The 57,671-nt window shown below is 39.4% G+C and carries 43 protein-coding genes and 9 pseudogenes; 16 read left to right on the forward strand and 36 right to left on the reverse strand.

The window, feature by feature from the left end:
* A pseudogene (locus tag ACFINM_RS03865) lies at nt 1-168 on the forward strand (P-type DNA transfer ATPase VirB11); the annotation flags it as partial.
* Nucleotides 169-981: 813 nt separating this feature from the next.
* Here the strand turns inward: ACFINM_RS03865 and ACFINM_RS03870 are convergent.
* The 11 genes and pseudogenes from ACFINM_RS03870 to ACFINM_RS03920 form a co-directional block, all read right to left on the reverse strand.
* A complete protein-coding gene (locus tag ACFINM_RS03870) occupies nt 982-1,206 on the reverse strand; it encodes a type II toxin-antitoxin system RelB/DinJ family antitoxin (RefSeq protein ID WP_375640557.1) in 225 nt (74 codons plus the stop codon).
* 200 nt (nt 1,207-1,406) lie between these two features.
* Nucleotides 1,407-1,652, reverse strand: a pseudogene (locus ACFINM_RS03875) (HigA family addiction module antitoxin).
* A 651-nt stretch (nt 1,653-2,303) separates the two neighbouring features.
* Complete coding sequence (locus tag ACFINM_RS03880; protein WP_375640561.1) at nt 2,304-3,281, reverse strand: RNA-guided endonuclease InsQ/TnpB family protein; 978 nt, start codon at nt 3,279-3,281, stop codon at nt 2,304-2,306.
* Nucleotides 3,268-3,447: a helix-turn-helix domain-containing protein gene (locus tag ACFINM_RS03885; RefSeq protein WP_375640566.1), complete on the reverse strand. Its 180-nt coding sequence runs from the start codon at nt 3,445-3,447 to the stop codon at nt 3,268-3,270. Before ACFINM_RS03885 ends, ACFINM_RS03880 begins: the two co-directional genes overlap by 14 nt.
* 50 nt (nt 3,448-3,497) lie before the next feature.
* A pseudogene (locus tag ACFINM_RS03890) lies at nt 3,498-4,119 on the reverse strand (IS607 family transposase).
* Nucleotides 4,120-4,386: 267 nt separating this feature from the next.
* Nucleotides 4,387-5,760, reverse strand: a complete 1,374-nt coding sequence (glmM, locus tag ACFINM_RS03895; protein WP_375611769.1) for a phosphoglucosamine mutase — start codon at nt 5,758-5,760, stop codon at nt 4,387-4,389.
* Nucleotides 5,761-6,313: 553 nt separating this feature from the next.
* Nucleotides 6,314-8,476, reverse strand: a complete 2,163-nt coding sequence (gene ftsH, locus ACFINM_RS03900; protein WP_375640570.1) for an ATP-dependent zinc metalloprotease FtsH — start codon at nt 8,474-8,476, stop codon at nt 6,314-6,316.
* Between the two features lie 114 nt (nt 8,477-8,590).
* The gene (tilS, locus tag ACFINM_RS03905) at nt 8,591-10,078 is read right to left on the reverse strand and encodes a tRNA lysidine(34) synthetase TilS (RefSeq protein ID WP_375640573.1); all 1,488 of its coding nucleotides are present in this window, start codon (nt 10,076-10,078) and stop codon (nt 8,591-8,593) included.
* A gap of 18 nt (nt 10,079-10,096) precedes the next feature.
* A complete protein-coding gene (locus ACFINM_RS03910; RefSeq protein ID WP_375640577.1) occupies nt 10,097-11,653 on the reverse strand; it encodes a tol-pal system protein in 1,557 nt (518 codons plus the stop codon).
* A gap of 52 nt (nt 11,654-11,705) precedes the next feature.
* Nucleotides 11,706-12,227: a peptidoglycan-associated lipoprotein Pal gene (gene pal / locus ACFINM_RS03915; RefSeq protein ID WP_273790460.1), complete on the reverse strand. Its 522-nt coding sequence runs from the start codon at nt 12,225-12,227 to the stop codon at nt 11,706-11,708.
* Nucleotides 12,228-12,429: 202 nt separating this feature from the next.
* A complete protein-coding gene (locus ACFINM_RS03920) occupies nt 12,430-13,125 on the reverse strand; it encodes a DUF1013 domain-containing protein (RefSeq protein WP_375611764.1) in 696 nt (231 codons plus the stop codon).
* 368 nt (nt 13,126-13,493) lie between these two features.
* Between ACFINM_RS03920 and ACFINM_RS03925 the strand changes: the two genes are divergently transcribed.
* Nucleotides 13,494-14,240 (forward strand): YebC/PmpR family DNA-binding transcriptional regulator, encoded by a 747-nt coding sequence (locus ACFINM_RS03925; protein ID WP_375620979.1) that lies wholly within the window; start codon nt 13,494-13,496, stop codon nt 14,238-14,240.
* Between the two features lie 1,063 nt (nt 14,241-15,303).
* On the opposite strand, the gene tolB is transcribed toward ACFINM_RS03925, so the two are convergent.
* The 12 genes and pseudogenes from tolB to ACFINM_RS03985 all read right to left on the reverse strand — a co-directional run bounded on the left by tolB (nt 15,304) and on the right by ACFINM_RS03985 (nt 27,332).
* Nucleotides 15,304-16,629, reverse strand: coding sequence for a Tol-Pal system beta propeller repeat protein TolB (gene tolB / locus ACFINM_RS03930; RefSeq protein ID WP_375640580.1), 1,326 nt, complete (start codon nt 16,627-16,629; stop codon nt 15,304-15,306).
* Between the two features lie 38 nt (nt 16,630-16,667).
* Nucleotides 16,668-18,062 carry a cell envelope biogenesis protein TolA gene (locus tag ACFINM_RS03935; protein ID WP_375640584.1) on the reverse strand — a complete coding sequence of 465 codons (1,395 nt, stop codon included), beginning with the start codon at nt 18,060-18,062 and terminating at the stop codon, nt 16,668-16,670.
* Between the two features lie 107 nt (nt 18,063-18,169).
* Nucleotides 18,170-18,622 (reverse strand): protein TolR, encoded by a 453-nt coding sequence (gene tolR, locus ACFINM_RS03940; protein WP_375611761.1) that lies wholly within the window; start codon nt 18,620-18,622, stop codon nt 18,170-18,172.
* 15 nt (nt 18,623-18,637) lie between these two features.
* Nucleotides 18,638-19,351 carry a protein TolQ gene (gene tolQ, locus ACFINM_RS03945; protein WP_375611760.1) on the reverse strand — a complete coding sequence of 238 codons (714 nt, stop codon included), beginning with the start codon at nt 19,349-19,351 and terminating at the stop codon, nt 18,638-18,640.
* A gap of 1,688 nt (nt 19,352-21,039) precedes the next feature.
* Entirely contained in the window at nt 21,040-21,480 is a 441-nt protein-coding gene (ybgC, locus tag ACFINM_RS03950) for a tol-pal system-associated acyl-CoA thioesterase (RefSeq protein WP_375611759.1), read from the reverse strand.
* Between the two features lie 217 nt (nt 21,481-21,697).
* The gene (gene ruvB, locus ACFINM_RS03955; protein ID WP_375620983.1) at nt 21,698-22,792 is read right to left on the reverse strand and encodes a Holliday junction branch migration DNA helicase RuvB; all 1,095 of its coding nucleotides are present in this window, start codon (nt 22,790-22,792) and stop codon (nt 21,698-21,700) included.
* Between the two features lie 13 nt (nt 22,793-22,805).
* Nucleotides 22,806-23,420 (reverse strand): Holliday junction branch migration protein RuvA, encoded by a 615-nt coding sequence (gene ruvA / locus ACFINM_RS03960; protein ID WP_375640589.1) that lies wholly within the window; start codon nt 23,418-23,420, stop codon nt 22,806-22,808.
* 13 nt (nt 23,421-23,433) lie between these two features.
* Nucleotides 23,434-23,949, reverse strand: coding sequence for a crossover junction endodeoxyribonuclease RuvC (gene ruvC, locus ACFINM_RS03965; RefSeq protein WP_375620985.1), 516 nt, complete (start codon nt 23,947-23,949; stop codon nt 23,434-23,436).
* A gap of 973 nt (nt 23,950-24,922) precedes the next feature.
* On the reverse strand, nt 24,923-25,045 hold the full coding sequence (locus ACFINM_RS03970) for a hypothetical protein (protein WP_375620986.1): 123 nt from the start codon (nt 25,043-25,045) through the stop codon (nt 24,923-24,925).
* Nucleotides 25,046-25,171: 126 nt separating this feature from the next.
* Nucleotides 25,172-25,468 (reverse strand): annotated as a pseudogene (locus ACFINM_RS03975) (DUF1465 family protein); the annotation flags it as partial.
* A gap of 22 nt (nt 25,469-25,490) precedes the next feature.
* Nucleotides 25,491-26,009: a DUF1465 family protein gene (locus ACFINM_RS03980; protein WP_375620987.1), complete on the reverse strand. Its 519-nt coding sequence runs from the start codon at nt 26,007-26,009 to the stop codon at nt 25,491-25,493.
* 180 nt (nt 26,010-26,189) lie between these two features.
* Nucleotides 26,190-27,332: an OpgC family protein gene (locus ACFINM_RS03985; RefSeq protein WP_375620988.1), complete on the reverse strand. Its 1,143-nt coding sequence runs from the start codon at nt 27,330-27,332 to the stop codon at nt 26,190-26,192.
* A gap of 364 nt (nt 27,333-27,696) precedes the next feature.
* Between ACFINM_RS03985 and ACFINM_RS03990 the strand changes: the two genes are divergently transcribed.
* Nucleotides 27,697-28,359, forward strand: coding sequence for a thiamine phosphate synthase (locus tag ACFINM_RS03990; protein ID WP_375640594.1), 663 nt, complete (start codon nt 27,697-27,699; stop codon nt 28,357-28,359).
* Between the two features lie 311 nt (nt 28,360-28,670).
* Complete coding sequence (locus tag ACFINM_RS03995; RefSeq protein WP_375620990.1) at nt 28,671-29,408, forward strand: TIR domain-containing protein; 738 nt, start codon at nt 28,671-28,673, stop codon at nt 29,406-29,408.
* 277 nt (nt 29,409-29,685) lie between these two features.
* On the opposite strand, the gene ACFINM_RS04000 is transcribed toward ACFINM_RS03995, so the two are convergent.
* Together ACFINM_RS04000 and ACFINM_RS04005 are read right to left on the reverse strand one after the other, a co-directional pair.
* Nucleotides 29,686-29,994, reverse strand: coding sequence for a type II toxin-antitoxin system RelE/ParE family toxin (locus tag ACFINM_RS04000; RefSeq protein WP_375620991.1), 309 nt, complete (start codon nt 29,992-29,994; stop codon nt 29,686-29,688).
* Nucleotides 29,981-30,160: an antitoxin gene (locus tag ACFINM_RS04005; RefSeq protein WP_375620992.1), complete on the reverse strand. Its 180-nt coding sequence runs from the start codon at nt 30,158-30,160 to the stop codon at nt 29,981-29,983. Before ACFINM_RS04005 ends, ACFINM_RS04000 begins: the two co-directional genes overlap by 14 nt.
* A gap of 497 nt (nt 30,161-30,657) precedes the next feature.
* Here ACFINM_RS04005 and ACFINM_RS04010 point away from each other — a divergent pair.
* From ACFINM_RS04010 to ACFINM_RS04045, 8 genes and pseudogenes are all read left to right on the forward strand, one after another.
* Nucleotides 30,658-31,022 (forward strand): annotated as a pseudogene (locus tag ACFINM_RS04010) (helix-turn-helix domain-containing protein).
* Nucleotides 31,023-31,386: 364 nt separating this feature from the next.
* Nucleotides 31,387-32,430, forward strand: a complete 1,044-nt coding sequence (locus ACFINM_RS04015) for a tetratricopeptide repeat protein (RefSeq protein ID WP_375620995.1) — start codon at nt 31,387-31,389, stop codon at nt 32,428-32,430.
* 606 nt (nt 32,431-33,036) lie between these two features.
* Complete coding sequence (locus ACFINM_RS04020) at nt 33,037-33,405, forward strand: helix-turn-helix domain-containing protein (protein ID WP_375629713.1); 369 nt, start codon at nt 33,037-33,039, stop codon at nt 33,403-33,405.
* Between the two features lie 630 nt (nt 33,406-34,035).
* On the forward strand, nt 34,036-34,434 hold the full coding sequence (locus ACFINM_RS04025) for a hypothetical protein (RefSeq protein ID WP_375620998.1): 399 nt from the start codon (nt 34,036-34,038) through the stop codon (nt 34,432-34,434).
* Nucleotides 34,435-34,772: 338 nt separating this feature from the next.
* Nucleotides 34,773-35,123 (forward strand): annotated as a pseudogene (locus tag ACFINM_RS04030) (helix-turn-helix domain-containing protein).
* Nucleotides 35,124-35,601: 478 nt separating this feature from the next.
* Nucleotides 35,602-36,177 carry an elongation factor P gene (gene efp / locus ACFINM_RS04035; RefSeq protein WP_015856958.1) on the forward strand — a complete coding sequence of 192 codons (576 nt, stop codon included), beginning with the start codon at nt 35,602-35,604 and terminating at the stop codon, nt 36,175-36,177.
* 11 nt (nt 36,178-36,188) lie between these two features.
* Nucleotides 36,189-36,981: pseudogene (locus tag ACFINM_RS04040) on the forward strand (inositol monophosphatase family protein).
* Between the two features lie 8 nt (nt 36,982-36,989).
* Nucleotides 36,990-37,728: pseudogene (locus ACFINM_RS04045) on the forward strand (inositol monophosphatase family protein); the annotation flags it as partial.
* 122 nt (nt 37,729-37,850) lie between these two features.
* On the opposite strand, the gene ACFINM_RS04050 reads toward ACFINM_RS04045, so the two are convergent.
* From ACFINM_RS04050 to rpmE, 4 genes and pseudogenes are all read right to left on the reverse strand, one after another.
* On the reverse strand, nt 37,851-39,128 hold the full coding sequence (locus tag ACFINM_RS04050; protein WP_375621000.1) for a hypothetical protein: 1,278 nt from the start codon (nt 39,126-39,128) through the stop codon (nt 37,851-37,853).
* Nucleotides 39,129-40,033: 905 nt separating this feature from the next.
* Nucleotides 40,034-40,231, reverse strand: a pseudogene (locus ACFINM_RS04055) (ABC transporter); the annotation flags it as partial.
* 97 nt (nt 40,232-40,328) lie between these two features.
* Nucleotides 40,329-40,643, reverse strand: coding sequence for an ATP-binding cassette domain-containing protein (locus tag ACFINM_RS04060; RefSeq protein ID WP_375621001.1), 315 nt, complete (start codon nt 40,641-40,643; stop codon nt 40,329-40,331).
* Nucleotides 40,644-40,927: 284 nt separating this feature from the next.
* Nucleotides 40,928-41,149 carry a 50S ribosomal protein L31 gene (gene rpmE, locus ACFINM_RS04065; protein WP_005774581.1) on the reverse strand — a complete coding sequence of 74 codons (222 nt, stop codon included), beginning with the start codon at nt 41,147-41,149 and terminating at the stop codon, nt 40,928-40,930.
* Between the two features lie 187 nt (nt 41,150-41,336).
* Here rpmE and ACFINM_RS04070 point away from each other — a divergent pair, with 187 nt between their 5' ends.
* Nucleotides 41,337-43,127, forward strand: coding sequence for an ABC transporter transmembrane domain-containing protein (locus ACFINM_RS04070; protein WP_375621002.1), 1,791 nt, complete (start codon nt 41,337-41,339; stop codon nt 43,125-43,127).
* Between the two features lie 1,939 nt (nt 43,128-45,066).
* Here the strand turns inward: ACFINM_RS04070 and ACFINM_RS04075 are convergent.
* The 5 genes from ACFINM_RS04075 to tkt form a co-directional block, all read right to left on the reverse strand.
* Nucleotides 45,067-45,504: a hypothetical protein gene (locus ACFINM_RS04075; RefSeq protein WP_375621003.1), complete on the reverse strand. Its 438-nt coding sequence runs from the start codon at nt 45,502-45,504 to the stop codon at nt 45,067-45,069.
* A gap of 662 nt (nt 45,505-46,166) precedes the next feature.
* Complete coding sequence (locus ACFINM_RS04080) at nt 46,167-47,198, reverse strand: class I fructose-bisphosphate aldolase (RefSeq protein WP_375621004.1); 1,032 nt, start codon at nt 47,196-47,198, stop codon at nt 46,167-46,169.
* Nucleotides 47,199-47,304: 106 nt separating this feature from the next.
* Complete coding sequence (locus tag ACFINM_RS04085; RefSeq protein WP_375621050.1) at nt 47,305-48,498, reverse strand: phosphoglycerate kinase; 1,194 nt, start codon at nt 48,496-48,498, stop codon at nt 47,305-47,307.
* 515 nt (nt 48,499-49,013) lie between these two features.
* Complete coding sequence (gene gap / locus ACFINM_RS04090) at nt 49,014-50,021, reverse strand: type I glyceraldehyde-3-phosphate dehydrogenase (RefSeq protein WP_375640596.1); 1,008 nt, start codon at nt 50,019-50,021, stop codon at nt 49,014-49,016.
* 203 nt (nt 50,022-50,224) lie between these two features.
* Nucleotides 50,225-52,231, reverse strand: coding sequence for a transketolase (tkt, locus tag ACFINM_RS04095; protein WP_375640601.1), 2,007 nt, complete (start codon nt 52,229-52,231; stop codon nt 50,225-50,227).
* A gap of 334 nt (nt 52,232-52,565) precedes the next feature.
* Here tkt and ACFINM_RS04100 point away from each other — a divergent pair, with 334 nt between their 5' ends.
* Complete coding sequence (locus ACFINM_RS04100; protein WP_005774573.1) at nt 52,566-52,841, forward strand: DUF4164 domain-containing protein; 276 nt, start codon at nt 52,566-52,568, stop codon at nt 52,839-52,841.
* A 12-nt stretch (nt 52,842-52,853) separates the two neighbouring features.
* On the forward strand, nt 52,854-53,243 hold the full coding sequence (locus ACFINM_RS04105; RefSeq protein ID WP_375629691.1) for a cell division protein ZapA: 390 nt from the start codon (nt 52,854-52,856) through the stop codon (nt 53,241-53,243).
* A 1,493-nt stretch (nt 53,244-54,736) separates the two neighbouring features.
* Here the strand turns inward: ACFINM_RS04105 and pyk are convergent.
* Nucleotides 54,737-56,173 (reverse strand): pyruvate kinase, encoded by a 1,437-nt coding sequence (gene pyk, locus ACFINM_RS04110; protein WP_375629688.1) that lies wholly within the window; start codon nt 56,171-56,173, stop codon nt 54,737-54,739.
* Nucleotides 56,170-56,658, reverse strand: coding sequence for a DUF1036 domain-containing protein (locus tag ACFINM_RS04115; RefSeq protein ID WP_375640606.1), 489 nt, complete (start codon nt 56,656-56,658; stop codon nt 56,170-56,172). The genes pyk and ACFINM_RS04115 overlap by 4 nt, the downstream gene beginning before the upstream one ends.
* Before the next feature lie 262 nt (nt 56,659-56,920).
* Here ACFINM_RS04115 and ACFINM_RS04120 point away from each other — a divergent pair, with 262 nt between their 5' ends.
* The gene (locus ACFINM_RS04120; RefSeq protein ID WP_005774567.1) at nt 56,921-57,181 is read left to right on the forward strand and encodes a DUF2312 domain-containing protein; all 261 of its coding nucleotides are present in this window, start codon (nt 56,921-56,923) and stop codon (nt 57,179-57,181) included.
* Nucleotides 57,182-57,671 lie beyond the last annotated feature (490 nt).

A 57,671-nucleotide genomic window follows, 5' to 3' on the forward strand; every position in this document is an offset into this window, starting at 1 on the left:
ACCCTTTTAGTCAAAGAAAGTGACGGTGGTGGTAATTTAGCACGCGATGATATCCGCGGCTTATTAATCTCGATGATTGATGTCATCATCCAATGTAAACGCCTTGAAGGCAAATTTCGTGTAACAGAAATCTATTACGATCCTTTCAAACGCCGTGATGCTTTTTAAAAAAACGCTACCCCTCACACCCTTTTTTATAAGCAAAAACTATACCAATAGAGCTTTCTTAAAAACACGATTAATCGCTTCAAGTTCAGTGTCAATAATCGAAAACAACAAGTAAAAAGAAGTAAAAATATCATCCCCATTCCCAATCACGAATGCGCCCCACAGGAAAACCAAAACGTGCCGAAAATGATATCTATAACCCTATATTTTTTCTGATTTTTTTTTGACATCAATATTTGCAGGAATATCGATACAAAATTTAGTATCAGTTTTACCTTTAGCTTCAGACAAAAGCTTCACAAACACCTTTTAATATACGAGGTCCTGCTTTATGTGCCTTATCCATTATTATTCTTTTCGATATTCATCAAGGCGCAGTTAAATTTTTCTTCAATGCATTCCTCTCTGATTTTGTCAAATTACCTCAAGATGATTGACTGTAAATATCTTCGATCAACACCGGAATATTTTGACCACCCCAAAAGGGTATAACCTTATATCCCCCACTTTTACTCTTATGCTTTTAAACCTAACTTTCCTTGGCTTCACCTCATTCCTTGCATAAAACCACCAACATCTGAATGAGTAGCAATAAAAGAAACAATATCAAATAATTATTCAGGCGATATGCCTTCTTCTTTCACAGAAATTCAATAAGCTGCCATTTCAATCACGGTTTGCATACATCATTCAATATACGGAAAACACCCATAACGATAATGATGTAAATGAAAAGCTCATTTGAAGTGAATGATCAGAAATATCAAATATCCAAATGACAAAACAAATCTTACCTATCTTCAGCTATATCTCTTAACCCTTGTCACTTCTCTTAACCCTTGTCACTTTTCTCAAAAGTTTAATTGTTTCCGCATAAGGAATATACATATCAAATAGCAATCCTTTTTCATAAACAACTTTAGTTAAAGCAATCCGGATAAAATCAGACACCGTAAGTCCTAAACTTGCTAATATTTCACCAGCTTCTTTTTTACGTCCTATCATGTGGGTTCGTACAACGTCTTTTGTCACACCCATATTAAACTCTTTTGATTAGCTCTCTTTTGTCATATGGCTTAATAGGGCTTATACAGCATAAGGCTTTATCCTTGCCCTTACCGTATCATATCTATTGATCTTGCACGCGCTATTGCGTTGATTTTCTCCTGTTGTCTCTGTTGCAAAAACTTAACTGCCATTTGAAACTCTTTTATGCAATCTTGATCATGAGACTGTTGTTAAAAAATTGCTTTTGATAGATCATAATTTGTTTGCATAGCAAGCCAAGCACGTGCTGTGCTTACACCAGCCATTTCAAGCCTAATAGCAAGATTAGCACTCATAGCGGCTTTTCCATTTAAAACTCTAGAAAGTGCTACACGAGATATACCAAGCTACTCTGCTGCTTCATTAAAGGATAAACCAAGCTCTTTGATCACATCTTCTCGCAATAATTCACTGGGATGTGAAGGATTCTTCATCATTGTTTAGATCTCCTTTTTGATGATAATCCAGATAATCAACCATTTCGACATCTATGCTATCAAAGCGAAATATTACGCGACAATTTCCATTTACAGTAATTGACTAATAATCCTTGAAATCACCCTTTAGCAGATGTAATCAAAAAGACGGATAACTCAAAATCTTTTGGCGATACATCTCCTTCAAGAGCACTTAGAATACGCTTTAATTTTTGAGCATGGGCGGTTCTAATCCCTTCAGTCGTACCAGTATTATAGAAGGTTTCAATCCTTTTATGTTTAAATCTTAAAATTGTAAATGAATATAGAGTGTACCCTTCCAAAATCCAAAAAATGTTCATTATTTTTACATCACATAGCTTTTTTTACTTTATAAATATTAGAACTATCGTGAAAAAAATTGATCATTCTCATCTCTTTCTCATTATTCTACTAATTATTGGAAAAGTATAAGTTCATAATTAGGAGGAGCTAAACGTAATAGGAGCGTATCATATCTCCAATTGGCAGCGGCACTTAAAAACATCAAGATGATATAACCACAATACTCATTGCTGTTTGATGTTCATGGGGCGCTGCACCCGCTGTATGTCCAGTAAAAAGAATGAATAACACTTAAACTCCCGTTCTATCAAACTTATGTAAATATAATCATTTCTGATTAAATATACTGTTGATTTCCTGCTTCTTCGAGGCTGGTTTCACCAAAGTCACAGGACATTGGCCAGAGCCTTCCTCTCCACAGGCTGACACGGTGGAACTCACCGCCAAGTTTTTTAAATTAATCGCGGCATTAATGTCTCTATCATGGTTCGTACCACAATGAGAACATCTCCACTCACGTATGTTAAGAGGCAATTGTTCAATCTTACATCCGCAATGATGGCAGATCTTACTGCTCGCATACCAACGATCTGCAATAACAATCTGTCGACCATAACGTGCCGCCTTATATTGCAATTGACGGCGAAACTCGAAAAAACTTTGATCTGCAAGGGCACGCGATAAATGCTTATTTTTCAGCAAGCCTTTTACATGAAGATCTTCCAGACAAAATGTACCAAAACGCTGAATTAAATCTGTTGTAACCTTATGCAAATGATCTGTTCTGATATTACTTATCCGTGCATGAAGCTTAGCGAGTTTTTGTTTCTCCTTATAACGATTGCTCGAGCCTTTTTGCTTACGGCTTAGCCTTCGTGATAAGCGCCGTAAACGATTTAGCAAAGCCTTATAAGGTTTAACGCCTCCTATGGTTTCTCCTGTCGAAAGCGTTGCAAGTGCATTGATGCCCAAATCAAGACCAACAATAGCTTGGTTCTCGCTCAGTGACTCTTGATTATCTGTTTCAACGCTAAGACTTACAAACCACCGATCCGCTTTACGGCTAATGGTTGCTGACAAGATCTTTCCTTGAAATCGCAATTGTTCTCGCAGACGAACCCAACCAAGCTTGGGAATTCTTATCTTGAAACCTTGCAACTGTACTTGATCATTGGTCAAAGTAAAACGATCGTGCACTCCTTTCTTTCTAAAAGTGGGATATCGGCTTCTCCCTGAAAAGAAATTCTTAAAAGCCATACCCAATTGAATAATTGCCATTTGTGGAGCATTTTTAGTGACTTCCATTATCCATGGATAATTGTTCTCGTTTTAGAGAATTGAATTGTCTACGTAGCGCATAGTCATTAGGCTTTGGTAAATTATTATCTTTCTTCCATGCTTCATATTGCTGCTGCCATTCCTTCAGTGCCCAATTATAAGCAAAGCGCGCGCAACCACTGGCTCGAGCCATGTAGCTTCGTTGTTTATTGTTTAAGTCTAGAGCTATTTTGTGAGCAACAATCATTGCGATGCTTCTACAGCTTGACGAACATTCTCTAATAATCTTTGATTTTTTCTCGAACGACTTCCATAAAGACGAGCACTGAAGACAGTAATAATTTCTAAAACATCTTTGGCTAAATCTTCTTCAAAACTGCTTTCTTCTCCTTGATTGAGAATGACAACCTCAACTTGTTTGGCTTCACAAATGGCGAAGACCAATTCCGCACCAAAGCGCAATAAACGATCTTTATGCGTAATCACCAAACGACCTATTTCATTTTCAATGAGAGCATCCAATAAACGTTTAAGACCTTTTTACGATAATTCATCCCTGACCCTAAATCAGAGATGAGTTCATAAGTCCAACCTTGGCTTGCGCAATAAAGCTCGAGAACCTGTTTTTGTCGCTCTAAATCGTCTTTTTGATCATGGCTCGATACACGCGCATAAGCAATGGTTTTTCTTTGTGATAGTTCTCTCGAATGAAAAGCCCAGATCTAAGCTTGGATAGGTCATAACGGCGGTGACCTCCTGCCGTATGCTCAGAAATAATTTTGCCTTCACATTCCCAACGGCGTAGAGTGCTGATCGAAACACCCAAAACTTGAGCGGCCTTACCTATCCCAATAAATCTATCCATAATGTATATTATTACACAGATATAAATAGATTATAAGTAAGCTGGTAAAGCCCCCACTACAAACTCTGTTAAACTAATAACCGGTTTACGAATAAGTAAAAGAAAAAGGAAAATCAAAAAAAGGCATATTTTTCATATCTTACGAACTATAGAGAAATCTATACGCATTGTAGTTATTAGAATTGGACTTTCCTTTTGTAATTGCCAAAACCCCGCATTAAAATCAGACCTTTATTCAAAGATGATCTGATAATTTTTTCAAAAAATTCAAGATTCCTCAAGTGCAGTCCCCATGCGTACATCATGATGAATAATAACATCCATCAACTCTGTCACGACAGTGTCCAATACTTCTCGTGCATCGCCTTCAGCCATAAGGCGGATAACCGGCTCAGTTCCAGAAGCGCGGATCACCAGCCTTGCCTCTTTTCCCAACCGCTTCTCTGCTTGATCAATGGCCGCTTTGACGGGATTTTTTTTCAAGACATTTTTATTTTTAATCGTTACATTTTTTAAAATTTGCGGTACAGGTTCAAACCGTTTACACAATTGGCTCATAGGGCTTTGACTTTCCTTCATACAGGCTAAAATCTGCAATGCAGCCACCAAGCCATCACCCGTTGTACCAAAATCACTAAGCACGATATGGCCAGAAGCCTCACCACCAACATTATATCCCTTTTGGCGCATGGCATCGACAACATAACGATCTCCAACTTTTGTCCTTACAAGGTGCAACCCTTTGCTATTCAAGAAACGCTCTAGTCCAAGATTTGACATAATCGTTGTGACAACACCATTGCACCGTAATCGTCCCATTTTATGCCAATTTTCAGCAATTACAGCAATTAACTGATCTCCATCAACCGTTTGTGCTTTTTCATCAACAATGAGAACCCGATCTCCATCTCCATCAAGAGCAATCCCCACATCAGCACGCACTTCATGCACTTTTCGTTTTAAAGAGCTTAAATCGGTTGATCCACATTTTTGATTAATATTGGTCCCATTGGGCTCATCATGAATAGCAAAAACCTCAGCCCCCAATTCCCATAAAGCACGGGGAGCCGCTTTATAAGTAGCCCCATTGGCACAATCCACAACAATACGCACAGTATCTAAGCGAACATCACGCGGCAAAGTTCGTTTGGCATATTCAATATAACGATAAATATCTCCCTCAACCCGTTTTGCATAACCAATTTCGGCAGAACTTGCTAAAGACTTTGAAAGATCTGTATCGATCAATTGTTCAATTTTCGCTTCCATATCATCTGAAAGCTTAAAACCATCAGGACCAAAAAGTTTAATTCCATTATCATAGAACGGATTATGAGAAGCAGAAATCATCACCCCAAGATCCGCGCGCAAAGAGCGGCAAAGCATTGCAACAGCAGGCGTTGGCACTGGCCCCAATAAAAAAGCTTCCATCCCCGCAGCAGTCAATCCTGAAACCAAAGCGTTTTCCAACATATAGCCCGATAATCGTGTATCCTTGCCAATCACCACACGATGAGATTGATGTTGTGAGCGAAATAAAACCCCTACAGCCATCCCCACCTTCATGGCAAAATCGGGTGTCATAGGAAATGAATTGGCTTTCCCCCGAATTCCATCTGTACCAAAATATTTTTGCACCATGCCTCTTTCCTTTAATATATAATTCTTCCCTTGGCTTTTCCTTAAAACCCTAACAAGCCCCCTTGGTACAATAGTCCTCCTCTCCCCGTATAAAATCAGATCATTGATCTTAAATCTTCATGCATTTAGACAATCAAGCCCCCTATTCACCATCTACACATCTAAACTACTCTCAAGCAATTATGTTTACACCCTTACACATAAAAGCAATATTATCTCCTCAAAATGCTCTATACATCCCTTTAACACAACCAACGGATAATTTCACACCCTTGCTAAATCCGTAAAGAAATCCAGCACCAAACCTCATACCCTACCAAATCAGCAAGGAAATCTATCGCCTAACCTTACACCCCCCTACCACATTAGAAAAGCAACAGTCCACCTCGCCTTGTAGCATGCTAAAGCCGCCATCATACAACGGCTTTGCTTAATTTTTTGCTTCCATATTTTTGCAAATATTACAAGAAAGGCGCAAACAAAACTTGCGCCTTTCTCAAAGAATTTAGAAGTTTTCCTAAAACATCGTCACTCAAGCGATATTAAACAGTTCTTATTTTTCTTTATCATGTCCCGCAGTATTGGACTTCTTTTCAGCATTACTTTTAGAGCGGTTGACTGATTTTGTGGTGCCTTTTGTGCTTTGCGCTTTTTTCTCAGTCTCATCCGATTGCACTTCTTTAGACTGAGCCTCCTTAGGCCCAACATTACCGGATTTTGCTGTTTTTTTCCCAACAGCTGCCTCTGCTTTGCCTGCTTCGCCTTTATCTGTCTCTGCTTTATGAAGCACTGTTTTAGGGGCTGCTTCAGCGTTTTTTTCATCTACCACTGTTGTCTCTGTCTTCATTTTTCCAGTTTTTGGAACAGAAGACCCCCGTGGCGCAGCACCCTCATCTTTCTGTGTGCGTGAAGGAGGCTTTCCTGCAATAACTTCGTTAATTTCAGCTCCCGTTAAAGTCTCATATTCCAACAAACCTTGTGCCAAAGCAAACCATTCTTTTCTTTTTGTTTTCAAAATGTTTGTCGCATTTTTATAGGCATCATCAATAAGCTTACGCACTTCCATATCAATCATGCGCGCTGTTTCTTCAGAGACATTTTGTGTTCGCGCAACAGAATGACCCAAAAAGACTTCATCTTGGTTATCGCCATAAGCTACATTTCCAAGCAGATCAGAAAATCCCCACCGTGTGATCATCGCGCGAGCTAATTTCGTTGCTTGTTCAATATCAGAAGAAGCACCAGATGTGATATTTTCCTTTCCAAACTTTAATTCTTCAGCCACACGTCCACCCATCATAATAGCCAAACGAGAAATCATCCACCGATAACTCATAGAATAGCGATCGCCTTCAGGCAATTGCATCACCATTCCCAATGCTCTTCCCCTTGGAACGATTGTTGCTTTGTGAACAGGATCAGCAACCGGCACATTAAGAGCCACAATAGCATGTCCTGCTTCGTGATAAGCAGTGAGTTCTTTTTCCTCTTGTGTCATAGCGGTTGAACGACGTTCAGCCCCCATCATCACCTTATCTTTGGCATCTTCGAATTCTTGCATCGTGACAACTCTTTTATTACGGCTCGCAGCCATAAGAGCAGCTTCATTGACCAGATTCATCAGGTCTGCACCGGAAAATCCTGGTGTTCCCCTTGCCAAAATTTTCAAATCAACGTTAGGCGCTAAAGGCACGTTGCGCACATGCACTTTCAAGATTTGTTCACGCCCAGAAACATCAGGGTTTGGCACAACAACTTGTCGGTCGAAACGCCCTGGTCTTAACAAAGCGGGATCAAGCACATCGGGACGGTTTGTTGCGGCAATAAGAATAATACTTTCATTGGGCTCAAACCCATCCATTTCGACAAGCAACTGGTTTAAGGTCTGTTCACGTTCATCGTTTCCACCGCCAAGACCAGCCCCCCTATGGCGCCCAACAGCATCGATTTCATCAATAAAGATAATACAAGGTGCATTTTTTTTAGCCTGTTCGAACATATCGCGCACACGGCTTGCCCCAACACCAACAAACATTTCCACAAAATCAGACCCTGAAATGGTAAAGAATGGCACATTGGCTTCACCGGCCACAGAACGTGCTAGCAAAGTTTTACCGGTTCCTGGAGGACCAACAAGCAAAACACCGCGTGGGATACGCCCCCCTAAGCGTTGAAATTTTTGTGGTTCGCGTAAAAATTCAACAATTTCTTGAAGATCTTGCTTTGCTTCTTCAACGCCAGCAACATCTTTAAAGGTAATACGTCCTTGCGCTTCATTAAGCAATCTTGCTTTCGATTTCCCAAATCCCATTGCACCGCGTGATCCATTTTGCATTTGCCGCATAAAAAAGACCCACGCCCCCACGATAATAATAACAGGTAATAAGGAAAAGAGGAGATTGAGGAAAATGCTATTTCCAGAGCTTTCAGGAATAGCTTTAACATTAACGTTTTTGCTTTCCAATTTTTGTATCAAACCTGGATCGCGAGGAGCATAGGTTGAAATAGTTCTATGTTCAATGGTTTTTCCTGTTAATTTTTGACCTTGAATGGTCACAGATTTCAACTCATTATTCTCAACTTTTTGCAAAAATTCAGAATAGGAGACTTCTCCACCACCAGAACGTTGGCTATCTCCATTAAAGAGAGAAAACGACACAATCAAAATCAATGCAATAACTCCCCAAATAAGGAGAGAGCGGTAATTGGAATTCATATTCAGCCCACTTAATCAAATATAGATTTCAAACAGTTCCCCTTAACATATAACCTTGTCAGCCCCTTGCCAAGGGATGAGAAGCTGTTTATTTTCTTTTAGAGTAATTTTCCTTTATCTTTTCACCTCAATATTAAAAAAAGGTTCCACAACATTCACCAAGGCTGCATCTTCTCGTGAGGAAAGCCAATCGAAAGGTGCCATAATCCGCTTGACGATAACATGTTTATGAACAACTGCTTGAGAAATCAACTCTGGAATATCATACCCTTTATGATTTGAGATCATCAGCAGCGATTGTAAAGAGGGAAAATGAGGCTTTTCAAGCTCAAAATCGCTATTTTTTAATAAAAATTTCAGCTGTTCTAAATTTGCGGCTCCAACCTTTATAGCCTCATATCCATGATTTGTGATATGATAGCGCCCATCCCATATAAAAGTTTTATCTGGCTCAACAATAGCCTCTTTCATATTTCGCCCTTCACGCCACAAAGAAATTCCCTGCTTGTTATATTCAATAACAGAGCCCGCATAAGTAAAACGCCGCTTTTCTGGAGAATCGAGACAGAGTTTTTGAACAAGCATGCTTAATTTCTGATTGGGGAGCAAATAAAATCCCCCTCCCATCAGCACAGCAAAGAGCCCCACCACGAAAGGAAAACTGGAATGTTTCTGTAAAAATAGCGCAGGCTTTGCTATGAAACAACGTCCATGTTGGACAGTAATATCCAGTGCTAAGATCAAATCAGCAATATTTTGCGCGTGTTGACGACGCTGCAATGCGGCTTCATTTATTTTTTGAGCAATATAAGCCAATTTTTGTGGAGAAAGAGATTGACGCACGCGCACACGTTCAAAATTGCGATCTTCATTGGTTGGATCATCAATCCATGTTTGTCCTTGTAAGCGTAAATAATTCCGTAATGTTTGGCGTTTTACACCAAGGAGTGGCCGAATCAAACGCACTTTTCTATGCAACAGCGCCTCACGCGGAATACAGGATAAACCACGTTCATAGAGGGGACCATAGTTTTTTTCGGCAATATTTTTTCTTGTTTTTCTGGTATGATCCTCATCACGTATACCCTCGGCTTCACCGCGCAAAATACCAGCAAAACCACTGGCATAAACCTCATCGCGCATGGCAACAGCTCCACTATATAAAGCACCTCTATTCTTTTGGAGACGTTGATACCGCATTTGATAGGTCTCAACCTGATCATTGAGTGTATGCCCCGTCATAATAAGTGATGCGCCTTGTTTTTGTGCTTCTTTAACCAAGAGATCATAGCGTGCAACACGCGCGCTGGAAGCAATATGCGTCTTTGGCTTTTCGCCTTCCCATCGCACAGTGATATGTTGAATATCATGGACACGACAAATTTTCGCAACAGTTTCTGCTTCACGCATCGATTCTTTACGCAATTGATGATCAACCGTGACAACAATCATTTCTGGAGGAAATGCGAGAGTTTCCAAATGCTCTTTGACCAAAAACATCAAAGCCAAAGAATCACTTCCCCCTGAGACGGCAAGAATCAACTTCTGACATTGAATAAAATCCGATGTTTTAAAGAGATTTCTTGCCAGTCTAACGCACACCGAAAACGACCTCGCTGTTTATTTTGCAGGTTTACAAAAAACAGATGCTAATGTTTGTTGACGTTTTGATTTTTTCACAAAATGAGCACAATCGTCTTTATTTGGCTCAAGAGCGACCATACTTCTTGCTAATTTCAGTAAAATCTCCGAGGTATAGAGCTTCTTTTTATCTGCATACCATGCGGTAAGATAAACTTGTGCTGCTTCATGATAGCGTTTTTGCCCCAACAAAGATTCGGCCAACCAAAATAAAGCATCATCACTCAAAGGATCTTTTTTGTAACGATTTTGAAAAGCGCAAAAGCTTTTTTCAGCATCAACATAGTTAGCAGAACGAATAAAATCATACCCTTCCTTATACAAAGCTTTAGAAGAAGAAAGATTGTCACTCTGATGTGCTTCAATTGGAGCACTTACTTCATGCGCTTTGTTAAAAGGTTGACTGTTTTCATGGTCATGGCTCTCCACCTTAGCTTCCACAGCAGCAACCTTTGTCTGGTCACCTGTACTATAGTCCTGCTCCATCTCTTCTTTTACAGTCTGAGATTTTTCATCTACAGCAGACTTTTCAAAAGAACAAGAATAAACAGAAGAGGCTTCTGTATCAAAAAGCTCGTGAAACTGCTTGTTAACATTTTTTAAACTGTTATGCTCAAGCACCATTCGTATCTTATGCAAAAGCTTATCTAAATCATAATCTTTAAATAAAGCCTGTTGATTCTCTAAAATAATCCCTTGGTGCTCCGCAACACTAGTAGCTTTTTCTATCACATCAGATGCTGCTTTATCAGCTGCTTCAGGCGCTTCCTTCACTGCATCGACAGCCTTATCAACAGCGTCAGTGGCTTTTTCCGCCGCGCTAGATGCTGCTTTATCGGCTGCTTCAGGTGCTTCCTTCACAGCATTGACAGTCTTATTAACAGCGTCAGTGGTTTTTTCCGCTGCATCAGATGCTGCTTTATCAGCTGCTTCAGGTGCTTTCTTCACTGCATCAACAGCCTTATCAACAGCGTCAGTGGCTTTTTCTATCACATCAGATGCTGCTTTATCAGCTGCTTCAGGTGCTTCCTTCACAGCATCAACAGCCTTATCAACAGCGTCAGTGGCTTTTTCTATCACATCAGATGCTGCTTTATCAGCTGCTTCAGGTGCTTCCTTCACAGCATCAACAGCCTTATCAACAGCGTCAGTGGCTTTTTCCGCCGCATCAGATGCTGCTTTATCGGCTGCTTCAGGTGCTTCCTTCACAGCATCAACAGCCTTATCAACAGCGTCAGTGGCTTTTTCTATCACATCAGATGCTGCTTTATCAGCTGCTTCAGGTGCTTCCTTCACAGCATCAACAGCCTTATCAACAGCATCAGTGGCTTTTTCCGCCGCATCAGATGCTGCTTTATCGGCTGCTTCAGGTGCTTTCTTCACGTCATCAGTTGCCTTATCAACTGCATCAACTTTATCCGTATCATGTGCAGGATATTCGGAAGCCTTTCGTGCCGCACTTTGAACAAGTGAAGTAGAACAAGCTATGAAAACCCCCATATAAAAGAGTGTTTTCCAATTGATTTTACGATACATTCTTTTTTCCCCTTAAGAGCTTATTAAATAGTTGAAACAAACAATCTTCTTTTTAATGACTATTCATGTCATTCAACGTTGTCACAGCACGTCGATTTTGATTCCAACAGGAAATATCATCACATACTGCTACAGGTCTTTCTTTTCCGTAAGAAATTGTTTGAATCCGTTGTGCGGACACACCAAGAGACACCAAATAGTTTCGCACAGCAACAGCACGGCGCTGTCCAAGTGCCAAGTTATATTCACGTGTTCCCCTCTCATCAGCATGACCTTCGATCATAATAGAATAATAAGGATAATGAAGCAACCATTCTGCTTGGCGCGTTAAAATACGTTCAGCATCAGCATCAAGTGAAGAAGAATCGAGACCAAAAAACACGCGATCACCCACATTAACCGTAAATTCTTGTCCTGAACCTGGTGACATCTGATTCAAACCAGCATCATTCATATAAGCGCCATTCATACCGTTAAGTGCACCAACATTTTTTTTGCCACACCCACCCAGGCATAGTGAGAAAAGAAAGAGGATAGCTAAGGAATGAGAGATGGTTTTTTTGGTAGAGCGCATAGTCCGTTTCTCCTTGAATTTCGTAAAGAAGGGTCAATTCTTAAAAATATTTTTAAGAATAACCGTTAATTCCTAATGAAGAAGAAATTTTTTCTGTTTTTTCGTCCTCATTTTTACTTTTGAGTCTCTGCCAATTTTTCTTCTCTTTGGCCATTCCTCTAACATTTCCATAAAAAATGTTTCCCTTATGCGTCATGGCTTTTTATGCATCATCTTGATCTTGACGATTTTTTTGCAGCGCGTTCAGCTTTGCAAAAACTTTATCAGCGTCAAAAGTCTTATGCAGATTTTCTTCACTCTCATTTTCCTCTAGAGCAGCGTTTTCCGTCACAGAAGCGGGAAGCAACGACCTATCTTCTTCTGCAGCAACAGGACGATTTTTCGCCGCACGCTGGAGCTCAAAATCTAAATCGATTTGCGAACACAAACCAAGCCCTACAGGATCAAGAGGAACCAAATTCGCACTATTCCAATGGGTTCTAAGGCGGATTTGTTCAATTGTCGCTTTTGTTGTCCCAATCAACCGTGCAATTTGTGCATCTTTCAACTCGGGATGGTTCGTCACCAACCATAGGATACCATTGGGACGATCTTGGCGTCGAGAAAGAGGGATATAGCGCGCCCCTTTACGTTTTTTTTCAGGAATATGCACCCTAGATTGAGAAATTTTCAATCGTGCGTTTTGATCAGCCTCCACCCGTGCAATTTCACTGCGCGTCAATTGCCCAGAACTAATCGGATCTAAACCTTTAATACCATAAGCCGCATCACCATCGGCAATAGCTTTTACTTCCAAGACATGCAATTTACAAAATTCTGCAATCTGATCAAAAGAAAGAGCTGTATTATCAACCAACCAAACAGCTGTTGCTTTGGGCATCAAAAGTTGCGTTGCCATTTTTATAAATCCTCTTCTGCGCCTCTTCTATGAGGCAGGTTACCGCCCACTCAAGAGCACTGGAACTTTTTTATATGTTTAGGTCTCTCCAACCACTCCTAAAACAAAGTGCGGCATGGAATAAACCATTTTGCTATGAGATTACATTCTGTTATAGCGTTATTTTTGCTCAACGACAAGAGATCTCTCTTGTAATGATCCTCAACTAAGGTGTCTTTACCTTTAAGATGAATTTTCTTATAAAGGGTTTATTCGATTATTTCACCTCATGCTGTGGCACATTTATTCTGGTGGGATGCGTGCTTTATCGCCTTAAATTCTAAGGAGTATCCAACTGGCAAAAAAGCCCTCAAATAGGAAGGAAAACTATGGCAGGCCATTCACAATTTAAGAATATTATGCACCGTAAAGGGCGTCAAGATGCAATGCGCTCGAAAATATTTTCTAAGCTTGCGCGCGAAATTACCGTAGCAGCAAAACAAGGTGCTCCTGATCCAGCCATGAACCCACGTTTAAGGCTGGCTGTTCAAAATGCCAAAGCACAATCGATGCCGAAAGATAATATTGAACGCGCGATTAAAAAAGCGTCAGGCGCCGATGTCGAAAATTATGATGAAGTACGCTATGAGGGCTATGGACCAGGCGGCGTTGCCGTCATTGTTGAAGCTTTAACTGATAACCGCAACCGCACCGCTTCAAATGTGCGCGCCGCCTTCACAAAATCAGGAGGAGCCTTAGGGGAAACAGGATCGGTCAGTTTCATGTTTAATCGGATTGGTGAAATAGTCTATAAGCCAGAAGCAGGAACAGCCGATAACATCATGGATGCAGCAATTGAAGCCGGTGCCGAAGATGTGCAATCAGAAGAAACCGGACATCATATTACCTGCGCATTTGAAGATATTGGTGAAGTTTCCAAAACACTTGAAGCAAAACTTGGTGAAGCAGAATCGATTAAAACGATTTGGAAAGCCACCACCCTTGCACCAATAGATGAAGAAAAAGCTTTGTCTGTTTTACGACTAATTTCAACATTAGAAGAAGATGATGATGTGCAAAATGTTTATGCAAATTTTGATGTCAGTGATGAGATTTTGGCAAAATTGTCTGTATAATTCCCATCATTTGCATAAGCCCTCTCTTCATGCATGAGGGCTTCAAAAGCATCTGTCACCCCTCCTCTTTATCCGCACATATAAAAGCCCCGCGTCAATAGCGGGGTAAGCCATTGATGCAACAAGAAACCACAATCAATCGCAGAAAACATAATCCCAAAAAGAAAAGCATCCAAAACTCTGTAGCCTCACGCCTTTCTTACATGCCCCAAAGATTATCCCTATATCCCCTCTCTATTTTATCTTTTTGTTCTTTAAGATTAACCTCCTCTCCCCACCCTCAAGTAATGAAATGATCTAGCCTCTAAACAATTAGGGGTTTCTTGACGTATTCCTATGACGAATCACTCATGAAATTCACTTGAAACTTAAGGCTCAACAAACATGCATTCCCCTAAATATTCGCTACGCACTTAAAAAACACTTAGAATATATCAAGGAGATTTATACGCCCTATATCCCCACACCTCAAAGAGCAGTGTTTTTACAACATCACAGAATAAAAATAAGCAAATGGAAAGCCAGAGCTGATTGTTTAGCAAAGTATTGTACAAAAAGCCGGTACATCTCTCTAATCCGTTGCAGATAAATTTTTGACTTTATGGCATCGTATATTTCTAAAATAACGTCATTTATCTTAAAAATCTGTCCTTTTGCTCTTACCAATCAATCAATATTCAGATCTAAAACAACCGCGTACTTGAATAAAACACATCAGAGAGCAACAGCCCCCCTGACAAGAGGACTCTTCACAAACAAAATCGAAGAAGAAGTTTAAAAAAATATATATAGCGACACTTTGAATAAAAAGTTGAACTCTAGAGACCTCAGAATTTTCGACTCTATTTTTTCAAGGTCTTGTTTTGAATTTTTTTAAGCATTTTCCCCCAAGGAAATTCCATTATCGATCAACAACCATAGATGATAGATGAAATCTACATAACTCCCCATACCCACTATAATCAATTCCTTCTTTTAAATAATTAAAAAACTATTGAGATTGTTTAAACTTGAGACTGTGTAGACTATATTCCTTCTATATTCTGTTTTTAAGCATTTTGTTTTACTGTACATTGAGCAAAGGCGACCATGCTGGATCTGAAGCATCATTGGGGGTGGGTAATTGACGTTCATTGCGACCCGTAATATCAATCGTATAAATTTTTGGTCCCATACCGGGATTTTTGCGAAAGAACATCAGCACACGACCATTAGGGGCCCACGTTGGTCCTTCATTGTGAAACCCTGTGGTTAAAATTCGTTCTCCTTGTCCATCAGGGCGCATAACACCGATAGAAAATTGTCCGCTTAATTGTTTTGTAAAGGCGATATAGTCACCCCGTGGAGACCAAATAGGTGTTGAATAACTCCCATCGTTTGAAGAAATACGCTGAATATTACTCCCATCCGCATTCATTTTATAGATTTGCGGCTTTCCACTACGATCTGAAGAAAAGACAATTTGTTTTCCATCCGGTGAATAAGAAGCAGAAGTATCAATAGCAGAAGTTGTTGTAAGTCGCGTCATCGTACGGGTTCGTAAATCCATAGTGTAAAGATTGGCACTCCCATCATTTTGTAACAAACTCATGATAACTTTTTGTCCATCAGAAGAAAAACGCGGAGCAATTGTCATGTTATTAAACGTTCCGATCAACTCTCTTTGCCCCATTTCAATTTGTTGGAGATAAACATGAGGTACTTGATTGTCCTCGTAAGCCATATAGGTCAATTCTTGTCTTTTTGGTGAAAACCGCGGTGTAAGCACCAATTCACTTCCATCAGACATATAAATCAAATTTGCTCCATCTTGATCCATCATTGCTAAACGTTTAATGCGTGCATTTTGAGGACCTGTTTCATCGATAAAAACAATCCTTGTATCAAAATAACCACTTTCTCCTGTCATTTCACTATAGATCTCATCTGCGATCATATGTGCCACACGCCGCCAACGTTCTGTCGCAGTATAAAAACGCCGTCCTTTCAATTGTCTTTGTCCAAACACATCCCATAAACGAAAATCGACCCTCAAACGTCCATCGATTTCTCTCATGACTTGCCCAGTAACTAAACCTTGCGCTTTTATTTTCTGCCAAGAAGCAAAATGTGGTTGTTTATTAGGATTAGAAATGTTTTCAAAAAAATTTGCTTTATCAAGCGGTAAAAAAAGCCCCGACCGTTCGAGATCGGCTGTCACCACAGCAGATATTTTCAACCCAATCGAATCATTGGAAATAAAGTCTGTAATTGCAATGGGAATGGGATTAAAATCAGCGCTCGAAATAGTTCCTTTCAATTGCGCATAACCCGATGAAATACTTGAAAGCCACACCCCACAAGTGACAATAAACCAAGCAAAAACTTTATGTCTCGTTATAGTCATCATGGAATGTGTCCTTTCGTTAAGCGCTTTTTTCTCGTTTATCATCTTATTTCTTGGAGGGGATCAACATTAAAGTCAAAACCTTGCCCCCATAGATCATATTGATCACGTGGGAGATCTGCATAAGGTTGGCATGAAAAGACAGCAGCATACACCTGCCTTATCATAATAGCTTGTTGACTCTCAAGGCCGCTTACGGGATCAATGATAGGATCGCCCACAACCATCCCTTCACGGTCTAAATAAAATCGCAACCGCACGACCGGACGATTTTTTAAATCGCCGCCAAGCGCCACAAGTTTAAGCTTCTGTTGAATACATCCCCCCGCAATATTGACCAATGTTTGTGCCATTTTTGTGGTATCATTAATATTTTTTCTTGCACCCAAAGCTTCTGGTATATGAGAACGTTTTGCTCCCCCTCCTTGTGACCGCGCACGATTGAGCAAATTATTTTCCTCCAGAGCTAAAATATCTTCAATGGTCTGTTTCTCTTGGTTTTTCTTGTTAAGCTTTGGCGTCTTTTGATTCAATGCAGCCTCATTCTTCTTTGGAAATTCTCCGTCAAACTTTGGTTTAAACTGTGGAAGAAGAGATTTTTCTGGAAGTACAATTTTGGGCGCTTGATGAACAATCTGCTCTGCTGGTACTTTTGGGACCGTTGGAGCCAATTCTTTTGGCGATATCATTTCTTCATTTTTGTGCGCAGGCTTGAGCGCAACCTTAGAGGCATCTTCCGGCACTCTCAAAGGCATCTCAGGCGCAACCTTGGGCGCATCCTCCGGTGCCTCCAAAGGCATCTCAGGTGCAAGCTTTGACGCATCTTCCGGTACTCTCACAGGCATCTCAGGCGCAACCTTGGGCTCATCTTCCGGTACTCTTACAGGCATCTCAGGCGCAACCTTAGGCTCATCTTCCGGTACTCTCACAGGCATCTCAGGCACAACCTTAGGCGCATCCTCCGGTGCCTCCAAAGGCATCTCAGGCGCAACCTTGAGCTCATTCTCTGGTTCTTTTGAAATCTCTTCTGTTTTTGTTTCTAATAATTCTGGTTTTGTAAGTTCGGGTGCAAATGTTTCTGACGTGTTCTCGCTTGATGGTGGCGATGCTGTTTCAACGGGACGCGGCTTTTCCTCTGGTTGAAATGGTGCAAGACTATCTATTTGTCCCTCTCCAATATGGCGTGCATCTTCTTTCTCTTGTGGTTGCATAGTTGGTTTTACGGCAGGGATTGCACGTATAGGAGCCTTCACGGCTCCTTGTTGAGAAGAAAACTCGTCCACCAAAGGAGCAAGAGTGATGGGAATTGCTTCCAACGGTTGTGGTAAAGAGACAGAGCTTGTAAACTGAATAGCTCCCCAACTGAGAAAAATGACATGGACCACAAGGGATAAAGCCAAGCCTCGTTTCATACTATGATAGGAGTCTTTGTTCATTCTTTATGCCTTACTTATGCCTTATACATTTTTTCATTTTTAATCACTCTATGCTCTTTTAAAAAAATTAAGAACAACCGGTTATACGCAATTTTATTACTTATTATTTATTGTGCTAAACTTGCTAACGCAACTTGAGAAAACCCCGCTTTTTGAATATCTGCCAGCAGTTTTAATACTTGCTGATATTCAACAGTTTTAGCAACCCGTACAAAAACCCGTTGATCTTTTTGTGTAGCATCTGCTTCCAGAAGAGTTTTCAGGTGTGCAATCAGGGACTGTGACGTTTCATAATAATCTTGATTAATGGCAAAGCGCCCTTGCGCGTCAAGTGAAACCGTAAGAGGTGTTTTTTGAGCTCGTACGGGACCCGCTTGACTACGAGGCAAATCTAGAGGAACACCGTTCACTAAAAGGGGGGCAGAGACCATAAAAATAATCAACAAGACCAGCATGACATCCACAAAAGGAGTGACATTGATCTCACTCATCAGTTGGCTTCGTGAATGATGCCGCCTACGTGTATTTTTGCGAGAAGAAGAAGCAACAGAAAAGCCCATGGGATAAGATCCTTTTTATAAAGAGGAAGGTGCTGTGCGTGTTTCATCAATACGCCGCGATACAATTGTTGAAAATTCATCGGCAAAATTTTCTATTTGTGCAATGATGCGCGCACTTTCATGAGTCAACTTGTTATAAGCAATAACAGCTGGAATTGCTGCAAACAAACCAATAGCGGTTGCCAAAAGCGCTTCTGCAATCCCTGGCGCGACAATGGCAAGTGATGTATTTTGAGAAGCTGAAATAGAAAGAAAAGACTCCATAATACCAATAACTGTTCCAAAAAGTCCGATAAAAGGTCCCGCAGATCCCAGTGTCGCAAGAAAACTTAATTTTGATTCTATTTTTTCACTTTCACGTCCCAGCGTCAAATCCATAGCCTTATCAATTCTGCTCTGCAAACTTTTCGATGTATGGGTCCCTTTTTCAAGAGATTTTTTCCATTCAACCATTGCTGCCATAAAAACTGCGGATATACTATTGGTACGTTGACTTTTGCATGATGCATAAAGATCTTCTAGCGCTTTGCCAGACCAAAATGTGCGTTCAAACTGCTTTATTTCACGCCGTATTCTCCGATACGTAAAAATTTTATCAAAAATAATTGCCCAACTCCAGATAGAAGCGAGCAGCAACCCGATCATAACACCTTTCACGATCCAACTCGCTTGCATAAACAAATGCAACATTCCAATTGTTTCTGGATTCGTTAGTTCTAAATGCGGCATAATTTTTGTCCCTCTAAATGAAAGATGCATTTTTAAAATTTATAAAACAGATTATTTTATAGTTTCTAAATTTAAGTAAAGACTCTAGTCTCACATAAATCCATGCGCTAAAACAAGACTTGTTTCTTAAATTTCCTTAAAAAGTGATGACGAGAGACATCCCTCAATGCACGCCCCTCTCATTTCACAACAGCATTTATGAAAAATATAACGATCAGGATTTCTCCATAAATGCTATAAAAATAAAAGATATAAAAATGCATGATATAAAATCTATTATGCACCACCATCTTTACGCTTATGAAAAGAACGCTAAATCATCATACGCGTTTCTAGCTTAAAATGCTGCAATAAGTCTTAGCACTTGAAAAGATTCATAAGAGGCATTTATTCCTTTCTTAAGTGTTTTTGTACCCACTCACCAACTCCGCTTGTGACATGTAAGAAAATGTTTTTGATTAATTCGCGGCAATAGAGCTTGAAAAGAAAAAGTTTTACAAGTTTCAGAATTATCTGAAAGTGACAACGCAATGAATTATCATTGTAAATAAATATGTTATCATCATAAAAGATGACGCTTTGCCTCAGGCTATTGTTTCTCTCATTCTTTAATAAGATCACACCATCGGGCACAAAAAACGACACTAAACCACCCTAAAACGCCTCACAACAATGCACCTCACCTAGGCCCCCCTATAAGTCCTATATAATCTAGTGTAAGTCTCATGTAATCTCATTGTGTTGTGAATTAGCCCCTTTCAATGCCTATCATCTCTCTGGCACCTTGGTATAACGTACAAGCTTCTGTGACATGAAAAAAGCCTTTTCACATTTTTACCTCATCAAAACCGGCTTCTTCGCTCTCTTTGCTCACTTGCGATATTTGATCATTATTGCATTGAGAATGATCCATAAGGAACATTTTTACAATTTTTTCAATGGTTTATATTGTTCTCTTATGATGTATAAGCAAATGATTTTAATTGTTTCAACATGAACAGATCTGAAATGAAAGTATTTTATTCTATTCCTCTATTGGGGTTTGTGCCCGTGAGAAGTGATAATATATCTTTTTAAGTCAATATATTATATAGAATAATATGCTTTTGAAACTTTAAATGCAAGAATGCATTTCTGCTTTGTATACATTGATCTCTCACTCATTCACTACGTTTAGAAGCGCACATAAAGTTATGCATGATGGATAGAAATGGATGAGAGACGCGCTCTTGTGAGACCAAATGACAATCCAGTAAAAAAACAAATCAAATTGCTTAAAAACACCCTTTGGGTGTTTTGAGACAATTTTCGACCTAATAGCTTATTATCCCTTTATTGCAATATGTTGCTGGGTATATACATTTTTATTTTTTTATATTTTGTACCTTTTCGCTGTTTTCTGATGCCAACAAACCTTTCTTCAAAAGAAAGAAAAATATCTTGAGCTTATAGCAGAAAATGGATGATATGACATTGATTTCGAATCATAACATGGATGGGGCGTGTTTAATTTTGTGGGATATCATCTTCAATTTATTGTAGTTATTGTAGCAGAGGTGCTTTCTTTTGCTGTATCATATAACCTTATTGAAAAACATTTAGGCTATAATAAATGTATAGTCTTAGATTATAGATTACTTTATATCTGCTGATCTCTCCTGAAGCGGCTGTTTCAATGAAGCACACTTTTAACCAAGCATTTTTGCAAAAAGCTCTTTGGGTAAACGTCGCGGTTTTGCCTCCTCATTAATCAGAGCAATTTCAACTTTGGCTGTTACCAACGTGGTCATCTCATGCAAAATAGATTGCTCCATAAAAAAGCGGGCCCCTTGGATATGAGTAACACGTGTTTTAACAACTAAAAGATGATCAATTTTAGCTGGTCTTGAAAAATTAATTTCCATATGACGAACAACAAAAAACAGTTTTTCCCCCTCACCCCCTGCTGCTAACATCTTATTATTAAAACCGGTATCGCGTAAAAACTCTGAACGTCCTCGTTCAAAAAACTCAAGATAACGCGCATGATAAACTACACCGGAAAAATCTGTATCCGCAACATAAACGCGGACCTGAAAATTATGAAAAGCGTTTGTATGATTGCTCTTAAAAGGTGTTATTTCTGTCATCGACTTCATATCCCATAAAATCATCTAATATAGCAAATTATCTATCAATCAAAAGATTGAACACATTTTTGTGTTGAAGTTGTGAAAAGCAAAAGCAAAAAATCTTTAATAGTGCCAAACCTTTTTAGCCAGAATATGCTAAAAGAAGGCACGTCTCTTGTATTTTATGACCTTGCTATAAAATATTCACATAGTTTCTTTTAATAAAGAGAATGCCTTAGTCATCTTCCCCATCCCATAAAGATGTCTGAAGTGATGAATTGTCTTGAGCATCAGAAAGTTGAGAACGCCTTTGTATAGACGTTGTAGAGGCTGGAGCAGAAAGCCCTAAATGGCTCCAAGCCTTTTCAGTTAGAATGCGTCCACGAGCGGTTCTTTGAATAAAACCTTGTTGGAGCAAATACGGTTCAACAATATCTTCAATGGCATCGCGTGGTTCTGATAAAGCAGCAGCAATTGTTTCAATCCCCACCGGTCCCCCTAAAAAAGTTTCCGCAATCAGGAGCAAGTAGCGACGATCAAGCGGATCAAGCCCAAGATAATCGACTTCAAGGCGCGAAAGCGCTTCATCGGCGATTTTTTGGTCAATTTGTTTTGCTTGTTTAACCAAAGCAAAATCACAAACGCGCCGTAAAAGCCGTCCGGCAATGCGCGGGGTTCCCCGTGCTCGGCGTGCAATTTCATGAGCACCATCATCACTGATCTTGACGGCAAAAAGTCGTGCATTACGCTGCACAATATATTCCAATTCTTCTATCGTATAAAAATTGAGACGAATTGGAATACCAAAACGGTCTCTCAGCGGTGTGGTCAAAAGCCCCAAACGTGTGGTTGCCGCTACCAAAGTAAATTTAGCCAGATCAATTTTCACCGAGCGTGCGGCCGGCCCCTCCCCAATGATCAAATCCAGTTGATAATCTTCCATGGCTGGATAAAGAATTTCCTCAATCGCCGGATTTAAGCGATGAATTTCATCAATAAACAAGACATCACGTTCTTCAAGATTGGTCAAGAGAGCGGCTAAATCTCCTGCTTTAGCGATGACCGGCCCTGAAGTAGAGCGAAAATTAACGCCTAATTCTTTTGCCATAATCTGTGAAAGCGTTGTTTTTCCTAACCCCGGTGGTCCTACAAACAAAACGTGATCCAGCGCTTCTTGCCGCGTTTTTGCTGCTTCAATAAATATTTTTAAATTAGCCCGTGCCGCTTCTTGACCAATAAAGTCATCGAGAACTTGTGGCCTCAAGGAACGATCTGGATCGTTAGGAAGGGAGGCGGAACCCAGAAGGCGTTTATCTTCATCTTTATGCATTGTTACCTTGATTTTAAGTAGGAGAAGAAAGCAATTTGAGACTATGGCGGATCAGCAGGGCAGAAGAAACAGTTTCCCCCTCAAGAGCATTCATCGCAAGAGCAAGAGCACGGGATGCATGCTCCCGTTCAAACCCTAGCTTCATCAACGCGGAAAGCGCATCATGCGCAGGTTGATTGGTCATCTCACGCTGAGGAACCGAAACAGTCTTGACCGCTTGTTCAAAGGGGAGTGTTTTACTTTTCAGTTCACCCACAATTCTTTCACTGACTTTTTTACCAACGCCCGGCGCTCGACTAATCATCGCAACATCGTTTAAAGCAATAGCCTGTGCAAGTTCATCTGGCGATAAAGTACCCAAGATTGCCAAAGCAACCTTTGCTCCTACTCCAGGAACATTTTGTAGAAGACAAAACCACTCCTGTTCAGCTCTTGTAGTAAAACCAAAAAGGCGGATTGCGTCTTCCCGAACATGCGTTTCAATAAAAAGGCTTAACGCCTCGCCAACAGAGGGTAAAGAAGGACGCAGCCGATTTGACACAAAAACAACATACCCCACACCGTGAACATCAAGAAGGATATGATCATCAAAGATATGTTCAAGAGTGCCCTTTAATTTGCCAATCATGTTGCCATCCCACTCATATCGCCATCCTTGCCTGATAAGATCGGTCAATACTGTTACGGTGCATACTATGACAAAGAGAAAGAGCAAGAGCATCAGCCGCATCACTGCTATCAAATTCAGCCCGTGGGAGGAGAACTTTGACCATCATATGGATTTGTTCTTTAGCCCCATGTCCAACCCCAATAACTGATTTTTTCACTTTGTTGGGCGCATATTCAAAAACAGGAAGATTTGCTTGCGCAGGAACCAGCAGTGCAATTGCACGCGCTTGGCCAAGTTTTAAAGTTGCTGTAGCATCTTTGTTGACAAATACATGTTCCACAGCGGCTTCATGGGGCATAAATTGATGCACAACCTCTGAAAGACCTTTGTGGATCTGACATAGTCTGGAAGCCAGCGCACACTGTACATCAGAAGAAACCGTCCCTGCTGCAATAAACTGAAGACGATTACCCGCAACATCGATAACGCCCCACCCTGTACGCCGTAATCCGGGATCAATGCCTATAATACGAATCGTCTCTGCCATAAACTACAGTCTATACACTTTTCCCCCTTGTGAATAAAGATGTGAATAAAGACAAGACCACAAAGAAAACAACAACCCAAGACAAAACCAGTAAAAAGATAATCATATCCCCCAAATTTATACAATTATAACACACAACGAACAGCATCTTTATGGAACACACTTTATGAAGCATAACTGAAATCAATCAAAACCATTCACACATCACAAGCAAGCACCCTCTAAAGCATAAAAATTCCCTTTCTATATCATATCCAACGCCATAACGGTTAAACATCGCAAGCGAGCAAATAGAGAGTGCTGGATTGCACATTCATAAGTGTAAAGAGGCTATGCAATGGATGGTACACACTTTACGAAAACTTTTTACATTATAGCATGACGCTATCATTATAAATCAACGCATTGATTTATAATGATAATTAATTATTTTGTATGTTGCATAAGAATCCCGAATATCCTAAAATTTTCTCATTACAAGTCTGTTTATCTTGAATCAATCAAAACCATTCTCTTACATATGAAACGTGGGATTGCCGTATAGAGTAAAACTATACAAGAAAGGACTAAAAATGCCTCTAATGAATTGTCTCAAGTTCCAAAGGCTGTTGCAACATTGGGGACTGGCAAAGATGATGATAGTGCCGGCTTTTTCCTTTGCAAGCGTAAAAATGAGAGAGGCTCAACGAATGTGAATAAGAACTGAGAGGTGTTTTTGAATATACTCATCACACCACAATGACATTGCATAGAGAGGGACATTGCATGGGGGCACAGGGAACCCATGGGGCATTCATTATATGGCACTTTATTTTGGATATTTTATTTTACGCGAGGGAAAATAACTTCCATTCAAAACAAAAGAAGCCCCAAAACTGCAACAATGTGTATCATCCTCATTAACACACACTTTACAGCAGCTTTATAGGCATAAATTATAGAGCATAAATAAATTGATGTACAAGCCCCTGCTCTATCTCAGAGCCAAAACAAAATCACACGATAGATCAACAGAAAGTGTTCCAGCTGCAATCAACCAAAGTCGATTTCCCACAAAACCAACCATACTCCATCCCATGCCATAATTCGCAATCAATACCTATCCCTCTCTCAGCTATAAGCTCAAGATATTTCCTACGCTCAAATAGAAATTAGGCAGAAAAAAGCACTCTAGTTTGGTTTTAGTTGTGAAATTTTGGTTGTAAAAAATGGATATACTGCTCTAAATATCGCAAGAAAGAAGCAAGGAGCTATTTTTCTCAGAATACCCAAAAGCTGTTTTGAGCAATTCGATTTGTTTTCCTACTGGATTATCATCTTCTAGAGCAGAGGAGGCCCCAGTTTCCCACCCAGCACGCATATAGGTTATGCACGCTTCTAAACGTAATGAACGAGAACAAATTGACGGAAAGTTTCTGGCAATTCATGCCAATGAGGGGTTTCAAGTTCCAATGTCGGTGTATGAAGTGACACTTTTACAATTTCTTTTTTTTATTTGTTCTGATGATATTTCTCCTTCGCACAAAGCAAGGGGAGTCTCTCTAAGAACGCCCAAAGGCTGTTTTGAGCAATTCGATTTGTTTTCCTACTGGATTATCATCTTCTAGAGCAGAGGAGGCCGCAGTTTCCCACCCAGCACGCATATAGGTTATGCGCGCTTCTAAACGCAATGAATGAGAAACAAATTGGCGAAAAGTTTCTGGCAGTTCTTGCCAATGAGGGGTTTCAAGTTCCAATGTCGGTGTATGAAGAGATACTTTTACAATTTCTTTTTTTATTTGTTCTGATGACATTTCCCCTTCACGCTCTGCGCGAAGAAGAAGGAGTTGAGAAGCGATTTGCATAAGTCGTGTACTTAAATACATAGCCTCTTTCGCATAAACTGCAGAAACCTCTGCCGAAAGAGAGCGTGCTACTAATTTCCCTTCTGAGTCAATATACGCTGCGGTTTTTTCAATCAGCGCCATTGTTTCTTCATAGAGACGATTAAAAGCATTTTCAAAAGCATTATGCTCAATCATGATAATAGGTTCATCATATGGACGTTTATGTACACTCACGCTTTTATACTCCAAGTATCAGCACAAAATCACACCCCTTAACGAATAGAGTATTAAAAAGTTTCTTTTGTTGCTGTATAGAACGCTTTTTTTTAAAACTGCTACCTCTTTTAATTTTTTTGCGCAACGCACTTTTTATACTAAGGTTAACGTGCCCAACAAACACTACAGGAATATTTTTTATAAACGGATCATTTTCCTTGAAAAGGACCACTGCCAAGATTGCCGTTTTTCACAATAATAAGCGACTCCAAATTGCAAAGCAATACCCGTTATTATTAAGAGGGTATCGGAAAAAAACGTTTCTGTCATCACTGTTTTTACAATTTGTCCAAACATCGCAAAAATGGTTCCCGTTACAAAGACCGGTAAACTATGTTTTCCTAAAATTGCTAAAGGATGTTTTGGAGAGACATAAAACCATTTATTGATGCGCGGCAAAGAAAGAATGAGAAAGGCTAATGCAAGAACATGGAGTAAACGTGGCAAGCTTAAAAAGGTTTTATTAAAGTTCAACAATGGGGAAGACCAGCCAAGCCACCCCAAAATGCCCCACCAATTTAAGCGAACCCATGACAGCGCCAACAAGAGATACGCTGCCGCACAAACAATCCAAAAAGACTGAAAAGCGATTTTTTTTCCTTGTTTAAGCGCTAAAGTACTGGTCAATCCTATGACAAATAAGAATTGCCAAGACAAAGGATTTAAAAACCACTTTCCCTTTAAAGGATAAGAAGGAGGAGCAATTTTATAAAATCCGCAGATAAGATACAGTGTAAAGGAGCCCAAAAGCAGCCATTTTGTCTGCTTACAACTCAAATAAAGGATAAAAGGCGCAAAAAACATCAAAACGATATAAAGAGGAAGAATATTATTATATCCCAATTGATGCCCAAAGCTTAAGGTACTCAAAAATGCGATACCAGGCTCTTTAAAAAAGAGTCCCACATTGTTCATCGATAAAAGTTTTTCTGTTCGCCATAATAAAAAGGCAGCAAAAAAAAGACTTAACGTGACAAAAGTAGTAAAAAGATATGCACCATAGAGCTGCAGAGCTCTGTACCAAAGTTTTCGGATAATAAAAGCAAAGGATTTTTGCTGTAATCGTCCATGAAAGCTTAACCCAAGAGCAATCCCTGAAAGCAAAACAAACACTTCTGCACAATCAGAAAAACCGAAATTTCTATGAGTAAAAGACTCATAGATCGTTCTGGGAATATGGTTGATGAAAATCGTCAATAAGGCCAAAGAACGAAAAACGTCAATGCGTGTATCACGGCGAAAAGATTGAGTATTATGCTCAAGAATACCTTGGTACTTCATCAGTGGACTCCCACACGTTGCACCCCCCTTGAAGTCCCATAAAATGGTGCTTACCCTTATTGCCAACAAGCATGAACAGAATGAAATTTTAATTTTTAAGAGTCAAGTTTCATTTTAAGCGTTTATTTTTTTAAAAGCAAAAGTTTTTTAAAGGCAAAAGAACGAAAAGCGTCCATACGTGTATCACAACAAAAAGGCGACATATTATGCTTAAAAACACTCTCATTTCTCATAAACAGGCTTCCACACACCCACAAATCCTTTAAATTACGTGAAAATGGTGGTCACTTTCATCGCAAATAAGCATAATAGAATGAAACTTTAATTTTTAAGCGTTATTTTTTCTAAGAAACAGGGATTTGACATGACAGAACAAAAAAATAAACCAATTGATCAACCTCTTTTCCCTCAGTTGATTTTAACACTTGATGTTCGGCGCAACACCCCAAAAACATTTTTGCAGCAAATTTTGCAAACAAAGTCTTTTGCATGCGTCATCCTCCATGATTCTGAAAAGTTGAAAGATGATAGCTCTTTTTTACAACAACAAGCGCAAACTTACGCAGAAGATATTCAACATCATGACGCAGCCCTTCTCATCGCTGATGACAGCCGCATTGCTGGGCGCATAAAGGCTGATGGATTGCACATAGAAGATGATCTTAACGCTCTTGAAAGCTTCAAAAATCAGCAAAAGGAACAAAAAATCATAGGCTTTGGCAATCTACGCAATCGCCATAGTGCTATGCTTGCAGCGGAAACAGGTGTTGATTACCTGTTCTTTGGAAAACTCGGTGCTGATAAAAAACCCCAAGCGCACCCCCGCAATCTCCAGTTAGCAACATGGTGGGCAGAAATTATGCAAACCCCCGCCATTATCCAAGCAGGAAGCGATTTTTCAACCTTTGATGAAGTCTTAAAGACTGGATGTGAATTCATTGCTGTAGAAGAAGTCATTTTGGGGAACGACAACCCCTTAATACTGCTTAAAACAATGCAAGAAAAATGTGAGAAAACCCCCTTGTAATATAGGAGGAGAATTTATAAATAAAGCGTTAACTTTCGTGCTTCTTATATAGAGCACATAACGGCATATACAAATAGGAGAAAAATTCGTTTCGTTCATTCACAATTCAATCAGATCGCTTCATCACGCAGTAAAATTTCCCATCATTTAGTCAAGTTTTCCCACGTTTCAATCAATTGAATGGAAGGTGACCGTCTCTTTTTGTGCATTGTATAAGAAAATGAAATCATAAAGCTATTTAAATTCAAATAGTTATAAAAATAAATCAACATTTTATATTAATAAACAGCGATATTGAAAGAATATAAACAGTGAAATATAGCGGCACCTTCGAAGACCTTAAAGATATAGTTAAAAAAGCTGGATATAAAATCATAGAAATTAAGTCTCTATCACTTAATTCTTCTAAAGGATATCAGATCAAAACCTCCGAAGGAGGCGTTATTAATTGGTATGAAAGCACAGGAACAATCAACGTTCAAGGCAAAGAAAACATAAAACAAAAGTTAATAGAAGATTTAGCAAAGTATATAGAAGAAACATCAACGATTCCTTCCTCAAAAACTGCCTCCAATCCTTCAAATAAAAAAATTTTTATCGTTCATGGTCATGATTGTTATGCCTTAACGGAGCTTGAAAATGTTCTTCTCAAGCTTGGTCTCGAACCATACATCTTACAAAACACGAGTGGTAATGGTTTACCCATCATTCAAACTTTGAAAAAAGAAATTTGTGACAGTTCTATAAGTTTTGGTATTGTACTCCTCACGCATGATGACATGGGTTATGCTATATCTCAAGGTGCAGAAAAAATTCAACCCCGTGCACGACAAAACGTTATTTTTGAAATGGGCATGTTAGCTGCCACACTTCCTCTTGAGAGGATTGCTATTCTACAAAAAGAAGGCATTGAAATGCTTTCAGATGTTGGTGGAGTTTACTACCTTTCTTTTAAAGAACACGTAAACGAAACATTTCCCAAACTTATTAAGCGCTTACAAAAAGCTGATTTCTCTTTTAATACAGATACAATTCATGCATTAAAGTAAATTTGAATAATGCTTATGTTTATTTTTTAAAGCGCACGCCCAAAACCACAAGACACCCCACCACATTCCACAGACACACATCCTATAGCACAGAGAAACGATCACCCCCCCCTTATTCAAACAGCAAGCGATTGTGCAAATTTTAATGAAGAGACCGCGTGTAAATTCATTACCATAGAAGAAATCATTTTAATCCCTTTGATAAACACGGAGGCTGTTGTCATGATTTTGGTAATTGTTCCAGAGAGATTTAAGAAGCAGATAGCCTCTCATTAGATTAAAGAAAAATAGGAAATTCACGTCGGGCATGTACTACAGCTACAATTTCGATTTGATGTGCAGCTACTCGATACAATATAAGGTAATTTGGATGCGCTACAATTTCTCGTAATCCTAATACCTTCTCACTCTGTCTGTATAAATATGGATGTTCTGCCAATGGCAGTACGGATGCTTCCAAAAACCTTTTCATTCGGCGCGCAGCAGATGGATTCTCGCGAGCAATATAGGTAACATCTGACGCAAATCGTCGCGCGCCGAAGACAACCAAACAACCGGAAGCATCACTTTTCCTATTCAGCTTCAAGCTGACTGATTATAACTTCCATTTCAGCCATAACCTCATCATGCGGAATAGGAGGATATGGATTTGCAAGACTGCTCGCTACCTTATCGCGCAGCCATGCAGTGTAGCTGCTTTCCTGTTCAACGGTTTCGAACTCTGAAATTAGCGGAGAAAGGGTGGTCTTCATAATATATGTCCTTTCTATTCCTGAATATTGAAGATAATTACTCTTGGCTATGTTGTCAATACTAGAGAATTGAAAATGTTTAACTTTTAAGCGTCCAAAGTTCTTTTGATCTTAAAACTTAAGGCTTTTTAACCCTCTCAAAAAACACGGGGGCTGTTGTCATGATTTTGGTAATTATTCCAGAGAGGTTTAAGAGGCAAATAGCCTCTCATTAAAAAACAAATTTTGTAAGTAAAAAACTATTTTTATTGTAAATTTCCTGAAATTACTTTATGAATTAAAAGATGTTTTGGTCGCATACGCAACGACCAAAAGGGAACTGAAAACCCTAGATCCGAGCGTAAAAATAAACCCACTCCTGTGGGTATCCCGGAATTCCGGGAGATTTTGCTATGTCCAGGTGCTTCTCAGCACTAAAAGCAAAATGCTGACTCGGATTCAGTGTTTTCAGACTCCCGGAATACTCATGCGAGGGCGCTCGCAACCGGCGGGGAAAAATGCAATCTCAAAATCTTAATATTGATCTTTTTATTGGCAAAAAAATTCGTTTGAGACGAAAAATGCTAAAAATGTCTCAAACAACTTTAGGACACGCTTTAGGTGTCACTTTCCAACAAATTCAAAAATATGAAAAAGGCTTAAATCGTGTCAGCGCAGGGCGTTTAATGGAAATTTCTGATATTTTGAATGTTCCCATTGCCTTTTTTATGCCGATATCATTACAAAACACCAGCCCCCATATCATCATGATGAAATCGCATCAAACACAGAGGAATACCTGCTGCTCAAAAGATTTAGAGTTCTAACAACGGTAAAAAAGAAAGCCTTTTTACAACTGATCTCTGATGAGAATGCAAGCTAACATCACATGAATAGCGTGCGCTATTCATAAGCATTCATACGTATTTTAAAAAGCAACCTCCATTGTAAGCATTTTTTCATTTTAGGGGGATAAGCCATTGATATAATAGAAGATAAGCATCTTTACATACGATAACCCCTCATCATTATTATTTTTAACAGGACTGTATTATTTTTAACAGAACTGTTTTAAACAGTCTGTCTCTCGTCGACATTTATGCTACTTTTTTAACTTACCCAACCCTACCTTGAACCAAGACGAAAAACTGAGAGATAAAAAGTAATATAGAAATGAGATTCTTATACGGCTTGTAATGATGAAAAAAAAATGTGAAAATTCTGATCGGTAATGAGGAGAAAACACCATGATCAAGAGAAGCGTGAAGCTGCTTATCTTAGGCGTGATTGGGCTTGCAAGTTCTGCTGTAAGTTCAGCGGGAAACACTGAAGAAATCTCAAATTCTGAAAGCTCTTTCAATACGATTCAAGAAGCTTCAAACACTCAAGAACCCTTTCAGCCCTTAAAAGCTGGAGACTATGACCAAGCCTATGACTATTACATCCAAGGTTATTATTTAAAAGCTTTTCGTGAAGCACTCCGACGTGCTGAAAAAAATGATCCTTTTGCACAAACTCTTCTTGCCCGAATTTATATGGAAGGATGTGCTGTTCCTATTGACGGTGCGCGTGCTGCTTTATGGTTTGAACGCGCTGCAAAACAGGGGGAACCCCAAGCACAACTACGCTATGGACTTATGTTGTTCGATGGTAACTTTATAAAACAAAATCAAGAACTTGGTGCGCAATTCATTCAAAAAGCTGTCAAAGCAGGCGTCAAGGAAGCCTATTTTTATTATGGACAACTGCTTCTTTATAAAGCCTCACAGGAAAAACAAGCTCTCCCTGGTGTTTCTTCCCAAAGTCGTGAAAATGAAGCAATAGAGCAAGCCTTAAAATGGTACTTAAAAGGTGCTGCTCTTGGGGATGCTGAAGCGGCTTTTTCTGCTGCAAAAATTCTTTCCTTAGGCACATTAAAGCGACCAAAAGATGATCGCAATGCCCGCAAGCTCATGGAAGTAGCAGCTCAAAACAACCACTTAAAAGCTCAACTTCATTTAGCACAATGGCTTGTACAGGGGCGTGGAGGAGAAACAGATTTTCAGCGTGCTTTTCATTTACTTCACAGAAATGCCGTCAACATGATTGCACCAGCACAGATTTCCCTTGCAAGGCTTTATCGAGATGGCACAGGAACAAAAGGCGATATAATAATGGCAGCGGCATGGTATATGCTCGCAAAGGAAGCAAAAATGCAAGCTCCTGATCTTGAAATAATGCTCCAAGGCATGGACAAGACACAACTAGAAAAAGCGCACAAAGAAGCAATAAAGCTCCTTCCTGTTTTTTAAAATACTCCTCTCTGCTTCAAAAAGATAAAATTTATAGAAATTCCGGGAGATTTTGCTCTGTCCAGGTGCTTTAAGCACTAAAAGCAAAAAGGCTGATTCGAGGTCAGTGTTTTTAGACTCCCGGAATACCAACGCGAGGGCGCTCGCAACCGGCGGGGGCTTTAAAATGCGAGCCAAAAATCTTGATAATGACATTTTCATTGGTAAAGAAAACGCACTGGTATCATTTGCTTAACAAACAATATCCAATAAGCAAAAGAGCTAGACTATCCCGAAAATTCCGCAAGCTCTATTTTTTCATTCTTTTTGCTTGGACGAAAAACACGCCGTCTCTTATAAAAAAACTATTTTTTATTGCCAAGCCTCCGAAATTACTTTACATATTTAAAGGTATTTTTGATCGTATACGCAACGATCAACGGGGATTAAAAACCCTAAGGTCCGATACATAAAAATGAACCCACTCTGTGGGTATCCCGGAATTCCGGGAGATTTTGCTATGTCCAGGTGCTTTAAGCACTAAAAGCAAAATGCTGATTCGGACTCAGTGTTTTTAACTCCCGGAATACCAATGCGAGGGCGCTCGCACTCGGAGGGGGCTTTAAAATGCGAGCCAAAAATCTTGATAATGACATTTTCGTTGGCAAAAAAATTCGTTTGAGACGAAAAATGCTAAAAATGTCTCAAAAAACATTAGGTCAACATTTAGGTGTTACTTTCCAACAAATCCAGAAATATGAAAACGGCTTAAATCGTGTCAGCGCAGGGCGTTTAAAAGAAATTGCCGATATCTTAAATGTTCCACTTGTCTTTTTCTATGCGGACACCTCAGCAAAACAACAGCTCCCATACCCTCATGATGAAATCGCATCAAGTACAGAAGAATACCTGCTGCTCAAAAGATTTAGAGTTCTAACCTCGATAAAACAAAGAGCCATTTTACAATTACTCTCTGATCAAAATGAAAGCTTTTAACATCATGACATAGAGCACTACACTCTCTGTTCTTAACTTGCCTCCCACCCCTCAAAGGACAGAAGCCCCTTCCCTATCCGGTTGGGAAACAATCCGTCTTCTCAGAACAGAACTCTTTTAGCTTCCCATTTTATGTGGTTCATTTCACAAAATTATCCGGACAAGCTCCCCCTCAAATATTCACCACACACTCTCATAAAAACATCACATGTGCAAAGTTTTATGTCTTATAGCACCACACCTCAAACGATAGTATTTAAAAAAACAGAATAAACATTCATACGTATTTAAAAAAAGATAGCCCTTAAAAAGCAATGCTTGAAAATTTTTTTGATCAATCTGGAATAACACTTAACACATCATTTTATAATAGAGATGGAGGACATGATCTTAACATGCAAACGCAAAAAATTGCTTTTTTATCATAATCACTAAAAGCAGCAGTTTATTAAAATATACGCCACCAGAAGCACTTCAAGCAGCCTTTACAGCTGAAACCATTATTCATTGATTAATTAACCGATTGATTAGATACCGATATGTTGTTAATGTGCTATGCGTAAAGTTGCTCTTATTTCTGGAAGAGGAGCTTCGCAAATAAAGAGCAACAATAAGTAAGGGGAATTAAAGATGTTAAAATATTTATTGCTGTCACCGGTTGTGTTGGTGGCTGGTTGCGCATCTGTAGGCAGTTATTCATCAAATTATGTTGATCAAAGTCTTACAAAGCGTCAGGCACAATTAGTTGCTAACAAATTTATTAGCGGTAACAAAGGGTTTTTACCACCAGCTACAACCACACTTCTTATAAAGAAAAATAATACAGCAGACAACTTTACTCCTTTATTTATCAATCTGTTGCGACGGAATGGATATAATGTGATCTATACAGATCAACCTCAAAAGCAACAAAACATGGGTGTGAATTTGAGTTATAGAATAAGATTAAATAGTAGCACTATAGTGTCTCTTTTTCAGTATAACGTGAACGGAGAGCCGCGTTCTTATATAAATACTCAGCCCAGATGAACCCGCTATTTAATGTAAACATACTCTATATTTTACACGTAAAGACTTAAAAGCTCTTGCGAAAGGCAAAGAGATTTGCACCTCAATAAAAAACCTCATTTTTAGCCAGAGTGGATAAATTTTATTATAGATTGTGACAATACAAAATAATGTAAATTATAGCTTTGAGATTTAAGAAAAGAAGAATACTAAAAATAATGAAAATGCCCCACACCCTAGTGAATTGTTACGCGAAGATGTAAATGCAAAACTTGGACTATCTGTGATTGAAGCAGCTGAAGAGTTTTCTATATCCCGTGTAGCATTTTCTAGGGGCTTGGTAAAATCCTTATAACGACATTTTCAGTGGCAAATTCATTGGCAAAAAAATTCGTTTGAGACGAAAAATGCTTAAAATGTCTCAAAAAACATTAGGTTAACATTTAGGTGCCACTTTCCAACAAATCCAGAAATATGAAAACGGCTTAAATCGTGTCAGCGCAGGGCGCTTAAAATAAATTGCCGCTATCTCAAATGTTCCACTTTCCTTTTTCTATGCTGATATCTTAACAAAACAACAGCCCCCATACCACCATGATGAAATCGCATCAAGTACAGAAAAATACCTGCTTTTAAAAAAATTTAGAGTCCTAACCTCGATAAAACAAAGAGCCTTTTTACAATTACTCTCTGATCAAAATGAAAGCTAACACCCCGCGATAACACACACCACGCTCTATCCCATGAGACACTCATAATAAACTCCGTATTCACATATTCTTAATTAAAAACACCTCATGGTTTTAGGGAACTTATATCATTACCATCAATTATATCATTGCCATCAATGATGATATTTTACGACACAACGGGATAAATTTCCCCCAAAATTCTAAAAAATTTTTGTGCAAATTTTTAAAAAGCTTGCGTCTGAGCGCTTTTTATGGTCTTGCAAAGAGCTGAAAAGCAAAAATACATAAAGGTTCTTTTTTACTTAAGCTTTTCTCTTTGCAAAAAGCAGGAGAAAGCCCATAAAGAGCACACAGGACCATGAGAGAGCAGCAAGGTTAATCAAAGGGATTTTAGCCCGAAAATAACAAAAGAGCTTGACCGTTAAAGGCAGCAAAGAAAAGCGCCATAAAGACAACAAGAGAGTTCTTTTTGCAAGAATAGAATTGGATAGAAACGATGAAAATTAATGGCAATGAAATTCGCCCTGGTAATGTGATCGAACATCAAGGAAGCTTATGGGTTGCTGTTAAATGCAACGCTGTAAAACCAGGAAAAGGTGGTGCATTTAACCAAGTTGAAATGAAAAATTTGATTGATGGTACAAAACTTAATGAGCGATTTCGCGCTGCTGAGACAGTTGAACGCGTGCGCCTTGAACAAAAAGATTTCACCTTTCTTTATCAACAAGGGGATGCTTTGGTCTTTATGGATTCAGAATCTTATGAACAACTAGAACTTCAAAAGGATTTTGTTGGTGAACGTGCTGCTTTTCTCCAAGATGGGATGACTGTCACAGTTGAACTTTATCAAGAAAAGCCTATTGGCATCTCACTTCCTGATCAAGTTGCTGTCACGATTGCAGAAGCCGATCCTGCCATCAAAGGACAAACGGTTACCTCCTCTTATAAACCCGCCATTCTTGAAAACGGAATTCGTATTCTTGTTCCCCCCTTTATGAATGCTGGTGAACGTATCATTGTAGACACCAATGAGTTGATTTATTTGCGTCGTGCAAATGAAAAAGATAAATAAAGGAATAAAAAATGGCCCATTCTGCAGTCATGAATGTCATGGTGCAAGCTGCAATGAAAGCAGGACGCTCGTTGGTACGTGATTACGGTGAAGTGCAAAATTTGCAAGTGTCTTTGAAAGGACCAGCAGATTATGTCAGCCAAGCAGATCGCAAAGCGGAAAAAATTATTTTCAATGAACTAAGCAAGGCGCGCCCCAAATTTGGTTTTCTGATGGAAGAGTCAGAAGAAATCATTGGAGAAGATTCACAACACCGTTTTATTGTTGACCCTTTGAGATGGCACCACAAATTTTCTCCATGGCATTCCTTTTTTTGCTGTTTCCATTGCCTTAGAAAGCCAAGGAAAAATCGTTGGTGGTGTCATTTACAATCCCGTGAATGATGAACTCTTCACCGCAGAACGCGGGTGTGGTGCTTTTTTCAATGACCGCCGCTGTCGCGTTTCTGCTCGACGCAGACTAGAAGATTGTGTCATTGCCACAGGAATGCCTCATTTTGGTCGCCCAAATCATGGAACCTACCTTATTGAATTACGTAATGTGATGGCAGAGGTTGCCGGACTTCGCCGTTTTGGGGCTGCTGCTCTTGATTTAGCTTATGTGGCTGCTGGAAGAACCGATGGCTTTTGGGAAGATAACCTGCAAATTTGGGATATGGCTGCTGGAATACTGATGGTTCGTGAAGCCGGTGGTTTTGTCACCGATAAAGAAGGCGGCAACAATATATTTCGCAAAAAAAATATCATTGCCGGCAATGAACACATTCGCCTAAAATTAGAAAAAACCCTCAAAAAAGGCATTTAGACCTCAGAAAAGATCTAGCAGATGACCTCAGCCAAGCAGATCGCAAAGCGGAAAAAATTATTTTCAATGAATTAAGCAAAGCGCGCCCCAAATTTGGTTTTCTGATGGAAGAGTCAGAAGAAATCATTGGAGAAGATTCACAACACCGTTTTATTGTTGACCCTTTGAGATGGCACCACAAATTTTCTCCATGGCATTCCTTTTTTTGCTGTTTCCATTGCCTTAGAAAGCCAAGGAAAAATCGTTGGTAGTGTCATTTACAATCCCGTGAGTGATGAACTCTTCACCGCAGAACGCGGGTATGGTGCTTTTTTCAATAACCGACGCTGTCGCGTTTCTGCTCGACGCAGACTGGAAGATTGTGTCATTGCTACAGGCCCATGCCTCATTTTGGTCGCCCAGGTCATGGAACCTATCTTATTGAATTACGCAATATAATGATGGAAGTTACTGGACTGCACTGTCTTAGCGCTGCTCTTGAGTTTATCTTATGGTACCGCGGGAAAAACCGATGGTTTTTGGGAAGATAACCTGCACATTTTTAATAAAACTACCAGCATACTAATGGTTCGCAAAAACGGTGGTTTTGTCACCGATAAAGAAGGTAGCAGCGATATATTTCGCAAAAAAAATATCATCACAACAAAACGCCCCAAGAAGCAACAACGACATCAGAAGCCAACATTCTCCCCTACTTCTCTTAAGAAATCACCGCCTACACAGCAAAAAAGATTGACTATAATTTAAAATATCCCCTCTCTGCTAAGGGCTATCACATATGCCTCTCATAGTTTTCACCTCTACATGACAACAGAAATTTTAGCAAATCCATTGATTTATACAGCCATTCCCCCCCCTTCATTTAACCATTATCTCAGATAGTCTATGAAATACTCTCGAGATTTATAGTAACAAAAATCTTTGTTTTCCAAAATTGCTTTCTGCATTTCACTTGCAAGCTGCTCTTTATCTTTTTCAATAGCCTCTTTCAGCGCCTTTATCTTCTTATCCCCAAAGATAACTTTTAATTTTTCTTTTAACTTTTTTTCCTCAACAAGCTTCTCCCAAAAGATCAATCGGTTATCGCATTTCTCATTTGATGATTTCATCCACTCTTTAACGCCTAATTTGTAAGCTTCTTCAAATGTTGGTATCTTTTCATCAAGGACTAGGTCTTTTTTCTCTTCTTTATCTCTCTCTTTACAAACCTCCATTGCCCTTTCAACCGTAGAGTAACAACAACTTTTATCAAAGGCAATATATCCTTCTTTCACCGTATCAATAAGCATCTTATAGTAAATGAAAGTTTCTCTTGCCGTCTTATAATCACTGGAAACATCATACAATAAGGATAGAAGCTCTCTTTTACAAATGCACAGTACACTACTGTCACCAGGCATACTCCCAAATCCTCCCAGTTTTTTTAGCGTTTCATATTCAGTATATTTAGGTATGTCTTCAAAGTAAATTTCCAGAGATGCTAAGTCACGATAGAGCCCTGAAGCTTTATCCTTTTGTTGCTGTTCGTATTCAGCTGTAATCATATCATCAATCATATATAACCACCAATGAAACAACAGCATTGTAGGCTTATAGCGCTTTTTTTTCGTCAAAGGATCCACAAACTTTCGTAATGTGACACCATTCTGTCTCATGAATCGCACAACTTTAGGATAAGTTTCTTTAAAAATTGGACGCATCATTAATTCATTTATTTTTTTGATATGTTCATCAGTAAATTCTACTTCCAGCGCCTTTTCATAGAGAAAAAATATATCTACATATCCTTGAGCACAAATATCTTGTACCATTGGATGCTGCTGTTTTTTAGATTCATAAGATTCAGAAATGTATCCAATTTTTTTTATCTCTAATATACTCCTTTCCCATTCCTTTACTTCTTCATCCCATTGTTTAATCCATTTTGGCGATATTTTTTGAGTTTTTTTAACAAGCCTTTGTTCCCATTGTGCAATAATATCTTGGTATATCGCGCACTCTCGATCTTTTAGCTGCAGTAATTTTTCAAACTGTTCAAGTTGTTCATTTAATTGCTTTTTCTGATAATTTGCTAACCAAAGACTATAGATTATGCTCCCTATTATAACTATTCCTACTATAACTATGAAAGTATCGTGATCACTCATTCTTGCTTTCTTTTATTTTCACCAATATTTAACGCAGCTCTTTTATCGATTTCTCAATATTGTATCATTATGTGTACATATGATTTGAAAATCACTACATATTATATTTTAATAAAAACAACACACAAAATATAGATATTTTTATTGGTAAAATAAAACAATTTGTATTTAATTGTACTGCTCTAATGATTTATGCACTTTTAAGAAGAGCTTTATAATTCTTAAAATGCACTCCCACAATATTGGTTCAAAGTACTCAAAAGCCTAACACAGCAAAACATGGCTGCGTGCTCACCTTGTTTTATAAAATTGATAAAAAGCGTCTCTCTGCTCATTTATCGGCTCTTTTTTAGTAAAGCGACATCATCATACACTTTCCTAATCCCCTCAATATTACTACAGCCCCTAAAACTTGGGACGCTTCATGAAGAGGACTTATTCTTTCTTTAAGTATTTTTACTTCACGCAATCTTCCCTGCTTGGTATATGCAAGAGACATGGTTTTGACTAATGCAACATAATCAAATTTGAAACGAGAAATTCCATGTAAGATCTTTCATGAAAAACAATGAGTTATCCTTATAAATCAACGTGACAGTGCTGTTATGAAGAGAACTCCTCGCTCATCTTAATAGTCCATAGCGATTTAACTGGATATCGTTTTATATTCTATACACAGAAGTGTCTTTATAAAAATACTTCATCTCAGGCAAAAAAAAAAGAACAGCCTATTAAAAAAGAAAAACATCTCAATGCTTGCCTTTCTTTTTTCCATGAGAGTTTCAAATTGATAAGCCTGTCTGAAAAGAGTGCTGTTTATGCCCTTAAAAATACTGCTCTTGTATCAAGATCACTTACTCAGATGAGAATTGCAGTTTAGCCAAATGCGCATAAACATTATTTTTTTATAATGAGTTGTGTGTTCCTTCTTCCACAAAAGCGCCTTTATCTATCACGAGAATACGATCAGCTTTTAAAATTGTTGCCAAACGATGGGCAATGACCAAGGTTGTACAATTTTGCATCAATCCTTCTAAGGCATTTTGCACTAACTTTTCACTGTTTGCATCTAAAGAAAATGTTGCTTCATCAAGCAGCAACATTTTGATTTATAATAATAATTCATTATTTTATAGGTTGAATGAGAATCCCGAATACCGTAAGATTCTCTCATTTCAAACCTGTTCCATGGTGAACCAATCAAAACCATGTTTTTTGCACGTACCAAGCGGAGAGAGCCCACGTGAATAAAAAACTATTAAGAAAGAACTTAAAATGCCTATAATAAATTATCTCAAGTGCCAAGGGCTGTAGCAACATCCACGAGTTGGCAAATATAATGATGGTGCCGGCTTGCAGTAAGAGGGCTGCATTTCTTAAAATCGCGCGTGCAATACCAATGCGTTGTTTTTGCCCCCCAGAAAGCATGGTACCACGTTCTTCTACTTGCGTATCCAAGCCATCTGGTAAAGCTTGAATAAATTCAAATGCATTGGCCGCTTTAGAAGCGGCCAAAATTTCCTCTCCATGGGTATGTTCAGTTCCAAAAAAGAAGAAAAGTTTACAATTATTTTATTTCAAGTCTTTATACTCTAGGGAAGAAAGGATTTATGCATATATTCAAAATGATTTTTGAATTTAAAAACGCAACCACAATGATTTATAAGTATTTAAGACCCATCTGTTTATGTCGGATGCGTTTTTGAATTAATATTTAAAGTGCACTCTTTGATAGGATAAAAAACTCATCGTTTGCAATCGATTTGTTTAAAACCTTTGTACCCCATAAAAGGAGGCTTTTACATGCCAATATTACCAAAACGATTTTTGAATTTAGAAAGACGACCACCACGATCTACGAGTGTTTGGGAGCCACCTGTCCATGCCGGATGCGTTCTTGGATCAATATCTAGATTAAGAGTATCGCCTTCTTTTCCCCAAGTAGAGCGCGTCGTATATTGGGTTCCATCCGTCATAACAACGGTAATTTTATGATAGTTGGGGTGAATATTCGCTTTCATGCGTCAAACCTTTTGCGTTTATAGAATGAAATAGCACTTGCTTGTTTTTTTAAGTGCACTTCCTTTGTCTTTTTGATACATTGATTTAAAGTATTTATTCCTATAACTGAGCACGCATCAAAAAACAAGTGTTCAAGATACATCATTGTATCAAGTGTTACAAATCCAATACAGTGAGCAAAATTTTATGACATTACGTTCTCGTTCAGAAAAATCGACAAAGTCTTCCCCTAAAAAATCTTCATTCTCTTCGCTTGCAATTTTTGTTCCTTATCTTTTGCGCTATCGTTGGTTGTTTATCTTTGCTTTTCTAGCGTTATCTGTTGCTGCTCTAGTCACATTAGCTTTGCCTGTGGCTATCCGCCAAATGTTTGATCATGGGTTTTCTACTTCAAGCCATGGACATATCAATTTTTACTTTGGAATTTTGTTTATCTTAGCCTTGTTTCTCGCATTTGCTTCAGCAGCCCGTTATTACTGTGTTATCACCTTAGGAGAACGGATTGTTGCCGATTTACGGCGTGATGTGTTTGTCCATATTATGAAACTTTCTCCTGCTTTTTTTGATCGGTCACATTCAGGAGAGATTGTTTCAAGGCTTCTAACAGATACCACACAAATAAAATTAGCTGTGGGCTCTACCGCCTCTACCGCATTGCGTCAGCTGATTATCGTGATCGGAGCCGTCGTAATGATGGTGATCACCAATGCTAAATTGTCTTTGTTGGTTTTAGCTGCTATTCCTGTTGTGGCCATTCCCTTAGTAGTCTTTGGACGTAAAGTTCGCTCTCGTACCCGCGCGGCGCAAGATCGTCTCGCAGATGCCAATGCTGTTGCTACAGAGCAGGTAAGTGCTATTCGCACTGTGCAAGCTTTTACCGCTGAAAAACTCGTTACAATACGTTTTTCACAATTGATAGAACGTGCTTTTCAAACAGCACGTGCTTCTGTAATCTTGCGCTCCTTTTTTACGGGGTTTGCAATTTTTTTGGTTTTTAGCAGTGTGGTTGCTGTTTTATGGATTGGATCGCGTGATGTTTTGAATGGAACGATGACAGGAGGGACATTAGGGCAATTTGTCCTTTATGCGGTTTTTGGAGCTTCTACTTTTGCGCAATTATCGGAACTGGGAGCAGAATTAATCCAAGCAGCCGGCGCTGCTGAACGGCTTGCCGAATTGTTACAAGAACAACCTACTATTGTAGCTCCTAAAAATGCTTTATCATTAGAGCAACCTGTTCGAGGTGAACTTGTTTTTGATCAGGTTGATTTTACCTATCCTTCTAGACCACAAGAGAAGGTTTTACGCTCGCTTTCATTTTCTGTAAAAGCAGGCGAAACGGTTGCTTTTGTTGGGGCTTCCGGAGCAGGAAAAAGCAGCATTTTTTCTTTGATCCTTCGTTTTTATGACCCGACAAATGGAACAATTCGGTTGGATGGCATAGAAATTAATCGCCTTTCTTTACAAGATTTACGTAGTGCAATTTCCTATGTTCCACAAGATGTTGCTATTTTTGATGGAACATTGCGTGATAATATTATTTTTGGAACTGAAAATACCCATGAAGAAGAAATCCTTGCTGCTGCTAAAGCGGCTAATGCACTTGAATTTATTCAAGCTTTACCAGATGGCTTGGATACGCAAGTAGGAGAACGCGGTACCATGCTTTCTGGGGGGCAAAAACAACGCATTGGTATTGCGCGGGCAATTTTAAGAAATGCACCCTTGTTGCTGCTTGATGAAGCAACATCTGCTTTAGATGCGAACAGTGAAAAGTTGGTGCAAGACGCCTTAGAAGGGTTGATGCAAAACCGCACAACCTTGGTCATTGCACATCGTTTGGCAACAATTTTAAAAGCAGATCGCATTCTTGTTATGGATAAAGGCGCCCTTGTGGAAGAAGGAACCCATGCCGAACTTGTGGCAAAAAATGGCGTTTATGCTTACCTCGCAAAACTCCAATTTTCACCCGAATAAGTAATCTTGATACAAGAGCAATATCTTTAAGGGCATAAACAGCACTTTTTTCAGACAGGCTTATCAATTTAAATCTCTCATGGAAAAAAGAAAAGCAAGCATTGAGATGTTTTTCTTTTTTCTGCGCAAGATGGAGTATTTTTATAAAGACACTTCTGTGTACAGAATATAAAATAATACCAAGTTAATCGCTATGGGCTATTAAGATGTGCAAGGAGTTCTCTTCATAACAGCACTGTCACGTTGATTTATAAGGATAATTCATTGTTTTTCATGAAAGATCATGAATACCATAGGATTTTCTCATGTCAAACCCTCATAGTGAATCAAACAAAATCTCTTGGCTTGCTCATCACAAGCAGAGTTGGCGTGTGGAGTAAAACGGTACAAGAAAGGAATGAAATACCTCCCTTGCCCCTTTACGTTCTAAGGGCTGTCAAAACATTGGGGCGCTGACAAAAGAGTATACGCTGGCAAAAAGTATAATAGGTGCTCGCTTTCTTGAAGCCTTTATGCGGGCTCACTTGATAGGCTCTAGGGACACAAGCACTACCCTAAAGACTGACCACACTCTTTAAAAAAACTGAATATGAAAAACTTTTCATACCCTCTCTCACCGCTATAAATAATAGTGTTTACCGAAAATCATGACAAATTGTAATTCACAAATACGCTTCTCTCTATTGCAAGAATATCCTTTTCTTCTCTTTCAAAAAAACGAACACTTTTTGAACACTGTTTGCAGATCCATATTATTGAAAAAGAGCAAAGACTCTTTTAGCACTTTTTGGCTTCTTATAACTTTGTGAGAGCACATGAGCAACAGCTTTTATAATAAACTGGCTTTTGGCAAAATTGTAAAATTTTACCAAATTTATTGTTTTTAAATATCACCACGACCACTGTTCTGCTCTTGCAGACACGCAACCTCAAAACAACGTCTCTTTGCTCACAAATCGTCTCTCCAGCTCTCTCTTTCAGTCATAGCCCATAAAATAAGGATAGAGTACTTCGATTGAATACCATCTTCTCACCCCCTCCAAGCCCCATATATTTTACAGCCCTCAACTTTATAGCACCCCCTGTCGTGCTTTAAGAAAGCATTTTAACGATGATAAGAACATGTACAAAGAGGATATATCTTTAGGGTATTTATGTTTTAAAGCTTGCACTAAATCATAATTTTTTTTGTATAGCGAGCCAAGCATATGCAGAACTGACACCCTAACCATTTCAAACCATGCAGCTGTTTCAGGAACAGATAAGCCAAGTTCTACGATTATATCTTCAACCACGAATTCACCGAAGTACGGAAGATTTTCACGATTTTTTAGCGCTCCCTCTTCAGTGATCCTCTAGATAATTAACTCATTCAGCATCTATACCAGCAAAGCGAAATATTACGTGCTAATTTTCCTTTACATTCATTAGCCAAGCCCCCTCAAAATAACCTTTTAGTGAATAGAGCTAAAAGGATAAGTCTTCAAAACCATTTGGTGAGATAGCTATATCAAGAGCACCTAAAATACGCCTTAGTTTCTAAGAATAGGCAACTTCCCCCTTTTATCGTATCAGTCTTGTAGAAGGCTTTAAACCCTTTATCTTCAAATCAATAAATCATAATTGGATTATATTGCATAAAGATGCTTTTTCTCATTTTTCCATTTAACACACGATAAGTTACCATTTAGGCACGATGAGAAGCTTTCCCCTTATATCATACATGAGAAAAACAAAATAAGCCGTTTGAGTGTCTTAAGGTCAAGGATGCCGATAGGCGCAATTTGTAAAGGGTTACCTTGAGGCTTAAGGACCCAAAGCTTGTTAGTCCCTTCATTAAACGCGGGTTTGATGTTATGATTTTGGAGAGCGATTATTAAGAATTTGAGAGGCAGACAGCCTCTCATTTTGATTTGTATGCAAACGAATTGCACCCTATTTATTCAGGGAGAATAAGAACATACCCAGGAGGTGCTAAACGGAATAAGAGAGCATCGTAACCCCAACTAGCAGACAGGCAGCAAATAGAAGAAACGCCTTCAAGAATTGTTAAGAGTAATGCGAACGATATACCGGCTTCATCTGCTGTTGCGTCACGGCGTTCTAAGAGGTATCCGACAAAAAAGAAAAAGCACCCTATTCCACTCACCGACCCAAAGACTTTTAATGCGGTATGAACCGGTCCACGTATGTTGAGCAAGATAATAAAAATTATGAAAGTAAATACTGTAAAGATCCCTTCGAATACCCCACGCACCATATTGCACAATTTTCGCATCATAATTGCAGAAAAGCTCTGTTCTGCGTATTGATTTTTTCTTTTGATGCTTGTATTCTTAGAAGATATACTGTTATTTTTAGAAGATATACCGTCCACAACTCCCCCCGTTTTAAGCCAAGATGCTATGAAGTTAATTACTTTTAATTATATCATCAAAAAATACAAGAAAAATTTATCCATTTTAACGAAAAAATAGGTGTTTTATTGAGGGGCAAATCTATTTTCTTTCGCAAGAGTTATTCAATTCGTTCGCCAATAGAAAGTCTACCCCCATTGAAGAAGAAGCTACCCTGATGCAGAAAAGCTTCATAAGCTGTATTCCAATCCGCTCAGAAATCGCAACTCTCTAATCTACCCGCTTAATCCACCTTTAAAACTGCAATCAAATGAATTCTGCTGATGACAAGTAATGATAACATGAAAAAGAAAAAATATCACAATATCAAACTCTTCAATACAGTATGAGCTTTATGATTTTCACTCAAAAAGTAAGTACCACCTCATGAACGACACCATACTAAAGTGCTGTGCATTCACAAATTTCCTAGCATTATCTCCCCTTCTCGAAATTGCACCTCTCCCGCAATCTTATCTCTCGATAGCACCCATTAAAGACTTTTAAAAGGTCCAAGGAAAAAACTCTCTGAGAAAGCTTTTAAGCCTAAAATGCCCCCGCCATTTTTATCATGATGAGGGCACCCAAAAAATCACGCAGAAATATGAAAAATCTCTCCGCATTTAAGAACAGAGCTTGTGCTTCAATCGCACGCTTTTTCTTGTTCTTTTGTCCATTGTCCCAAAGCCGCAAGATGGTTCATCCGAGCCCGATGACTAAATGCCTTCTGTGCAACAGCAATATTCTCATCTTTTCCAGCCCATGCTTTTAAGGCAGCTGCTTGCAATGCGCGTCCATAGGAAAAGGTCAATTTCCAAGGCAATGCGCCCAAAGAATTCATAGCAGATAAATGCGCCGTTGCTTCCTGATCAGACTGTCCTCCAGAAAGAAAAGCAATTCCGGGAACAGCGGCAGGAACAGTCTGTTTAAGCACCTGGACAGTCTTTTCAGCAACTTCTTCAACAGAAGCCTTGCGAGCATCCTTTCCATCAATCACCATATTGGGTTTTAAAATCATCCCCTCCAAAAGAACACGAGCTTCAAACAATTCTTTAAAGACAGCCTGCAAAACAGTGCGTGTCACCTCAAAGCAGCGTGTAATTGAATGCCCACACGATGATCCATCCATCAACACTTCCGGCTCAACAATGGGCACAATATTGAACTCCTGACATAAGGCAGCATAGCGTGCAAGAGCTTGTGCATTTTGTCTTATGGCGCCTCTTGTTGGCAAAGTGTGTTCATCAATAGCAATTACCGCCCGCCATTTAGCAAAACGTGCTCCCAAAGCATAATAATCTTTTAGCCGCTCACGAAGACCATCCAACCCTTCGGTAATTGTTTCTTGGGGAAAAGCAGCCAAGGGTTTTGCACCGGTATCAACTTTAATCCCTGGCAAAGCGCCTGAATCCCGAATAAGATCCGTCAACATTTTCCCAATTGATGCTTTTTGCCGAATGGTTTCATCAAATAAAATAACCCCAGAGATGGCGTTTTCCATCGCTTCTTTTGTACTAAAAAGCATTTCACGATAAGCACGGCGCTTATCTTCATTGGATTCAACACCAATGCTTTCAAAACGCTTTCCAATGGTCGCCGTACTTTCATCTGCCGCCAAAATACCTTTACCCGCATGCACCAAAGCAAGTGCAATATCTTCAAGCCGTTCATTCATAAAAAATTCCTCTTATTTTGTCTTAATTTCTAAAAATGCGCAACACTATCAAAACACTCTACACGATTGTATAGCTTTTCTTTAACCTTCCCTTCAAAGAAGCCCTTTAAGCCTGCATAAGAGCAAGAATACCAGGAAGAACCTTACCTTCCATCCATTCCAAAAAAGCTCCTCCAGCAGTTGAGAGATAAGTAAAATCATTGGCAACACCGGCATGATTAAGGGCAAAAACCGTATCGCCCCCTCCCGCAATTGAAACCAAATTTCCCGTCAAACTACGTTCTGCTGCATGGCGTGCAACGGCAATGGTTCCCTTATCAAAGGGAGGCATCTCAAAAACACCAAGGGGTCCATTCCACACAAGAGTAGCAGCTTCATCTATCGCAGTATTGATATGCGCAATAGAGCGCGTCCCAATATCCAATATCATGCCATCTTGTGGAATATCTTCAATGTCATAAAGACGATGCGGTGCATCTTTTTCAAAACGAAATCCCACAACAGCATCCTGAGGGAGCAGAAGCGTACAGTGACACTCTTGCGCTTTTTTAATGATTTTTTTTATCGTTTCCATCAATGCATGTTCACACAGTGATTTCCCTACATGGATACCTTGCGCAGCTAAAAAACTATTAGCCATCCCCCCACCAATAATTAAGGAGTCAACTTTTTCCACCAAATGATTGAGCACAAAAAGCTTACTAGAAACCTTTGCTCCTCCCACAAGAGCAACCACAGGACGTGCTGGATTGCCAAGTCCTTTTTCTAATGCCTGCAATTCACCTTGCAAAGACCGTCCTGCATAAGAAGGCAACAAATGCGTTATTCCCTCCACCGAAGCATGGGCACGATGAGAAACTGAAAAAGCATCATTGACATAGAGATCTCCATTATGAGCCAAAGCTTCTGCAAAAGAACAATCATTCTTTTCTTCACCAGCATAAAAACGAACATTTTCAAGCAGTAAAACACCACCATTTTGTAATGACTCAACTGCAACCTGCACCGCCGAACCGATACAGTCCGGAGCAAAAGCAACCGGCTGATTAATGATCTTTTCCAGCACTTGCACAACAGGACGGAGTGAAAACTCTTGCTCTACCTTTCCTTTGGGGCGACCACAATGAGAAAGCAGAATAAGTTTAGCACCACGCTTTTGCAGCTCAACGAGTGTCTCTTTATGTCGTACAAGACGCGTCTCATCGCATACCTTACCTTGCGCCATAGGAACATTAAAATCTACGCGCACCAGAACACGTTTACCCAAAACATCAACATCATCAAGTGTACGAAACCCCATCACTGCTTCCTCTTCACTTTCCATTGTTTCAAATAAAAACGCATCCAACAACCCTGCCCACTTTTCTTTCCACTTATCCCCCTCTTTGCTTTTACAAGAGATCCACGACAGCCTATCTCTCACCCTTTGCTTAATAAAAATCCAAAGCTTTTATCGTCAAATGTACAAAAGCCCACCATTGCTCTTAATCTTCATATTCCATTGTGGCAAACAAATGCATTGGCTCAACTTGATCTCTATTAAAGCTTCCTTTTACTTCTAGGAAAAAGAGTTTACATCTCCTGTTTTCTAACGTTTTCTCAAAGGGTATCTCGTTCAGATCTTACTTTTTCAAAGTTTACTCTTTCATGCATCTTTTAAAAGCACGTATTGACACAGTATTAAAACAAAACACATCATCAATTTTTCAATAGCCTCTTCTCTCTAGCGCATGAGAACAACAGCCTCTAACTGTTTTTCTCAAAATTGCACAAAAATGAGACTTTTCCTTATAAAAAGAGGACCCTGAGGTCCTCTTATATTGTCTGAGCAAAAGCCACTGCCGTATCACTCATACGGTTAGAAAAGCCCCATTCATTATCATACCAAACCAGAACGCGACAGAGCTTACCATCAATCACTTTGGTTTGATCATTGTGGAAAATAGCTGAATGAGGATTATGATTAAAATCACAACTCACGAGTTTCTCTTCTGTAGTGTCCAAAACGCCCTTCAAAGAACCCTGTGCAGCAGTAGCAATAGCTGTATTAATTTCTTCGATTGTTGTGGAACGCTTAGCGATAAATGTCAAATCAACCACAGAAACATTAGGGGTCGGAACACGAATCGATACACCATCAAGCAATCCCTTTAATTCTGGCAAGACCAATCCCACAGCTTTTGCCGCTCCTGTTGAGGTAGGAATCATAGAAAGAGCTGCCGCACGTGCACGATAAAGGTCCCGATGCATTGTATCCAATACAGGTTGATCACCCGTATAAGAATGGATTGTTGTCATAAAGCCCTTTTCAATGCCCACCGTATTGTGTAAAACTTGTGCAACAGGCGCCAAACAATTGGTTGTACAAGAAGCATTTGAAACAACGCGATGCTCGCTGCTTAAAGATTGATGATTAACCCCATAGACGACCGTAAGATCTGCTCCTTCAGAAGGCGCAGAAATAAGAACACGCTTTGCCCCCGCATCTAAATGAGCACTTGCTTTATCACGCGCAGTAAAAATGCCCGTACATTCCAAAGCAATATCGATATCCAAATCTTTCCAAGGCAATTGAGCAGGATCACGCTCTGCGCATACCTTTATTAAACCACCTCCCACATCAATAGCATCCCCTACCACCTTAACGATACCAGGAAAACGCCCATGAACTGAATCATAGCGTAATAAATGGGCATTTGTTTCCACCGATCCCAAATCATTAATTGCAACCACTTCAACATCTTGTCGTCCACTTTCCACAAGTGCACGTAAAATATTGCGACCAATACGACCAAACCCATTAATTGCAACACGAACTGTCATTTCACATGTTTCCTCATCAATTTTTAAAAGCACAACATTTAAAACACAATAAATGGGTATTTCACCAATCCAAAATCATTAATTCCCACAATGTCAATATCTTGATCACTCACTCACTTATCCACAATAATGCACAAGATCATCCACAGCACTGCACAGAATATGATGCCCTACAATCACCCCATTCATGACAACACAAGCTGTCACTTTGTCTTTTCCTCTTTGATCTTTTCCAGCTCTTTTTCAACGGTGGCAACGACATTTTCCCAAGTAATACCAAAATGCGCATAAAGGGCATCAATTGTTCCACTTGCCCCAAAGCCCTCCATACCAATAAACACACCATCACAGCCAATAAAACGATCCCATCCTTGGGCGACAGCAGCTTCAATGGCAATTTTAATCGGTGCATCTCCAATGAGAGCACGCTGATAGGAGAGAGATTGTTGAGAAAAAAGTTCAAAACAAGGCACAGAAACCACACGCGTTGGGATGCCTTTTTCTTCTAACACCGCATGTGCCTCCACTGCAATTTGCAATTCTGAACCAGAAGCAAACAGCGTCACTTGTGCATCATCGCTAGCTGTTAGGAATTCATAAGCACCAAGCATACAGAGATTTTCTTCTTCATACTCTTGACGCAAAAGCGGTAGATTTTGTCGACTTAAAGCCAAGGTAGAAGGCGTCCCGCATGCTTTCAAAGCCAATTGCCAACACTCAACTGTCTCCATAGCATCGGCAGGACGGAACACAAAATGATTAGGCATTGCACGCAGGCAAGCCAAATGCTCTACGGGTTGATGGGTCGGACCATCTTCACCAAGACCAATAGAATCATGAGTCATGACATAAATCACCCGCAACCCCATGAGAGAAGACAAACGCATAGCAGGACGCATATAGTCAGAAAAGCATAAAAAGGTTCCCCCATAAGGAATAAAGCCGCCATAAAGGGCAAGACCATTCATCACAGCTCCCATTGCATGTTCGCGAATTCCATAATGCAGATAGCGCCCTGAAAAATCTTCAGCAGAGATACTTTTCATCTGGCTGCTTTTTGTATTATTAGATCCGGTTAAATCAGCCGAACCACCAATAGTCTCAACAACGACCTCATTGATCACTTCAAGAGCCATTTCCGAAGCTTTACGCGTAGCAACAACGGGGCGCTCTTCAACCAATTTCTGTTTATAAGTATCAATAGCGCCATCAAATCCGCCCACGAGATCGCCCCGCATCAATCTTTCAAACTCCACACGCTCTGAGACAGGAAGATCAGCAAATTTTTCTTCCCATTTTTGGCGTTTTTTAGCAGCATTGAGACTAGCCAAGCGCCAATTATCGAGAATATCGGCTGGAATAACGAAAGGCTCAGCATCCCACCCTAACGCGATACGGGTTTCAGTGATTTCTCGTGCGCCCAAAGGGGCTCCATGAATTTTATTGGTACCCGCTTTATTGGGTGCTCCAAAGCCAATTGTTGTTTTACAAGCGATCAAAGTTGGTTTATCGGAATTTTGTGCCGCCTCAATAGCTCGCGCAATTGCTGCTTGATCATGCCCATTGACTTTATGTGTCTCCCAACCAGATGCCTTAAAACGCGCAATCTGATCTGTACTGTCAGCAAGGGAAATCTCTCCATCGATAGAAATATTATTATCGTCCCACAACACAATAAGCTTATTGAGTTTCAAATGACCGGCAAGGGAAAGTGCTTCTTGAGATATCCCTTCCATAAGGCATCCATCGCCCACCAACGCATAAGTGTAATGGTTGATAAGATCACCAAAACGGGCATTTTGCAAACGCTCTCCAAGAGCCATCCCCACGGCATTAGCCAATCCTTGTCCGAGAGGACCAGTCGTTGTTTCGATTCCTGCCACATGCCCATATTCTGGATGCCCAGCAAGCTTTGCTCCTAATTGGCGAAAATTTTTGAGATCTTCAATGCCAATATCTTCATAACCAGAAAGATACAAGAGAGCATAAAGCAACATAGACCCATGTCCTGCTGATAACACAAAACGATCACGGTTAGGCCAGCGAGGTTTTTTGGGGTCATGAGCAAGGAATCTTGTATAAAGAACCGTAGCAATATCGGCTGCTCCCATTGGCAAGCCCGGATGACCAGAATTTGCTTTTTCAATCGCATCAATAGCAAGAAAACGGATAGCATTGGCCATCTGATTCTGTTGGTGGGTGTTTGTCATGAATAATCGACCATTTCGTTAAATACGTTATTCTGTTGCTTTTTCCGTATTCTCTTAAAATTCTCAAGAAATACTATTTTCTAACCATTAGCGTGAGACTTTTTGCCACCACTTCAATAATATTAATAACATTCCCCTCACGCGTTCTGTATATCCATGTCATTTATGCCAATACGCGCAAAAAATCCAGCTTTTAATTTATATCTATCCCCTGCTTTGCTTGCTAAAATATCCTACATACTTAAAAATAAAATGCACACAATACAAGAGTGAAAGTGATTCGTTTTTGCATAACACATTGATAAAGGATACAATTACCCAAAGGATAAAAGCAATGAACCAAGAGACTACAGTTCTACAAGATGCTTTAGAGCACCTAGAAAAGGCACTTAGAACTTTAGAGATCACCATAATAAACCGCAATGCCGTTATTGATAAAAATAACGAATGGGAAGAAGAAATCCAACGAATGAATGCTGACCGCAGCCATCTTGCCCAAGCGCTTGACAAAGCTGAAGCCCAAATTGAACGCTTAGAGTCCGTAAACAAAGAAGTTTCCAAACGTCTTATTAAAGCAATGGAAACAATTCGTGTTGTCATTGATAGATAAAGGTTTGAATGTATGGAAACTGTTTCCGTTACCATTGATGGTAAAGTTTATCGCATGGCTTGTGACAAAGGACAAGAACGTCGTCTTATTGCGCTTGCTGCTCAATTGGATCAATATATCACACATTTAAAGAACAATTTTGGTGAAATTGGCGACCATCGTTTATCGGTTATGGCTGGCATAATGATTATTGATGAAATGGAAGAAATAAAACGAGAAAATAAAAAATTACAAGAAGACTACAATACTCTTTTACGACTCCACAACGAAAGAGACCGTACCATGGGGAAAATTATGCGTGACACCACACAACGCATTGAAAATCTCACCAACCAATTGCTCAAAGATGATCAAAACTGCACAAACCTTCAAGAACAAGAACAGGAACAGGAAGATTTCTAAAAATTACATCAGCGCGTAATAAACCAGAGATTTGACTTGTCCGCCACATCTCACAGGATAAAAATTCTTAAACCCACACCAGTGTGTAAACAGTCTGGTTTTTTATAGGAAGGATTCCAGCTACTCACGACTTATGGGATTAACTTAAACCTCAACAAGAAAGCCCTACCCTGAATATTTCACCTCCGCACAAACGCTTCCTATATCAAGGAGGCTGCCTTATATCACCACATTTCAAATGAGATGTCTTTTAACCGCGCAATAAGATAACAAAATCAACATCATTGTAAAAAAATCATATAAATGACAACAGCAACAAACAAATAAAGCACCCTTCGAAAAAAAGAGCTATATTCATGTTCCCTATGAATGCATGCCCAAAAATCCTTGCCCCTTAGATAATATTAAGCAGATTCAATATATATTAAAAAAATAACCTTATCTATTATACCGTAAAACACCGCTATTTGATACTATAAGCACCATGGAGTCTTTGCACCTGAGATATCCATCCGATGAAACCCACCGAAAAGAACCGTATCATTTATAAACCAGCGTGAACTTTAGTATTTTCATCCTTTAGAGCAGGAAAAAAGTCAAACCCGAAGAGTATGTTAATCTCATACAACCTCAAACATCATAAACAACAATAATAGCTCTTGAAAACATCCTCTACCGCTATTTTTATCCTTATAACAAACAAACAATTCATCCATACCTCTCTCCCCACCCCTCAAAATCTCCAAGCTTAATAAAAGAAAGAGCAAGTCGGCATCATCATTATAGTCAGCCCTCAGTATTGCGATAGCCCCCTTGGCTCGTAAAACGATTCATAAGAGGGACGCCTTTCTTGTACAGCTTTTTCCCATAAAACCCACCCGCTTATGACGTACAAGCAAAGAGTTATGATTAACAAAACATAAATAAATTTAAGAGAATCTTACGGAATTCGGGGTTCTAATTCAAGTTTAATAACGATAAATTATCATTATAAATCAATATGTTGTAAATGATTCGACAAGGCATATTTTAAAAACACATTCACCCATCACTTTTTCTCATAACATACCAGTACGATTTTTTAGGCACATAATTTTAATTTTATTCAATTCTGTTTGCAAAAGTTTAAAATGGGAAAAATTTCAAGGCTCTTATCCAAAAAGCGAAAGAATGAACTCTCAATTATCAATAAACATCTCGCTCGTATAAACATCAATAAAGCATCCCCAATCTGTCTCAATGAAATAAAAGGGGGGCTCCCATTAAATGCCCTACCGTAAAAGCAGCTTCCTCAGAACTAAAACAAAATCAACAGACCAATATCACCGCATCTGCTTCCATCCCCAAACTGGACGACCTAACGCAATACCTTTCTATCTTACGATAGAAGATATAAAGAATAATGGGTCTATGGAGGCATTCACAAGAGGCGCACACCCGTTGTTTTTAAAGCCTGTTCAAAGGCGCATGAAAAAACACCATGCGTAAACGGCTCAAATCCCTTTCGTTCCATCTTGAGAGACAGAAGCAATACGCAAGAGATTTGTCGCACCGGGCGTTCCAAGAGGAACCCCAGCTGTCACAAGGAAGCGATCTCCCCCTTTGCAAAAGCCTTCCTGAAATGCAATCGCTGCTGCTCGATCAACCATATCTTCTAAACTCCGTGCATCTTGCGTGACCACACAATGAAGCCCCCAAACTAAAGCCAAACGCCTTGCTGTTTCCACAATGGGCGATAAAGCAATAATGGGTCTATTAGGGCGTTCACGAGAGGCGCGCACCCCCGTTGTTCCTGAAGCCGTATAGGCAACGATAGCGGATAGAGCAAGTGTTTCAGCAATCTGACGCGCAGCAAGAGAAATCGCATCCGTTCCTGTTGATTCTGGTGCTGGATGTTGTGCTCCAACCTGAGCGGCATAAGTGTGATCCTGTTCGATTTGCCGCGCGATTCGATCCATCATAAGCACAGCTTCTTCAGGATAACGACCAGAAGCAGATTCAGCAGACAACATCACCGCATCTGTTCCTGCATAAACTGCTGTAGCAACATCTGACACCTCTGCGCGTGTCGGAACAGAAGATGTGATCATTGATTCAAGCATTTGTGTTGCCACCACAACAGGCTTTCCTGCTAAACGACAAGCTTTTATGAGCTCCATCTGAAGTGCAGGGACCTTTTCCAAAGGCATTTCCACTCCGAGATCACCCCGTGCAATCATAATGCCATCAGATACATCAATAATTTTCTCTATATGCTCCAAGGCTTGAGGCTTTTCGATTTTAGCCATCAAAGACACCTTACTTTTCGTCAACTGACGCACCGCCATAATATCTTCTGGACGTTGAATAAAAGAAAGAGCAACCCAATCAACAGGCTGCTGTAAAAGAGCCTGAAGATCCTCCTTATCTTTTGACGTCATCGAATCAAAAGGCAAAATTGTATCGGGAAAACTGACACCCTTTCGATCAGAAATACGGGTTCCAGCAACCACGCGACACTGTACAGAATGACCATCACAAACTTGCGCACGCAGTTCCACCCTTCCATCATCAATCAACAACCGATCCCCTGGTTTAACAGCCGAAAATACATCCTCATGAGGGAAAAAAACACGCTGTGCATCACCAAGAACATCGCGATTATCTAACGTAAAGCTTTGCCCAACACGCAAATCTTCTTGACCCTTAGCAAAACGCCCCACACGCAGTTTTGGCCCCTGAAGATCCACCAAAATACCAATGGGGCGTCGAACTGTTTTTTCAACTTCTCGTATAGACTCGACCAAATCACCCAGCATATCACGATCAGTATGGCTCATATTAAGACGAAAAACGTCTGCCCCTGCCCTAAAAAGCTTTTCAATCATCAAACGAGAAAAAGAAGAAGGACCAAGAGTCGCAATAATTTTTACTTTACGTGCACGTTTCACGGTGGAGAATTTCCTGAAAGAGAAGGTATAACTGAATTGTTTAACAAAGACTCATCCGTCAACTGTACCATCCAACTGGTTTGATTTCCGGTATCGATCTCTTTAAATTCAGCCTTTTGATATCCTCGAGGGAAACAATCATGAACCCCTTGAATAGTAAATTGGCTATCTTGTACACACATGGTCACAGAGCCTGCCCAGTTCCCTTTTTTTTGTGCCCCTTCCGCATAAAAATAATAAAACCGTGAAGCAAGAGGCCCCTCAATTAAAGTTTTACATTCCGTCACTGGTACCGTCCACCAGCCTTCGCTCACCCACCCTGAAAATGTACGATATCCAAGAGCAACCCCTACAGACTGTTGGGTTGTATTACAAACCCTAAAGTCAGCTTTTGCAAAAACAACAAGGGGAAACAAGAGCAAAATGCTCAAAAGAAAAACTTTTAATCCTTTCTGAAGCACCCAATATCGTTTTTTTAAAATCACAAAACTTCCTCTATAATGCCAAATTCTCAAAACAAATTACACATTTCTTTTTTTAAAGCTTTTCAAATCTAAAACGTATATTTTTATATTTTTCTTTTTATAGCCCTTTTATCAATGCATATATCTTAAAAATTTTACAAAATATTTAAAGTCAATTTGTAAAAAAAACTGTGTAGCTTGACTTACTTTTTATTTTCAAGCTTTTTTAACATAAATTCGTCGTCGAAAAACAACTTAAATATATAACTTGGAGAAAAATACAATGAACGATACAGTAACCGATCAAACACACGCTATATCCGTAAACCAATTACGCTCTTTTATCGAACGTATTGAACGACTAGAAGAAGAGAAAAAAACCATTTCTGATGATATTAAAGACGTTTACACTGAACTTAAAGGCTCTGGTTTTGATAGTAAAGCTGTTCGAAGCATTATACGGCTGCGTAAAAAAGAAGAACATGAACGAATGGAAGAAGAAGCAATCATTGAGCTATATAAAAATGCGCTTGGTATGAATTAAAGCCATTGATAACATTGGAAATTTTCTTAAGAAAAGAAAATACAAAAAACAAATGGCAAAAAACAAATGAATGTATAAAAATTTCACCCAAACAATAAGCCGTTTGTGTAACTTGTAACGAGACTATCGGTCACAGAATACACAATATTGCAACAGCCCTCACATTTAAAAGGATTTATACAGAGAATTTTTATTCTTGTTCTTCAATAATTTTTATCCACATAAACTCTCACTTGTATGCCAACCTATGCCAACTCAGTTTGTGATGTGCAAGAGAGGTGTTTTTATGATTAAAAATCAATAAATTTGAAGTGAGAAAGTCTTCCGATATTGAGGACTCTCTTCAAATTAAAAAAATGAGTTATGATGATAAATCAATTTCTTATCTACGAAAAGAAACATATAAAAATAGTCAGCAGTTGAAATCCGCTAAACGAGAATCTGAACTGTTTACAAAAGAAGAGGTGGTTAAAGATCTTAGTCTTTTAGG

This window comes from Bartonella sp. AA168HLJHH (genome assembly GCF_042197365.1).
Taxonomy (GTDB): domain Bacteria; phylum Pseudomonadota; class Alphaproteobacteria; order Rhizobiales; family Rhizobiaceae; genus Bartonella.

What these genes read in the sequence shown, in the direction of transcription:
- ruvC (WP_375620985.1), bottom strand. Translation starts at nt 23,949, where the DNA reads ATGGCAGAGACGATTCGTATTATAGGCATTGATCCCGGATTACGGCGT.
- ruvB (WP_375620983.1), bottom strand. Translation starts at nt 22,792, where the DNA reads ATGCATAAAGATGAAGATAAACGCCTTCTGGGTTCCGCCTCCCTTCCT.
- ruvA (WP_375640589.1), bottom strand. Translation starts at nt 23,420, where the DNA reads ATGATTGGCAAATTAAAGGGCACTCTTGAACATATCTTTGATGATCAT.
- ACFINM_RS04005 (WP_375620992.1), bottom strand. Translation starts at nt 30,160, where the DNA reads ATGAAGACCACCCTTTCTCCGCTAATTTCAGAGTTCGAAACCGTTGAA.
- ACFINM_RS03935 (WP_375640584.1), bottom strand. Translation starts at nt 18,062, where the DNA reads ATGAACAAAGACTCCTATCATAGTATGAAACGAGGCTTGGCTTTATCC.
- ACFINM_RS03920 (WP_375611764.1), bottom strand. Translation starts at nt 13,125, where the DNA reads ATGGCAACGCAACTTTTGATGCCCAAAGCAACAGCTGTTTGGTTGGTT.
- ACFINM_RS04120 (WP_005774567.1), top strand. Translation starts at nt 56,921, where the DNA reads ATGAACGATACAGTAACCGATCAAACACACGCTATATCCGTAAACCAA.
- ACFINM_RS04020 (WP_375629713.1), top strand. Translation starts at nt 33,037, where the DNA reads ATGCGAGCCAAAAATCTTGATAATGACATTTTCGTTGGCAAAAAAATT.
- tolR (WP_375611761.1), bottom strand. Translation starts at nt 18,622, where the DNA reads ATGGGCTTTTCTGTTGCTTCTTCTTCTCGCAAAAATACACGTAGGCGG.
- ACFINM_RS04050 (WP_375621000.1), bottom strand. Translation starts at nt 39,128, where the DNA reads ATGAGTGATCACGATACTTTCATAGTTATAGTAGGAATAGTTATAATA.
- tkt (WP_375640601.1), bottom strand. Translation starts at nt 52,231, where the DNA reads ATGACAAACACCCACCAACAGAATCAGATGGCCAATGCTATCCGTTTT.
- glmM (WP_375611769.1), bottom strand. Translation starts at nt 5,760, where the DNA reads ATGGTGCAAAAATATTTTGGTACAGATGGAATTCGGGGGAAAGCCAAT.
- ACFINM_RS04085 (WP_375621050.1), bottom strand. Translation starts at nt 48,498, where the DNA reads ATGGGGTTTCGTACACTTGATGATGTTGATGTTTTGGGTAAACGTGTT.
- ybgC (WP_375611759.1), bottom strand. Translation starts at nt 21,480, where the DNA reads ATGACAGAAATAACACCTTTTAAGAGCAATCATACAAACGCTTTTCAT.
- ACFINM_RS03990 (WP_375640594.1), top strand. Translation starts at nt 27,697, where the DNA reads ATGACAGAACAAAAAAATAAACCAATTGATCAACCTCTTTTCCCTCAG.
- efp (WP_015856958.1), top strand. Translation starts at nt 35,602, where the DNA reads ATGAAAATTAATGGCAATGAAATTCGCCCTGGTAATGTGATCGAACAT.
- ACFINM_RS03870 (WP_375640557.1), bottom strand. Translation starts at nt 1,206, where the DNA reads ATGGGTGTGACAAAAGACGTTGTACGAACCCACATGATAGGACGTAAA.
- ACFINM_RS03885 (WP_375640566.1), bottom strand. Translation starts at nt 3,447, where the DNA reads ATGGCTCGAGCCAGTGGTTGCGCGCGCTTTGCTTATAATTGGGCACTG.
- ACFINM_RS04070 (WP_375621002.1), top strand. Translation starts at nt 41,337, where the DNA reads ATGACATTACGTTCTCGTTCAGAAAAATCGACAAAGTCTTCCCCTAAA.
- ACFINM_RS03910 (WP_375640577.1), bottom strand. Translation starts at nt 11,653, where the DNA reads ATGTATCGTAAAATCAATTGGAAAACACTCTTTTATATGGGGGTTTTC.
- ACFINM_RS03985 (WP_375620988.1), bottom strand. Translation starts at nt 27,332, where the DNA reads ATGAAGTACCAAGGTATTCTTGAGCATAATACTCAATCTTTTCGCCGT.
- ACFINM_RS04015 (WP_375620995.1), top strand. Translation starts at nt 31,387, where the DNA reads ATGATCAAGAGAAGCGTGAAGCTGCTTATCTTAGGCGTGATTGGGCTT.
- ACFINM_RS04105 (WP_375629691.1), top strand. Translation starts at nt 52,854, where the DNA reads ATGGAAACTGTTTCCGTTACCATTGATGGTAAAGTTTATCGCATGGCT.
- tolB (WP_375640580.1), bottom strand. Translation starts at nt 16,629, where the DNA reads ATGATGACTATAACGAGACATAAAGTTTTTGCTTGGTTTATTGTCACT.
- tolQ (WP_375611760.1), bottom strand. Translation starts at nt 19,351, where the DNA reads ATGCCGCATTTAGAACTAACGAATCCAGAAACAATTGGAATGTTGCAT.
- rpmE (WP_005774581.1), bottom strand. Translation starts at nt 41,149, where the DNA reads ATGAAAGCGAATATTCACCCCAACTATCATAAAATTACCGTTGTTATG.
- ACFINM_RS04080 (WP_375621004.1), bottom strand. Translation starts at nt 47,198, where the DNA reads ATGAATGAACGGCTTGAAGATATTGCACTTGCTTTGGTGCATGCGGGT.
- ACFINM_RS04100 (WP_005774573.1), top strand. Translation starts at nt 52,566, where the DNA reads ATGAACCAAGAGACTACAGTTCTACAAGATGCTTTAGAGCACCTAGAA.
- ACFINM_RS03880 (WP_375640561.1), bottom strand. Translation starts at nt 3,281, where the DNA reads ATGGAAGTCACTAAAAATGCTCCACAAATGGCAATTATTCAATTGGGT.
- pal (WP_273790460.1), bottom strand. Translation starts at nt 12,227, where the DNA reads ATGCGCTCTACCAAAAAAACCATCTCTCATTCCTTAGCTATCCTCTTT.
- ACFINM_RS03925 (WP_375620979.1), top strand. Translation starts at nt 13,494, where the DNA reads ATGGCAGGCCATTCACAATTTAAGAATATTATGCACCGTAAAGGGCGT.
- ftsH (WP_375640570.1), bottom strand. Translation starts at nt 8,476, where the DNA reads ATGAATTCCAATTACCGCTCTCTCCTTATTTGGGGAGTTATTGCATTG.
- ACFINM_RS04025 (WP_375620998.1), top strand. Translation starts at nt 34,036, where the DNA reads ATGTTAAAATATTTATTGCTGTCACCGGTTGTGTTGGTGGCTGGTTGC.
- gap (WP_375640596.1), bottom strand. Translation starts at nt 50,021, where the DNA reads ATGACAGTTCGTGTTGCAATTAATGGGTTTGGTCGTATTGGTCGCAAT.